The organism is Sandaracinaceae bacterium, assembly GCA_020633055.1.
In the GTDB taxonomy this organism is placed as follows: Bacteria; Myxococcota_A; Polyangia; order Polyangiales; family Houyiibacteriaceae; genus JADJJE01.
Window position 1 is genome coordinate 1 of record JACKEJ010000010.1, and the last position, 57,671, is coordinate 57,671.

Genomic DNA, 57,671 nt, shown 5'->3' on the forward strand with positions numbered 1-57,671 from the left:
GGACAAGCTGGACGAGCAGGCCGAAGCCGAGGAGGAGCTGTTGCGTCGGCTGGTGGCGCTCAACGCGGAGCGCGCGGCCGAAGAGGCGCGAGGGCATGTGCGTTGGCTGCGCCCAGACTTCCAGGCCCCCACGCAGGAGACAGGCGGGGTGCAAGGCACGCTCGCCGGCACCGACGAAGAGGACGGCGAGGTCACGTCCCCAGCCTCCACGAAGGTGGCCAAGATCACTTGGCCCAAGGCCATGCGCGACCAAATCGCGGCGGTGCGCGGCGCCCTCTCACACGGCGGGAACAGCCCCGAGGCGCTGGCTGGCCAGTTCAAGCGCCGCCCCGAGGCTGCGGTCCGCGCCGTTCTGGAGGCACTCGAGGAGCTGGGGATGGTACGCAAGGAAGAGACCGTCTACCGGCTCACGGCCTGAGCGGGATCACCGCGTGCGTCCGGCACGCCCGCTCGCGTTCGCGACGCTGGTGTCGGCGCGCCAAGAATGAAAGACAGCAAGCGCAACGAGCTATCCTCCAACCGTGATGCACGCCGACAATGAAGGACTCCGGGCTGTTCGCTGGGCGAACGCCGCGAGTGCGGGGGACCCGCAATGACAGCCACGCGACGCGGGCTCACCGCCGACGAGCGGCTCGCCATGCTGGAGCGTGACCGGGCGCGGTTGAAGCGCGAAAGGCTCCAGCGAGAGCTGGCGGGACCGAGCTGGCGGCGGATGGTCCGTACCCTTCCAATTACGCTTCGCGCCGAGGGGACGCTGCTGGCGCGGGAGCTGCGCTCCGACCTCGAGGCCGTGACGGAAGCGCTGCGCGATCAGGGGGTGTTCGCGCTGGACACGGCGATGCGTCTGGCCCACGGCCATGGGTTCCTTTCGGCGGGTGACGTTCACGTGTACCTGACCAGCACCGAGTCGTTGGGGCGGCTGGCCGACGCGGGGCTGGTGAGCGCCAGCACGCACGAGGACACAGTGCTGGTGCGTCCGTGGGCGGGCCCCCCACGTCTACTCGCGTGCGTGGTCTCCGAGCTCCCCGAGTCGCGTCTCGTGGCGGGCGACTACCGCGTCGTGACGGCAGAACGGCTGCGCCAGGAGCTGGTGGGCGCCGTCGGAGCGCGTGTGGACCTGTTCACGTTGCTGGAGCGGGCCGAAGCGGGGCAGTAGGGGCTTCCCCAGCATGAGCCTGTTGAGCACCATCCGACTTCAGATCGTGGAGAACACCCGCGAAAGGGTCGAGCGCGTACTGCCCGACGACGAGGACTACGACATGGGGCGTGATGACGCGCTGCTCAACCTCTGGATGGGCGACCAGTCCGAGGAGGAGCGGGCGTACTACGCCCTGCGCCTGAACGCCCCCGAAGTGGCGAGACCACTGCTGGAAGCATATGAGCTGGCTCCGACGATCCTCGGCGGGAACCGCTCCAGGCCATCCGGCAGGAACTAACTGGGCGCAGGGCGCGCGTGGCACACTGAGCGCGTATGTCCCCGTCGCTCACGCTTCGCTTCTCGTTGGTCTCGGCGCTCGCGCTGACGCTCTCGTTCTTCGAACCGGGCTGCGCGGACAGTCACGTCTTGGGGGGCGACGCAAGCATCGGCGGAGACGGCGGGATGATGATGCCCGACGCCGAGGGCATCGACATCGGCATCACGGTGGACGCGGGGCGTATCTGCGAGAACGACGCGCCCAGCGGGCGTCCGGGCGCGCCGGCCGAGCCCCCAGCGCCGCCGCTGAACGTGTGCCGCACCAGCAGCGACTGCAGCGACGGTACGCAGTGCTTCGGCGCGAGCGACGGCTTCTGCGGGATCTGCCAGCGCCCCGAGCGGGAGTGCGAGCAGGACTCCGAGTGTGGCGCGGGCCGCTGGTGCCGCGCCGGGCGTCCCAACTGCTGCGGCGGGGTGGACACTGTCTGCACCCCCAGCTGCACCAGCCCCGGCGTGGGCTGCGAGGACGGCGAGATCTGCGATGCCGTGACCGGGCGCTGCGAGCGCAACGGCTGCTTGTTCCTGGACCTCGCCTGCCCGCAGAACCACGACTGCGACCCCGAACGCCCCGACGCCGACGCGTCCGGCTGCGCTCGCCGCACGTGCAACGTGGACGGCGACTGCGACTGCGGCTTCTGCGTCACGGGCACCTGCGAGTCCCAGCTGGGAACCTGCTCGTTCCCGCCTGCGTGAGTAGCGCCGTGCATGCCGTCGCACAGTTCCGGCCGGTCTGAGTGTGGGTTGAACCGCGCCACTTTGTTCTCCATAATGTTCACATGAAGCGCGGAGCCGTGTCCGAGAACCATTCCATGAGCGTGAACGTCCGCGTGAGCGGCGCCTTGCGTGAGTACGTCGAGCACACCACTTCGGCGGGGGACTACGAGAGCGTCAGCGAGTACGTGCGCGACCTTATCCGCAAGGACAAGGCCGAGAAGGAAGGCGCTGCCTTCGAACGCGTCAAGGCGACGCTGCAGGCTGCCTTCGCGGAACCCCGCGAGAACTATCACCCGCTGACGTTGGACCGCGTGCGCGCCCAGGCAAGAGCCGAACGCGCGTGAAGCGCGTTCTCTTCTCCAACGCGGCGGACGCTGCGTTGACGGACATCTACCAGTTCACCGAAGGCCGTTGGGGCGCTCGGCAGGCGAACAAGTACGTCGGGGAGTTGTTGCGCGTGGCGGACCAGATCGCTGCCGGCGACGTCGTTCCACGTCCTATCCCTCCAGAGTTCGGCGTACGTGGGTGCGTCACGCGCCACGGGAACCATTTCGTCTACTGGCGCGACATCGACGAGAACACGGTCGGCGTCGTCGCCATCTTGCACGCCTCGATGATGCAGGGAGACCGTCTGCGTGACGCGTTCGGTGAGTGAGCCGAGGCCTGCGCGTCGGTCTCAGTCCGCGCCCAGCTTCGCGCGCTCCGCCTCGAGGGTCTCCTGCACCTCGGACCAGGTGTCCATGGCCACCTCCAGCTCGGCCTGCACGCGCACCACCGAGCTCAGCAGCCCATCGCGCTTGGCCGCGTCGTCGTAGACCTCGGGCGTGGAGAGCTCGGCGTTGATGCCCTCGAGCTTCTGCTCCAGGTCGGCCACCTTCTTCTCCAGCTCGGCGGCGCGCTTCTCGAGCGGCCGCAGCACGGCGTTGCGCTGCTTGCGCGTCTGGGCGTCCTCGCGGCGGCGTCCCTTGTCGCCCTCGGGCTTGGCTGCGGGCGCGGTCTGTGCAGCCTTCGGAGCCGCCGCCTTCGGGGCCTCCTTGCCCGAGCTCGCCCCCGGCGCCTTGCGCTCGGGAGGAGGCGCGGCCCCACTGACGGCCACGGGCGCCTGGTCCTTCTGTAGGCAGCTCGCCATGTACTCGTCGAAGGTGCCCGGGTAGCGCACCACGTTGCCGTCCTCGACGATCCAGATGGTGGACGCCAACGCGCGGATGAAGCCGCGGTTGTGCGACACGAACAGCAGCGTGCCGTCGTACGTGTCCAGGGCCTCGGCCAGGCGCTCGCTCGACTGCAGGTCCAAGTGGTTGGTGGGCTCGTCCATCAGCAGCACGTTGCCCGGGTCGATCATCAGCTGCGCCAGCGCCACACGCGCGCGCTCACCGCCCGACAGCACGCCGATGCGCTTGTCCACCTCGCGCTCACCGAAGAGCATGGCGCCCAGCACGGAACGGATCTGCTGGTGCGAGGCGTCCTTCGCGCAGTACTTCACCTCTTCGTAGACGGTCGCGTCCTTGCGCAGCGTCTCGGCGTGGTGCTGCGCGTAGTAGCCCACCTTGGTGTTGTGCCCGAACTCGAAGCTGCCCGCCGTGGGCTCCAGCTCGCTCGCCAGCATGCGCAGCAGCGTGGTCTTGCCCGCGCCGTTCACGCCCAGCAGCGCCACGCGCTCGCCGCGCTTCACGTGCAGGTTGAGCCCCTTCAGCACCGTCAGCCCGCCGTAGCTCTTGCCAAGGTCCGACACCTCGAGCGCCACCTTGCCGCTGCGGTCGGTGGGCGGGAAGCGGAAGTTCATGGACTGGTGCTCGCCCTGCAGCTCCACCGTCTCCATCTTCTCGAGCTTCTTCACGCGGCTCTGCACCTGCGCGGCCTTGGTGGCCTTGCTGCGGAAGCGCTCCACGAACTTCTCGAGGTGCTCGCGCTCGCGCTCGAGGTTGCGCGCGCGGTTCTCGAGCAGCACGCGCTCCTCCTCGCGCTGCCGGCGGTACGCGTTGTAGTCGCCCGGGTAGTTGCGCACCCCCTCGGGCTCGTAGCTCACCACGGACGTGATCTGCTCGTTGAGGAACTCGCGGTCGTGGCTGATGAGCACGAAGGCGCGCTCGTAGCGCTTCAGGAAGCCCGAGAACCACGCCACGGAGGGCATGTCGAGGTGGTTGGTGGGCTCGTCCAGCAGCAGCAGGTCGGGCTGCTGGAACAGCAGCGAGGCGAGCACGGCGCGCATCTTCCAGCCGCCGCTGAACTCGGACATGTCGCGCACGTGGTCGCTGTCCTTGAAGCCCAGACCCGCCATGATGCGCTTGGCGTGGTGCTCCGAGTACTCGCCGTCGAAGTGCGCGATGCGCTCGTGCAGGTCGGCGATGCGCCCGGCCGCCTCGAGCATCTGCTCCTGGGCCTCGTCGCTGTGGTCGCCGGACGCGCTGAGCGCCTCGAGGTCTGCTTCGGCCGTGGCCAGGTCCTCGTCGAGCGACGCGCGCCCCGGGATGCTCTCGAGCACGAAAGCCAGCAGCGGCTTGCCCCCTTCGACCGTCACGTCCTGCGGCAGGTAGCCGAGGCGCATGGTCTTGGCGCGGTGCACGGCGCCCCCGTCCGGGGTCTGCTCGCGCGCGATGAGCCGCAGCAGCGTGGTCTTGCCCGAGCCGTTGGGGCCGACGAGCCCCACCCGGTCCTTGTCGCCGATGCGCAGCGAGAGGTTCTCGACGATGGGGCGCCCACCGAGGTGCAGGGACACGTCACTGAATACGACCAAGCTCACGCGGGGCCTCTTAGCAGCCCTGGCACGCGTCCGCATGGCTAGCCCGCGTGCGTGCGCGAAAGCGATGGGTGCGACCACGCCGACGACGGGGTGCCCCACTCCTGGCCGGGGTGGAGCGGGCGCCGCGAACAACCGTCCGAGGGCGGCCTTGACGTTCGGGTCGCGCGGCATTAGACCATCAGTCTAGACCACTGGTCTAATCGCAACCCAGGAGCCCTGCATGTCCCCCTCCCCTTCTCCCGATCCGTCCCCCTCATCCTCGGCCTCGATGGCGCTCGTTCCGCTCTCCGAGAAGTGGCCCGAGCGCCCCTTCGCCATCGCGCCCGCCCACGAGCTGCGGCACGACCGGCCCCTCGGCCTCACCCGCTTCGGCCAGCGCCTGGTGCTGTTCCGTGACGCCGAAGGGGTCGCGCGCGCCGCCCACGCGGCTTGTCCCCACCGCGGCGCCGACCTCTCGCTCGGGCGCGTGGTGAACGGCCAGGTGGCCTGCGGCTACCACGGCTTCCAGTTCGACGGCGCGGGGGAGTGCCAGCTCGTCCCCTGCCAGACCGCGGACGCGCCCATCTCGAAGGCCCTCCACCTGCGCACGCTCGCGGTGCACGAGGAGCACGGCTTCTTGTGGATGACGCCGTCCGGCGCCGCGTGGGACGGCGCCATCCCGTGGCTCGACACCATGCCCGAGCGGAGCGGCCAGACGGCCTACACCAGCACGGTGTGGCGCACGCGCCTCTCACGCTCGGTGGAGGCCATGCTGGACTTCCACCACGTGGCCTTCGCGCACCGCCGCTACCTGGCCGCCTACCGCGACATCCAGGAATACGAGGCGCACGTCGAGGGTGAGCACGTCTTGACCCGTGGTGTCGCGGCCCACGAGCGTCACCCCACGCGCCGCTTCGAGGGCGAGCTCTCCGTTGCCTTCCCGGCGTCGGTGTACGTGGGTCTCGGGGGCAAGGTGCACGGCGCGGTCGTCCTCTGTCCCATCGACGCGGAGCGCACCTGGATCGGCGTGCGTTACCTGCAGACCTACGTCTCGCTGCCGCTCATCGGGCGCCTGCTGACCGAGCTCACATTGTGGAGCGAGATGCGCTTCATCCAACCCGACGACCAGCGCATCAGCGAGAGCATCGAGCCCCGCTCCTCCGAGCCCCACACCAACCACCTGGTGGCCGCCGACCGCGGCACCGCGGAATGGCATCGACTTCGTCGCCGAGTCCTGCAAGGGTCGGCCGAGACCACCCCCCATGAGCAAGCGCACGCACGACAGCAAGGGCCCACAGCGCAAGCGCACGCGGTCGGCGCTGGGTGAGGACGAGCTGGCCCGTGTGCTGGACATCGCCGAGGCCGAGTTCGCGGAGCACGGCTTCGAGGACGCGTCGTTCAACGGCATCATCGCGCGCGCCGGCATCTCGAAGGGGTCCATGTACTACCGCTTCCGCGACAAGGCGGACCTCTTCGCGGCGGTCCTGGCGCGCGCGGCCGGGGTGCTGGCCACCGTGGTGGGACCCTGGCAGCCCGCGGCACACGCGGCGGGCTATCGCGAGCAGCTGAGCGCTGTGGTGCTGCGCGTGTTCGCGGTAGTCGCGCACGACCCGACCATGGCGCAAGTGGTGCGCGTGGTGGCCCGCATCCCCGACGCGCTGGTGCGCCTCACGGCCGACCAGCAAGAAGCGGCCCTCGCCTGGACCACCGCCGTGCTGCGCGACGGGCAGCGGGTGGGCGCCGTGCGCAGCGACCTGCCGGTCGGGTTCCTGGCCAGCGCCGCGCTCGGGCTGGGTCAGGGCATGGACCGCTACATGCTGCAGCAGCTCGAGCACACGGACCCGGAGCAGCTGATGGCGCTCTTGGCCGGGTCCATCGACATCTTCCTGCGCGCGCTAGCGCCTCCGTGACCGAAGGCACCCGGGCGTCGCACGGGACTGCCTGCCAAGCTCCCGTGGACGCGCGCCGTCACGCGCGCGCCCATGCGCAGCGAGCTTGACGCGCCCCCGCGCGCACCCCAATTTCCGTGCCCTGCCGGGCTCAGCTGCGAGCCCCGCCCACCGCGAGCGAAGCCACCATGACCGCCCCCGAGCTGAAAGCGTCCCGCCACCTGGCCGAGGTCAAGTACGAGATAAGGGGGGCGCTCGCCCGGCGCGCCGACGAGCTGGAGCGCGACGGCTACGACATCGTGAAGCTCAACATCGGTAACCCGGGTGCCTTCGGCTTCCGCATGCCGGACACCATGCGCGTGGCCATGGTGCAGAACCTCCACCAGGCGGACCCATACTCACACCAGAAGGGCATCTTCCCGGCGCGCGAGGCAGTGGTCATGCAGCAGCAGGACCGCGGCGTGATGGATGCTTCGGCCGACGACGTGTTCATCGGCAACGGCGTGTCCGAGCTCATCATGATGACCATGCGGGCGCTGCTGAACCCGGACGACGAGGTGCTGGTGCCCAGCCCCGACTACCCGCTGTGGACCGCGTCGGTAGTCATCCACGGGGCCAAGGCGGTGCACTACCCGTGTCGCCCGGAGAACGGCTTCGTGCCCGACCCGGCCGAGATCGCCGCGCTCGTCACGCCACGCACGCGCGCCATCGTCGTGATCAACCCCAACAACCCCACGGGTGCGGTGTACCCGCGCGAGGTGCTCCAGGGGATCGTGCAGCTGGCCGAGAAGCACCACCTGGTGCTGTGCGCGGACGAGATCTACGACCACATGCTGTACGAGGACGCCGAGTACGTGCCCCTCGCCACGCTCACGGACAAGACCCTCTGCCTGACCTTCGGCGGGCTCAGCAAGATCTACCGCGCCTGCGGCCTGCGCGTGGGCTGGGTCTCCTTCTCGGGCGAGAAGAGCCGCGCCCGCGAGTACCTGCGCGCCGTCGACCTGCTCGCCAGCCTGCGCCTGTGCGCCAACGTCCCCGGCCAGTTCGCCGTGCAGACCGCCCTCGGGGGCCGCCAGTCCATCGAAGACCTCATCCGCCCCGGCGGACGCCTCTTCGAGACCCGCCGCGCCATCCTCGAGTCCGTCGCCAAGAGCCCCTACATGTCCGTCGTCGCCCCGCGCGGCTCCATGTACGCCTTCGTGAAGGTCGACACCTCGAAGTTCCCGAACGGCTTCGACGACGAAGCGTTCGCCCTGACGCTACTCGAAGAGAAGCACGTCCTCATCGCGCCCGGCACGAGCTTCAACGTCCCCTACAAGGACCACTTCCGCATCACGCTGCTGCCGCAGCCGGACCAGATGCGCGTCGTGATGGGCCACATCGACGAGCTGCTCGGGGACCTGGCCCAAGCGCAGGCCGCTCCCTGACGCGCGGGTTCAAGCGTAGAGGTCCTGCGCGCTGACGAGCGTGACCTCGCCCGCGTTCGCGCGCTTCGTGAGCGTGCGATGAAACCCACGCGCGAAGACGAACAGCTCGGGGTTGCCACCACCCGCTATTGCAGCGCGGTGCTCGATGAGTCGGTCGAGGACGTGGGCGTCCGCGGTCGCGGACCACTTGCAGGAGCCGAGCGCGAGGACCTTGCGCTTCGCCATCGCCACGAGGTCCACCTCGACGCTGTGGGTGCGGTTCCAGTATGCCCCGATCTCGGGAGCGGTCGCGAAGACGCTGTCTCTTGGAGCATACGTGCGCGCCCAGCGCTGGCACACCGCCTCGAACGACGCGCCCATGAAGTCGTCGAGCGCATGGACGATGTCGTCGTAGACCTCGTCGACGCGGCCGCCCTGCAGACGTGAGCGGTTCGGCGCCACGAACCGGAACCAGAAGCGGAAGTAGGGGTCCTTGATGGCGTAGGAACGCGTCCCGTTGCCGGCGACGGGCACGCGATGCGCGATGTACCCGAGCTCCTCGAGACGCGTCAGTCGGGCCGCGAGTGCGTTGGTCGCGGACGAGCCAGTGGCCTGCGCAATCTCGTTGAACTGCGTCCGCCCCTGGGCGATGGCCTGCAGCACCTCGAAGTAGGCGCCCGGGTCGCGGAGCCCGCGCTCGCCACGGAGGAGCTGGAGAGGTTCCTCGCTCAGCGACTCACCCGGCGGCAGGATGCGCTCCTTGAGCACCGACTCGACGTCCCCGCGACCCGCCCAGACTTGGTACTGCGGGGTCCCACCCAGAATGGCATAGCGCCGCAGCCTGTCCTCTGCGGATGCTCTCGCCGGGCCGAACTCCGCAGCCAAGCGGTAGTCGAAGGGCTCGATGAGCGGCCGTGCCGCGGCGCGCCCGAAGAGCGGGCGGTCGCCTTCCACGAGCCGCTCCATCATCGTCAGCTCGCTGCCGGCGATGACGAGGCACACCCGCACACCGTCTCGCTGCCACGCGTCGAAGTGACGCATGAGGATGGACGGCAGCGCGTCCTGCGCGAGCCACATCCACTGAAATTCGTCGAGCGCGAGCACGAGCGGCGCATCCTCGGCCAGGCGTCGGACGTACTCGAGCGCCACGTTCCAGTCGGCGAACGCGACCGGGGCCCCGCTGAGCCGCGCGCACTCGGCGGACAGCAAATCGAGGTGCAGACGCTCCCCACCCTCGTCCGCCTGGAAGTAGATGAAGCGCTTGGCGTCGGCGTACGCGTGGTTGATGAGGAACGACTTGCCGACGCGGCGACGACCCCGGATCACGACGAGCTGTGGAGCCTCGTCGGCGGCACGCCGCAACCGGGCAAGCTCAGTCGTCCTGCCAATGAGAGGTCGCATGCCCATCATTCTGGCCATCGAGCCTGTGTTGGTCAATTATAAGTGAGTCACTCTTGAATGATGCGACGCAGAGACTCTGAGACGCCTTCGACACTGTGTTCCGAGAAACGGACGCGCGACTCGAGCTTCCAGGCGCTTGCGGCGACAGCCAGCTGAGCGCGACGTGCCCGCTCAACGTGCCGCGCGCCGCATCAACGCAGCGTGCACGGGAACACGCACCAACATGCGCTCGCGCGTCGCCGCGTCCTGCACGGCGGCCAGGTAGATCGACAGCCGGTCGATCCCCGCCTGCGCACACGTCCGCGCACCTGCCGCGTCCCCAAGCGCTTCGTGCACCTCGCACGCGGTCAGATCCACCACCGCGTCGCTGCTCTCCGCGAACGCCACGGAGATGCGGTCGCGCTGGGCCTCCTCCACGCGTGAGAGCGCCTCACCCGCCTCGCCGCGCGCCAGCAGCACGCGCGCCTGCGCGGCCAGCGCGAGGCCTCGGTGGAACGGACTCCCCGCAAACCCCTTGGCGGCGACGTCGGCGCACGCGGAGGCGTCTTCCACGCGGCCCAACGCCAACAGCACGTCGCACAGGTAGTAGCAGGCACCGGCGACCACGGCGTGGTGGCCGTGCTGCCCGCCCAGGGCCTCGGCGTTGCGTAGCGTCGCGTGTGCCAGCTCGAGCTGTCCGAGACGGTGCTGCGCGAGGCCCAGGTTCTGGAGTGCGAAGCCCTCGATCAGCGGCACCCCCAGCGCGGCGGCGTCCTCCACGGCGCGGGCCAGCACGGTCGCCGCCTGCTCGTACTGGGCGGTCTCGATCAAGCCATAGCCCAGGCGCACGCGTTGGTTGCAGGCGTGGCGCTTGTCGTGCGCGTCGTCGTAGGCCGCGACGGCGCGCTCGGAGCCGTGCACGTAGGCCACCCAATCGCCCGCCACGTGAGCGCGCGCCGCGAAGGTGGTGTGCAGCCAGGCCGCCACGACCGGGCTCTCGGCGCCGAGCGTCGCGGCCAGCGTGCGGGCACGCGTGAGCAGCGCGTCGGCGTCCGGCAGGCGGCGCTGGCCCAGGCGCTGATGCACGAGCCGGCAGAGCGCGATGAGCTCCCATAGCGAGGCGCTCTTGTCGGCGGCCGTGGTGGACGTCAGGGACGCCAGCGCACGGTCCAAGCGCTGGTGCGCCCCCGTCTGCCCTGCGGCCACCACCACGCAGCCCAGCGCACGGTAGTAGGGCGCGCTCCCTGCCACCAAGTCCGTGAGCGCGTCGTCCGCCAGCGCGAGCGACGCCGCGTACGCGCCCAGCCAACGCTGCGCCTCCGCGCCCGCCACGCGCAGCCGCGCACGCGTCTGGGCCGCGTCCACCGCGTCTCCAACAGCGTCCTCGTCCGTGAGCCCCTCAGCCGCCCGAACCGATCCATCCGCACCCTCGAGCGCCGCGAGCCCGCGCGTGACGTGGCGCAGCGTGGCGTGGTGGTCTCCCGCGTCCAGCGCCTGCTCGGCCGCGCGCGCCAAGGCCGCAGCAGCACGCTCGGGCTGGCCCGCCAGCGTGAAGTGCCCCGCCAGCGCGAGCGGGTCGTCCAGCGCGTGCTCCAGCAACCACGCCGCGGCCAAGCGGTGCCCCAGCGCGCGGTCCTCGGTGGTGAGCGTGGCGTACGCGGCCTCGCGCGTGAGCTCCTGACGAAAGCGCCAGGTCCACTCGGAGGGCACGTCGCGCTCGTCCACCAGCTCGATCAGCTCGCGCTCGGCCAGGTGCTCCAGCGTGGCGTCGGGCGCGTCCTCGCGGCCCAGCAGGCGCCCCACGGCCCCACCCCAGAAGCGCACCCCGAACACGCTGGCCGCCCGCAGCACGCGCCGCGCGTCGGCGTCGAGCGCGTCCAGGCGCGTCTGCAGCATGGCCAGCACGGTGCCCGGCAGCGCGTCGTCGGGGCTCTCGATGGCCGCCCGCAGCATCTCCTCCAGGAAGAAGGGGTTGCCGTCGGCGCGCTCCACGATGGACGCGATGGCCCCCTGCGGCAGCGTGGCGCGCCCCTCGCGCGCGACTCCGTCCAGCACCACCTGCACCAGCTGCTCGCTGGCGCGCGCCGTGAGCTTGTTCAGGTGCAAGGTCTCGGGCTCGCAGTCGGCCCACAGCTCACCCGCGGCCAGCTCTTCCTCGGGGCGCCCCAGCGCCAGCACGCACAGGGGCGCGTCGGCCAGCTTCTGCAGCGCGTGGTGCAGCAGCTCGCGCGAGGGCCTGTCGCCGTGGTGGAAGTCGTCCAGCACCAGCAACAGCGGGCCTCGGCGCGTGGCCTCGCGCAGCCACGAGAGGGCGGCGCCGCGGATGGCGTCGGCCATGCTGGTCGCGTCCGTGCGCGCCGCGCGCAGCGCCTCGCTGGCCTCGCTCGGGAACGGCGCGCGCACCATCTCCGCCAAGAAGAACAGCGCGTCCTTCAGCGCGTCGCCGCTCAGGTACGTGCCCAGGAAGCGCGCCAGCTTCAGCTGCTTGGCCGCGATCGGCTCGGCCTCGCGCACGCCCGCCGCGCGACGCAAGAGGTCGCCCATCACGCCATACGGCGCCCCCACGCGCGTGGCGTCGGCGCGCCCCTCCCACACGCACGGCACCGGGCGGTCAGGGTCGTCGCCGCGCAGCAGCTCGTCGCACACCTCGCGCAGCAGCCGCGTCTTGCCCGCGCCGGCGCCGCCCACGACGATCATGGCGCGCGCCACGCTGTCCTCGACGCACTGCTCGTAGAGCGACGTCACGCGCTGCACCTCGCGCCGGCGACCCACGCAGGGCACATCCACGCCCAACAGACGCCGGCTGGCCGCACGGTCCACGCTCATGTCCACCAGCTCGAAGCGCTCGCGCGTGAGCGGGCGGCACTCGAAGCGCGGCCCCAGCAGGCCCTCCACCACGGCGTCCACCAGCACGCCCGCGCTCGCCTTCGCGCCCTCTGCGCCACCGCCGTCGCCCTCGCCAGCCCCCTCGCCACGGTGCAGCATCTGCGCGCCCCGCTCCAGGGCGTCGCCCAGGGGCACCACGCTGCTCACCAGCGAGTGCGCGGCCACCACCGCGATGGGGCGCCCGGCCACCACGCCGCGCAGCGCGAGGGCACAGCGCGCCGCCCGCTGCGCTTGGTCCGTCGGCAGCTGACCCGGGAACGACGCCACCATCGTTCCGTCGGCCAGCAGCTCCGCGTGCCCCCCGTGCTGCCGCACCACGTCCAAGAGCGGGGCGCGCGCGTCCAGGCCCGCGCCCGAGGCCAGCGTTGGCGCGAACATGGCGACCTCCTCGCGCGGGTCTCCTTCGCCCCCCACCAACACGACGCACGCCAGGCGCCGCTCGGCGTCTCCCAGCGCCGCAGCCCGCACCCGCTGACGGCTCGGCGCGCCGCTGGGCACTGGCCCCAGGGCATCCAGCGCCGCCAGCACCGCGGCCGCGTCGGGCAGCCGCTGCTGCGGGTCACGCGCCAGCATGTCGTGCACCAGGGCGGCCACGTCGGCGGGCAGCCCCGCCACCAAGTCGTGAATGGGCGGAGGCTCCTCCAGCAGGATCTTCGCCAGCACGGCCAGCGCGCTCTGCCCCTCGAGCGGCGGGCGCCCCGACAGCAGCTGGTAGAGCACGGCGCCCAGCGAGTAGATGTCCACGCGCTGGTCCAGCGCCTTGGTGCCGCGCGCCTGCTCGGGGGCCATGAAGTGCGGCGTGCCGATGGTCTCGCCCGTGGCGGTGAGCGTCGCGGCCGGGCCCCCTTCCAGCCCCCCCCGCGCGATGCCGAAGTCCAGCAGCTTCACGCGCTCCGGGTCACCGTCCACCAGCAGCAGGTTGCTGGGCTTGATGTCGCGGTGGATCACGCCACGCGCGTGCGCCGCCGCCAACCCTCGGGCCGCGCCGCGCACCACCCGCAGCGCGTCGCCCACGCTGAGCTCCACCTCGTCTGGCGCGACCCCTTCGAGCCACTCCATCGCCAGCCAGGGCGTGCCGTCCTCTGGGAGCCCGTGCCCCACGTAGCCGACGATGTTGGGGTGCTCGAGCGCGGCCAGCACCAGCGCCTCTCGCTCGAAGCGCGCGCGCGCCGAGTCGCCGCTGAGCGTCAGCGTCTTCAGCGCCACGCGCGCGCCGGTGCGCTGGTCACGCGCGAGGTGAACCGCGCCCATTCCCCCGGCGCCCACGCTGCGCTCGAGCACGAACCGGTCTGCAAACGTCTCACCGGGCCTCATCGAGCGCCGAGCGTACCACCCTCCATTGGTCGCGTTCACAGCGAAGCCCGGTACGCCCGAGCGATGGCACGAGGGAACGCCTCGCTCTCCTGTTCGCCGAGCCGCAGCACCCCCGAGCGGAGCAGCTCCTGCGAGAGGAGTGCGGGGCGAACGCGTCGCACCTCGGAGGTGCGACGGCCGAGTCGATCGAGCGCATTCGCTGGGCCGCGCTCGAGTGCAGCGGTGAGCCTCGAAGCCCTGCGACAGGCAGTCGCGCGCGCCAAGCCCGACTGGGGCGACCTACTGGTGGCTGCCGACTTTGCGGTCGACCCGGACGCCCACCGACGCTGGTGGCCGGGCTGAGCGGACCGACGGACGTCGCTGCGATGCAGGCAGGCTCCGATGTCGCGCGATGGCGTGCGCGCGGACGCCTCGTGACGACTCGACGGCACCCGGTGCACGTGTTATTGAAAGTCACTTTCATCTTCAGAACAAGCTCTGTTCATGCGCCAACTCCTCGTACTCACTCTGCTTATCGCCATTGCGCCGCTGCCCGCCCAGGCCCAGCCACAGGCTCCCACGGCGCCCCCGACGTCCCCGGCGCCGACCCCCGCGCCAGCCGAAGAGGCGCCGCCCAGTGACTCGGAGGGCGAAGGCGAAGAGGATGAGGACGCCCCGGCGCCCAACCCTGAGCAGACGCCTGACGCCAACCAGGGAGAGGGCACTGCCGATGGCGATGGCACCGCAGACGGCGCCCCCGAGGACGACACGGCTGACGATGAAGGCGACGATGAGGGAGGCTTCGACTTCGCCGCGCTGTCGGAGGAGCTCGCCGACGAAGAGGCGGAGGGCGAGGGCGAGGGCGAGGGCGCGGAAGATGGAGAAGACGGCGACGAGGAAGAGGAAGAGGACGACGACGAGTGGACGGTCGGCACCTATCGCGTGCGCGCCCCCGTCGACCCCTTCCGCACCGGAGGGTCGGTCCAGCAGCTGAGCGCCGAGGTGCTCGACGCGTACGACTACGACGACATCAACAGCGCGCTCCAGCAGGTGCCCGGCGTGTACGTGCGCCAAGAAGACGGCTTCGGTCTGCGCCCGAACATCGGCCTGCGCGGCACCACGCCCGACCGCAGCCGCAAGGTGACGCTCATGGAGGACGGCGTGCTGTTCGGGCCCGCGCCCTACGCCGCGCCCGCCGCGTACTACTTCCCCATCTTCTCCCGCATGGTGGGCGTCGACATCTACAAGGGCCCCGCCGCGGTCCTCTTCGGACCCAACACCATCGCGGGCGCCATCAACCTGCGGACGCGCGAGATCCCCACCACGCCGGGCGGCGCGTTCGAGCTGTCCTACGGCCGCTTCCAGTACCGCCGCGCGCACTTCCACTACGGCGGCAGCACGCGCCACGCGGGCATCCTCTTCGAGGGCATCCACCTCGGCACCACGGGCTTCCGCGACATCGACCACGGCGACCCGGACAGCGGCTTCAACCGCAGCGAGTTCATGCTGCGCAGCTTCGTGCAGACCACGCCGGGCGAGCCCATCTTCCAGCGCCTCGAGCTCAAGCTGGGCTTCTCGCGCGAGCGCAGCAACGAGACGTACACGGGCCTCTCCGACGCCGACTTCCAGCAGAACCCCTACCGCCGCTACGCCGCCACCCAGCTCGACCGGATGATCTGGTGGCGCACCCAGGTGGAGCTGCGTCACCACCTGGTCATCGGCGAGCACGTCCAGCTGGTCACCACGGCCTACCGCCACGACTTCGAGCGCACCTGGCGCCGCCTCAACCGCTTCGTCGGCGAGCGCGACGGAACGGGGCCCTCGCTCTTCGACGTGCTCACCAACCCGACCGGCGCGCGCGACAGCTTCTACCGCGTGCTCTCCGGGCAGAACGACTCGTCCGACTTCGGGCCCGATCACGACCTGCTCGTGGTCGACAACGCGCGCGACTTCATCTCGCAGGGCATCCAGACCGAGCTGCACGCGAACTTCGGCCAGCGCGTGGAGCAGGAGCTGGTGATGGGCCTGCGGCTGCACTACGACGAGGTGAACCGCAACCACGTGGAGCACGCCTACTCGCTCACGCAGGGCTCCATGGTGCCGAACGGCGACGACCCGACCACCATCACGCGCAACATCGCGTCGGCCGTGGCGCTGGCCGCGCACGCCGCGTACTCCATGACCTACGCGGGCCTGACGCTGAAGCCCGGTTTCCGCGTGGAGAGCATCCGCGCCACGCTGCGCGAGCTGCTCGACAGCAGCGGGCCGCGCAGCTCGACACAGACCTACCTGGTGCTGCTGCCGGGCCTGGGCGCCACCTACGCGTTCACGGACCACTTCGCGGCGCTGGCGGGCGTGCACCGCGGCTTCAGCCCCCTCGGACCGGGCGCGGGCGACGACGTGAACGTCGAGACCTCCATCGCCTACGAGGCCGGCGTGCGCTACCTCGACGAGGACGCGGGCATCAACGCCGAGCTGATCGGCTTCGTGAACGACTATCAGGAGTTCGTCACCTCGTGTGGGGGTAGCGGCGGCTGCGACGCTTCGGACCTCGACCGGCAGTTCAACGCGGGCGACGTGCTGATCGGCGGCGTGGAGCTGCAAGCCACCTACAACCTCGACCTCGGGCACGACCTGACCCTGCCCATGCACCTGTCCTACACGTACACGCACGCGCGCTTCCGCACGACGTTCACCGAGTCCGCCGATCCGCAGCTGGGCAACGTGCACGTGGGCGACCCCGTGCCTTACGTGCCCGAGCACCAGTGGTCGCTCCAGCTGGGCCTCGAGGCCGCGGGCTGGGCAGTGCACACCTCCGGCACGTTCGTGGGCGAGATGCCCGAGATCGCTGACGACTCCATCCACACGGACCGCTACCTGATCGTGGACGTGACCGGCAGCTACCGCGTGCTGGACCGCTTCGACATCACGCTGCGCCTCGAGAACCTCACCAACGCCCAGCCGCTGGTGTCTCGCCGCCCCTTCGGCGCGCGCCCGTACCGCCCCTTCATGGTGCAGGTGGGCGTCGAAGTGGACCTCTGAGCGGAGGGGCACCCCCGGGGGTGCCCTTCGTCCTCAGTACTGGAACCGGCGCATGCTGATGTTCATCAGCAGGCCGATGCCCATCGCGATCGTGAGCACGGACGAGCCGCCGTAGCTGAACAGCGGCAGCGTCATGCCCACGACGGGCAGCATGCCGGAGACCATCCCGAGGTTGATGACCGACTGCCAGAAGATGAGCGCGGACACACCGACCGCGCAGACGGCGCCGAAGCGGTCCTTGGCCTGCGACGCGATGCGCAGCCCCCACAGCACCAGGAACAGGTAGAGCCCGAGCAGCAGCATGGTGCCCAAGAGGCCCTGCTCCTCGGCCCAGACCGAGAAGGGGAAGTCCGAGTGCTGGTCCGGCAGGAAGCCGAACTGGTTCTGCGTGCCCTCCATGTAGCCCTTGCCCCAGAAGCCGCCGCTGCCGATGGAGACCAGGCTCTGGTGCGTGTGCCAGCCCGCGTCCTGGATGTCCTGCTCGCCCGTGAACTGAGCCATGAACGAGAGGATGCGGCCCTTCTGGTAGTCGCGCAGCGCGTAGCGCCAGGTGAGCGGGGCGCTGGCCACGAACACCGCGAAGAGCGTGAACAAGGAGCGCCACTTGAGCTGCGTGAGCACCATGATGGTGCCGAAGATGAACGCGCAGATCAGCGCCGTGCCGAGGTCCGGCTGCGCCAGGATGAGCCCCATGGGCACGGCCAGGATCAGCCCCGGGATGATGAGGTCCTTCAGGGCGCGACCGTCCGTCTTCGTGTCGTCGTGCAGGAACTTCGCGAGCGCAACGATGAGCGCCACCTTCATGAGCTCGCTGGGCTGCAGCGAGAAGGTGCCGATGGGGATCCAGCGCGTGCTGCCGCGGATGCTGCGGCCCAGGAGGAAGACCAGCACCAGCAGCACCACGCCGCCGCCGTACGCGAACCAGCCGAAGCGTTCGAAGTGGCGGTAGTCGACGGCAGCCACCAGCGTGCCGACGCCGGCCCCGAGCGTGAGCCAGTAGATCTGCTGGATGTACAGGTCCGAGTACTGCCGGTTGGCGCTGGTGGCGCTGTACAGGTTGATCACGCCCAGGATGGCGATCGACATGACGCACACGAAGAGCGGCCAGTCGAAGGTCTCACGGAGTCCGCGTCCGAGGGCCATGGCTAGCGTCCCCCTCGGGCAGCCCGGCCTCGACGGGCCGGCGTTCCGCGTCTCGCGCCGCCGCTCTCACTGCCTCGCGCGGGCTCGGTGCGCGGCACGCTGCCCGCCAGGTACTCCTGCAGGATACGCGTGGCGATGGGCGCCGCGTTACGACCGCCAGCGCCGCCGTGCTCGACGAGCACCACGATGGCCACCTGCGGATCTTCCGAGGGCGCGAAGCCCGCGAACCACGCGTGCGACTGGCGGAAGTAGGCGGCGCGCCGCGCGTCACCCGAGCGCTGGCTGCCGGGCGCGACCTCGGCCGTGCCCGTCTTACCGCTGATGGACACGCCGCCCGCGATGAGCGCGCCGTACGCGGTACCCTCTTCGTCGTTGACGACGCCCCGCAGCGCCTCGGCGTTGAAGGCCAGGTGCTCTGGGTCGATGCCCAGGCGGCGGCGCACGTGCGGCTCGGGCTCTTCCACCACCGCTCCGTCGGGCGTCTCGATGCGCTCGATGAGCTGCGGCGCATAGAGCACGCCGCCGTTCGCCAGCGCGGCGTACGCGAGGGCCAGCTGCAGCAGCGTCACGCGCGTGTTTCCCTGACCGATGGCGGTGTTGAGCGTGTAGCCCACGCGGAACTGACCGTAGTGCTCCTCGTACCACTCGCGCGACGCGAGGAACCCGCGCGCCTCGCTGTTGATGCCGATGCCCGTGCGCTCGGCCAGGCCGAAGTCGCGTGCGTAACGGTTGAGGCGGTCGAGGCCCACGCGCTCGGCCAGGGCCCAGAAGTAGACGTTGCACGACTGCACGAGGGCGGAGCGCATGTCCACGTCCTCGTGCCGCGCCGTGCAGCGCATGCGCTGCCGACCGATGGTGAGCGAGCCCTCGCAGAAGACGCGCTCGCGCGGGTCCATGGCGCCCTCTTGCAGCGCGGAGAGCGCGCTGAAGGGCTTGAACGTGGAGCCCGGGAAGAATGTGTCGTAGATGGTCTTGTCGATCAGGGGCCGGTGCGGGTTCTCGACCAGCTCGTTGTAGCGCTCCTGCGACATGCGCCCGGTGAGCTCGTTCAGGTCGTACGAAGGCTTCGAGTACAGCGCGCGGATGCGCCCCGAGTGCACGTCCACCACGACGACACCACCAGACGGATGCCCCTGGAACGCCCGCTGCGCCATGCGCATGAGCTCCATGTCGAGCGTGAGCACCACGTCGTGGCCCGGCACGGCGGGCCGGTGCATCTCCCCCTCGAGCTGCGGCGCCTCCTGCTCGCTCAGCCGCCGGCCGCGCGCGTTGACCATCACGTGCCGGAAGCCGCGCCGACCACGCAGCACGCTCTCCAAGCTGCGCTCGATGCCCATGCGACCCAGTCGGTCGCCCGCGCGGTAGTAGTTCTGGTCGGCGAGGCGCTCGAGGTCCTCGGCGCTCACCTCGTTCAGGTAGCCCACCGTGTGCGCACCGAGCGCGCCGAAGGCGTACTGCCGCACCGGCCCTGCCACGACGTCGATGCCAGGCAGGTCGGGCCCGTGTTCCTCGAGCGCCGCCACCTGGTCGCGCGTCACGTCTGCGAAGGCGCGGATCTGGTGCGACCGCCTGCGCACGTCCACGGTCTGGATGCGGCGCCGGAAGGCCTGCGCATCCTCGGCCGTGAGCCCCATCAAACTGGTGGTGAGCTCGATCTGCTCGTCCGACAGCAGCGACGGTGTCGCGTAGACCGTGTACGACGCCCGGTTGGTGGCGATGGTCTGCCCGCGCGTGTCGCGGATGATGCCACGTGTGGCGCGCTCCGTGAGCGTCTTGGTGATGTTGTCGAGGGACGCCGCGGACCACTCGTCGGCCTGCACCACCTGCAGCGACAGCATGCGCACCATGAGCGCGCCGTAGGCGAGGAACGCCACGAGCGCGAACCACTTGTAGCGCTTGCGGAACTCGCCGACCTCGCGGCGCTGGGAGAGCATGATCATGCGCTGGCCGTCTCCCTGCGGCCGGTCGCCGTGTCCTCGATGGCGCGCATCGTCGCGAACACCGCGGGGGACACGATGGCCGTCATCAAGGCTGTCGACACCGTGCTGAACACCAGGAGGCGCGAGCCCCCCTCGACTGCGAAGGGCGCCTCAGCCTCGAACACGGAGCGCACGCCCGTAGTGGCCAAGCCGAACAGGATGGACGCGACGAAGGTGAGGCCCACCTGAAACCACGGACCACGCAGAAACACGCGCAGCCCCATACCGCGCACGATGAAGTACGTGGCCACGGTGAGGAAGGTGTGGACGCTCATGGGCAGGCCCGTGAAGTGGTCCGAGAGGTAGCCGATGACGAACGCGATGACGGCCCCGCGCAGCAGCTTCACGTCGGGCGACACCCCCACGAAGATCGCGATCGGCAGCACCAGCTGCGGCGTGAAGGCGCCGAACGCGAACGCCCGCCACATGACCGACCGCAGCAGCAAGAGCGCGAAGCCCAGCGCCACGATCAGGACGCTGCGGGCCACCACGCTCATCGACGCCCCTCCAGCTCCACGTCGGGCACGTCGGCCGAGCGCTCGTCGGCGGTCTGCTCCCGCGACCCACTGGTCAAGATGAGCACCTCCTCGAGGGACGAGAAGTCCACGGACGGAGTGACCTCGGCCTGCTGGTAGAGGCCGAACTCGCGCCGCGTCACCTGCGTGACCTGCCCCACGAGGATGCTGGCCGGGAAGCGGTGGCCGAGGCCGCTGGTATAGACGTCGTCGCCCTCGCGGATCTCGTCGGTGCGCTCGAGGTACTCGATGCGGGCCGCGTAGCGGTTGCGCTCACCCGTCCCGCGGAGCATGCCGCGGGTGCCCGTGCGGGGGATGATGATGTCCACGGCGCTCTGCTGATCGACCGTCAGGCGCACGTCCGCGCGGTGGCCCGTGAGCCTCGACACCTGCCCCACCAATCCCTCGGAGGACACCACCGGCATACCCACGCGCACGCGGTCGCGCTCGCCCCGGTCCACGACCAGGCGCACGACGCGGAAGTACTCCGAGGTGTCTTTGCCGATCACTTGTGCGCTCACCGAGTCACCGCCGATGCGCGTCCGCAGCTCGAGCAGCTGCCGCAGGCGCTCGTTCTCGTGACCCAACAGCCGGAGCTGGCGGTTTTCTTCCCGATAGCGGGTGTTGTCGAGGCGCAGGCGCTCGTTCTCGCGGCCGACGTCCACCAGGTAGAAGTACTCCTGGATGACGGCGCCGACCGAGTCCGCCGCGCTCACCCCGGCCTCTTGCAGCCAGCCGCTCAGCTCGATGATGACCTTGTCGAGCGCGTTGACCTTCGACGGGTCCTTCAGGTTGGCCTGCAGGACGAGGAACGGCAGGATCAACAGCGCTACGGAGATCACCGCATCTCGAAACCGCCGAAGTGTATTCATGCGCCCTTCGGATCCCAGTCGGGAGCCCCGCCGTCGCCGCAGCGAGCGAGGTCAGCGGCTATTGGATCGTCACTTCCTTGAGCAGCCGCGGGTGGTCGAGGACCTTCCCCGAGCCCAGCACGACTGCGCTGATCGGATCGTCCGCCACCATCACGGGCAGGCCTGTCTCCTCGCGGAGCAGGACGTCCAGGTTGCGCAGGAGGGCGCCGCCCCCCGTGAGCACGATGCCCTTGTCGACGATGTCGGCCGAGAGCTCGGGCGGCGTGCGCTCGAGCGCCGTCATCACGGCCTCGACGATGGCGTTGATGGGCTCGCTGAGGGCGTCGCGGATCTCGTCGCCGTTGACCACCACGGTCTTGGGCACACCCGCGACCAGGTCGCGGCCCTTGACCTCCATGCTGAGGGTGTCTTCGCCGGCGTGGGCGTTGCCGATGGTGCACTTCACGCGCTCGGCGGTCTGCTCGCCCACCAGCAGGTTGTACTTGCGCTTCATGTACGCGACGATCGCGTCGTCCATCTTGTCGCCGCCGACGCGCACCGACTGCGAGTACACGATGCCGGCCAGCGAGATGACCGCCACCTCGGTGGTGCCGCCTCCGATGTCCACGACCATGTTGCCGCTGGGCTCGGTGATGGGCAGGCCTGCACCGATGGCGGCCGCCATGGGCTCCTCGATGAGGTAGACCTCGCGGGCACGAGCGCCCTCGGCGGCTTCCTTGACGGCGCGCTTCTCCACCTCGGTGATGCCGAAGGGGACGCAGATGATGATGCGGGGACGCACCAGGGTGCTGCGGTTGTGCGCCTTGTTGATGAAGTAGCGCAGCATCGCCTCGGTGATCTCGAAGTCGGCGATGACGCCATCACGGAGGGGACGCACGGCCACCACGGAGCCGGGGGTGCGCCCGAGCATCTCCTTGGCCGCCTTGCCCACCTCGAGCACCTTCTTGCCGCCGCGCGGGTCGCGCTGTACCGCAACGACCGAGGGCTCACAGCTGACGATGCCACGGCCCTTGACGTAGATGAGCGTCGTGGCCGTGCCAAGGTCGATGGCGAGGTCGTTGGAGAAGAGTCCGTATAGCCAGTCGAATAGCATCGGGACGAACCTGCGAGCCGCGGGGCTCGCCTAGAGGACAGTACAATGGGGGTGAAAGACCGGGGTTCGGTGCAAGGGTGGGGTCAGGCCAGCCCGTGGTCGACCCAAACCCACGGCGTGCGTTCTTTCATCCACGAACGCGGGAGAATGGTCTTAACAGATCGGTTGGGGTCGATCAAGGAGCCGCCTGGGACACGCAGGGGAGTCCCGGGCGGCCGGGTGTCGGATGGCCGACACCCAGAATGTCACGAGAATCTGGCTCGAGGAGCGGGCCAGAGCCCCGATGATACGCGGGGTCGCCATGTTGTGCGAATATGTCGCACAACATCCTTCATGTAGGGTTCCGTGGACGAGCCGCGGCGGGCATCATGAGTGATCTGACCTTCCTGCAAACTCTGACCCAAGGATGACGCGCCTCACGGTTCCCATAGCCAGATGACGACCCAAGACGACGAGCGCGGCCCACAGGGGGCAGAGGCGCGCGGCCGCGAGGCGGCCGAGCTGGTCGCGGCCGCGAAGGCCGGGGACCAGCGCGCGTTCGAGGCGCTCGTCATTCGCTATAGGCCCCGCATCTACGCCTTGGCGCTGCACCTCACGGGGAGCCCGTCCGACGCCGACGACATCACGCAAGACGCCTTCCTACGCGCCTACGCACGGCTGCCCGAGTTCGAGGGCCGCAGCCAGTTCTTCACGTGGCTGTACCGCATCGCGCTGCACCGCGCGCTCAACATCAAGCGCAACCGCGGGCGCCGCCCCACCACGCCCCTCGACGACCCACGCATCACCGCCGCCGTCGCCGTGGACGCGGCCGGCGACCCGGCGCGCACGCTGGAGCTCCAGGAGGCCTATGGGCACCTGCTGGCCGCGTTCGACCGGCTCAGCCCGATGCTGCGCACCACCGTCGTGCTGACCACGCTGCAGGGGCTCAACTACAGCGAGGCGGCCGTCGTGCTCGACACCACCGAGGGCACCATCGCGTGGCGCGTGCACGAGGCGCGCAAGAAACTGCGCGACGAGATGACCCGCCTGCTCAAGGACCCCACGCCGGTGGAGGCCAAGCGCCGGGCGCGGCGCATCAGCCACATGCGCGATAGGCCCGAGATGTGGACGGCCGCCATCGGCCAGCTGCTGGGTGACGGCAACGGTCACGTCGCGTAGCGTGCGCGCATGTCGGCCTCCCCCGCCTCGCCTCCCGGCGCGCTGACGCGCGCTGCGCTGCTCGACCTGATCGCCGGTGACCCCGCGCTCACGACCATCATGGAGCGCGTGGCGCCGCGGCTCGCGGGAGACTCGGGGCACGACGTGGAGCACGCTCTGCGCGTGGCGCGTGCTGGCCTCCAGCTGGGCGAAGGGCATGTGGACGAACGCGAGATGATCGCCGCCGCGCTGCTGCACGACGTGGTGAACCTCCCCAAGGATCACCCAGACCGCGCGCTGGCGAGCGAGCAGAGCGCGGCGATGGCGCGCACGTGGCTGCTGGAGCTCGGCTTCGCGCCCGAGGCAGCGGCGCGCGTGGGCGACGCGGTGCGCACGCACAGCTTCAGCCGGGGCGAGGCACCCACTTCGGCGCTCGGCGACGCCCTGCAGGACGCAGACCGGCTCGAGGCGCTCGGGGTGATCGGGGTGTTCCGCACCATTTCGACCGGCACGCACATGGGCGCGAACTACTTTCACGCCAGCGACCCATGGGCCGTCGAGCGCGCGCTCGACGACAAGCGCTACAGCGTGGACCACTTCTTCACCAAGCTGTTCGGGCTGGCGGAGACCATGCGTACCGACGCCGGCCGAGCGGAAGCCACGCGGCGCGCGGACGTCATGCGCACGCTGCTGACCCAGCTGGGCCGGGAGCTGGGCGTGCCGCTTCAGGACTGAGAGGCTCTCGGCTGGGCGCGCTCCCCTCGGGCCGCGGCTTACGACTGCGCTCGCCGCGTCTCGGCTCGCTTCAACGCCGAGGGGCGCAGCGCACCGGACGCTCGCCCTGATAGTCCACCCGCAGGTGGGCCGGGTCGAAGAGCGCGGGCGAACGTCCGTCGATGCTCCCCCCGCGCTCGGACAGCAGCTGGGCGATGCGGTCGCGCATCGGAGGGCCAGCCTCGATGGTCACCGCGCCCTCCGCGCGCAGCCTGCCAAACGCGTGGCGGTCGCCCGTCGCCAGAAAGTCGTTGGTGACCATCTGCAGCGCGCGCGAGTCGGGGACGGACCGCCCGCGCGCGTCGAGGAGCTGCACGGTGAGCGCCCCGTGCGCGCAGCGGGCCCGCACGCGCATCCCGCTGAGCAGGAGCAGGCCGTTGTCGGAGCCGAGGTTGGCCTCGTACATCTCGCGCACCTCGCGCGCGGACATGCGCACCAGCGCGAAGCGGTTGTCGAAGGGGATGGCCTCGTACAGCTCTCCGTACGTGAGCGGCCCCGCCGCGATGGAGTGCCGCACCCCCCCCGCGTTCAGCACGGCCAAGTCGGACGCCGGATAGAGCGCGAGCATGAGGTCCGTGAGCAGGTTCCCGAGCGGCCCCTCGTCGCGGTGGCGGCGCTGCAGGGGCACGGGCACCTCCACGCCGAGCGGACGCGCCCGCAGCTGCTCGGCGTTGGCCAGCGCGTCACGCGTGGCGGCGAGGACGCCCTCGTGCGGCGTGACGAGCGCCCCCTCGTACTCGCCCGTCTCGCACTCATCGAGCGTGCCGTGTTCGTTCCGGCAGATGAAACGCGGCGGGTAGAGCCGTACATCGGGCGCGCCACCGCCGGGCACCAGTGTCAGGTCCGCGCGTCCGAACGCCGCCCCGTTGGCGTAGCTCTCGATGATGGGGACGCCATGGACGACGTGCGCGATCCCCGCGTGCGAGTGACCCGCGACCACCAAGTCGACGACGCCCGGCCCCAGCTCGCGCGCCAGCCCGAAGATCTCCTCGTCGGGATCGCAGCTGCGCAGGTCGTGCGGGTCGTCGAAGCTGCCGCAGCGCCCGCCCGCGTGGACCGTCAGGAGCACCACCTGCGCCCCTGCCGCGCGCAGTGTCGCTGCGGCTTCCTTCACGGCGGGTGCCAGCGGCATGACCTCGAGGTCCCGCACGTTGTCGGCCAGCGTGGACTCGAGCGCCTCGGCCGTGGTCCCGCCGATGACGCCCACCTTCACGCCTGCGGTGTGCGTGTCGTCGAGCATCACGAAGGGGCGCACGCCGGGCCAGTCGAGCGGGCGCCCGTCGCGGTAGCGCAGGTTCGCCACCAGCAGCGGGAAGCGCATCTCGGCCACGCGCGCGCGCAGGGCACCGCGGGGGTCCTGGTCGGCGCGGCTGGGTGTGGCGTCCGAGCCCTCGGGGCCGTAGTCGAACTCGTGGTTACCGAGCGCGGCCGCGTCGTAGCGGAGCGCATTGAAGGCCGCCACCATGGGCGCGCCCTCGGCCATGTTGGACTCGAGCGTGCCCTGGAACATGTCTCCCGCGTCGAGGAGAACGACGGCGCCCCCATCGCGCTCACGTGCGCGCCGCAGGTTCGCGACGTATCCACCGACGACCGCCATACGGCCGACGCGCCCGTGGACATCGTTCGTCCCGATGACGCTCAGCGTGACGGGGCCCGGCGCTTCGGGCGGGGCCTCCGGCTCGGGCGGCGCTGCGTTCTCGGGCTCCCGCACGGCCGCAGCGGGCCGCGAACACCCGGGCAGGCCGAGCAGCGACGAGAGCACCGCGAGGAGCTGGAAGAGCAGGAGGAGCGCAGAGGTGTGCGGGCGCGCGCGCATGCGCTGCCGATGGTAGCTGCGCACGCGCCAGATGCCCAAGCGGCCGTGTCCCGCGCCCGCGTTCAGAGGCGCGCCGGGCGCTGCGGCGCGTAGGCACAGCAGCCAGGTGGGCAGCGCGCGGGCAGCGCTGGAGCATCCCCCAGAACGCGCGGCGTCGCCTGCCCGAGCCCCTCCTGGATGAGCTCGCGCAACGCGCTGACGAACAGCGGGTGCGTGCCCACGGTCGCGGCGCGCACGAAGCGGACCCCCAGCCTCTCGGCCGCGAGGCGCGCCTCCTCGTCGAGGTCCCACAACACCTCCACGTGGTCGGAGAGGAAGCCAATGGGCACCACCACGACCGGCCCTACACCGCGTGCCGCGAGGGCCTCGAGGTGGTCGCATACGTCGGGCTCCAGCCACGGCACCTGCGGCGGCCCGGAGCGGCTCTGGTAGACCACCTCGTGGGAGGCCGCGTCGAGCGCACGGGCGACCATCCCTGCGGCGCTCACCAGCTGCGCCTCGTACGCGCAGGTCGCGGCCATGGCGGTGGGGATGCTGTGCGCGGTGAACAGCAGGTGTGCCCTGCCCCGCTCGTCGTCGTTCAGCGTGGCCAGCGCTTCGCGCGTGCGCTCGACGACGGCACCGAGGAACCCCGGGTGGTTGTAGAAGGGGCGCACCTTGTCGACGACGGGCGCGCCCTCGCCCACCTCGGCCTGCGCGGCTGCGACGTTCTCTTGGTACTGCCGGCACCCGCTGTAGCTGCTGAACGCGCTGGTGAACACGGCCAGCGCGCGCTGCACGCCGTCGGCCCGCATGGCGCGCAGGGTGTCGGGCAGCAGCGGGTGCCAGTTGCGGTTGCCCCAGTAGATGGGCAGCGACACGCCGTGGGCGTCCAGCTCGACGCGCAGCGCGGCGATGAGCGCGCGGCAGTGATCGTTGATGGGGCTCTTGCCGCCGAAGTGCTGGTAGTGCTCGGCGACGGCGAGCAGGCGCTCGCGAGGCACGGGCTTGCCGCGCGTCACGTTCTCCAAGAAGGGCAACACGTCGTCCGGACCCTCGGGGCCGCCGAAGGACACGAGCAGGATGGCGTCGACGGGAGGGGTGCTGGGGTCAGTGGGCATGGCGCAGTTGGTACACGAGCGCGTCCATCGTGACGCGCGGGTTGGCGTTGCGGTCGAGCCCCTCGAACACCGAGGTGATGGCCTCGACACGGGCGGCCGCGCGCCTCGCGCCGAGCGTGCGGGCGCGCGCTTCGATCTCGTCGGCCACGTGCCGGAACGCAAGCTGCTCGCGCCCCGCGCCGAGCGCGGAGGCCGCGAGGTCGCGGTAGAAGGCGACGAGCGTGTCGAGGCCCAGCTGCACGTCGGGCTCGGCCGCGAGCGCCGCGGCGGCGTCCACGTAGTCGCCCACGCGTGCGCCGCGGGTGACGTCGTCCACCTGGAAGGCCAGCTGCAGCAAGCGCTCGGCGACGCCCTCCTCGGTGAGCCGCAGCGCGCGCTCGGCGCTCCCGCCGGCGAGCGCGATGGCGGGTCCACGCACCGCCTCGGACACGTCGTGCTTGGCCAGGATGGCGTCCATCTCCTCGTAGGGCAGCGGATAGAAGCGCACGCGCTGACAGCGTGAGCGGATGGTGGAGAGGAGCTTGTCGGGGCGCTCGGCCAGCAGCACGAAGTGCACCGACGGGCGCGGCTCCTCGAGCGTCTTGAGCAGCGCGTTGGCGGCGCCCGGGTGCGTCTCGGGGAACGACACGTCGGCGCGCGGGAAGATGAAGAACGTGGCCCCGGCCTCGAACGGCGCGTACTGCGCCAGCGGGAGGATCTCCTCGCGCAGGTACTGCACCTGCACGTTGCCCTTCCCCTCCTCGCGCGGCTCGAAGACGCGCACGTCGGGGTGGTTGCCGTGGTCCACGCGCTCGAGGGCGTCGCGGCCCGCGCCCAGGCGCGCGAGCTGCGTCTTGGCGAGCGCGATGGCGGCCAGTTGCTTGCCCACTCCTGCTGGCCCCTCGAACAAGTAAGAGGACGCCACCCGACCGCCCTCGAGCGCCGACGACAGCACGGACAGCGCGTGGGGTTGCGCATGGATGCCCTCGAAGTGGCCCCGCCCGCGGTCGAACGCGGCGTCGCGCGTCACGCGGGGAGCCTCGGCACGCCGAACAGCGCGAGCCCCAGGGACTCGACCGCGCGCACCACGTCGGCCGCGTTGAGCACGTCGGGCTCCACGAACGCCTGCATCACGAGCCCGTCCAGCAGGCCGATGATGATGCGCGGCAAGATCTCCATGGAGATGGCGGGCTTGATGCCCACGCGGTCGAGCTCGCCGCTCAGGTAGACGTAGATCTGCTCGGCGGCGAGGCGATAGTAGTCCGCCAGGTGCGGGCGCAGGTTGTCGTCGTAGAGGCTCTGCGCGAGCAGGTCGGCCACCACCAGCGCCTCGTCGGTGCGCTCGGCGCGCGCCTTCCACAGCTCTTCGAGGCTGTTGTGGAGCGACTGCAGGGGGTCACCGCCCGAGCTCCACGCGGCGATGGTGCGCTGCTGCACGGCGTCGGTGGCGGTGGTGAGCACCACCTCGATGAGCGACTCTTTGGTGGGGAAGTGGTAGTGAACCGCGCCTTTGCTCATGCCCGCTTCACGCGCGATGTCCATGAGGCTGGTGCGCGCGTACCCCTGCCGCGCGAGCACCCGGATGGCCGCTTGCACGATCTGAGACGAGCTCACGGCCGACTTCTTGTACCGCATGGGCCAAACCTGCCGCGCGAGTCCACCCTGCGTCAACCAGCTTGCGCGCTGGCCGCGGATCTCGCGCGTCTGTGGCTCGCTCGCGGCGGTGGTGACGTTGCAGGGGGGATCGTGGACGGGAGAGGGGACTGCCGGTCACGGGCCCGGTCGCGCAGGCGCTCCCTGTGGTGCCTCCCCCGTTTCGGCGCGCCAAGGCGCTTGAAACGGGCCCCCCCCAACGCCCGTGGCCGGCAGTCCCCTCTCCCTCCGCGACGTCCTTGGCGCGACGTGCGCGCCGGGAGTTGGAACGACGCGCGAGGTCCGCTTGGGGCGAGGAAGGCTCGCCTGGGCGCGGCTGTTGGCGGCGGGGACTCGAGAGAGCGTGTGTGGGGCCTCGAGCGCGCGCAACGGTTGACGCGAGGTCCGCTTGGGGCTTGGAAGGCTCGCCTGGGCGCGACGGTTGGCGGATGGGACTCGAGAGAGTGTGTGGTGCTGGGGATTGCGCGACGGTTGGCGGGGCTGGATCAGTCAGGGGTGGTGGGCGGGAGGGGGCGGGCGGCGCTGCGGGAGGACTGTTCGGTGTCGCGGGGGAGGAGGCTCTCGAGGTGCCAGGCGTGGAGGTGGAGTTTGCGGCGGCTCTCGGCGACCCAGCTGGAGTAGCGCCAGAGGAGCGCGGAGACGACGAGGCTCGCGGCGAGGAAGAGTGCCATCAGGCCGCCTCGGGTGGCGGCCTCGGGGATCTCCATCATGCGGGGGAAGGCGACCATCAGGCCGTTCTCGAAGGTGTAGGCGGGCGGGCCGCCGAGGCCCAACCAGTCGAGGGTGGCGGGCACGAGCCAGGCGAGGGTGACCATGCCGATGATGAGCGCGCGGTACCAGCCCAGCCAGTGCGCGGTGGCCACCAGGGATGCAAAGCCGATGGCGAGCACGGGCGGCACGACGAGCGGGCCGACGATCTGCGAGAAGCCCGCGATGGCGACGCACACGGGGACGCACAAGAGGACCATGTCGCGGCGGGTGATGTCCTTGCGGACGGCGGTGACGAACAGGCCGAAGAGTCCTGCGACAGCCAGCGCCACGAGGATCACCGCGACCGACGCGTACGAGCGGATGGCCCCGAGCAGCGGCAGGAACACGGAGCACACCACCACGCCCAGGAGCGCGAGTGAGGCCAATCGCACGCCCTCGACGAGCTCCTTCAGCACGACCGCCTCGTTGGCCGCGAACACCTCGGCGGGCATCTCCTTCGGCGCCTCGAGCATCATGTGCGCCAGCAGCGTGGCCGCGTCCTGGTCGCGGGGGTTGAGGGCCAGCGCGCGGCCGGCCTCGGCGAAAGCTTGCTGGCGCAGCTCGGCGTCCACCCCGCCGCCCTCACGAAGGCGTCGGGCCGCGTCACGGGCCTGCTCCACGTGGGCCTGGGCCAGCTCCTCGCGCAGCCGGTCGTCTCGGTCACCGTCCAAGAACGCTTGGACGGCATCGTGCAGCTCGCGCGCGGTCTGGAAGCGCGCTGCCGGATCTACCGCCGTGGCGCGCACACAGATCGCGTCCAGCTCGGGCGGGATGCCCCGGTCGGGGGTGCGCACCGAGGCGCGCGCGTCGACCCCCGCCAGCGTCGAGCGACGCCGGTCCATCGCCGAAGCGAAGCGGTGCAGGGGCTGCAGCGTGAGCATCTGGAACAGGATGCAACCCAGCGAGTAGATGTCCGCGCGCGCGTCCACGTCGCTGCTGTCGCGGTACTGCTCGGGGGCCATGTAACCCGGGGTGCCCAGCACCTCGTTGGCCATGGTCTGACTGTCGGACACCGTGCCCCGTCCGGGCAGCAGGTCGACGTCCGCGTCGCTGCCCACCTTGGCGATGCCCCAGTCCAGCACGTAGACCTCGCCAAACGTCCCGAACATGATGTTGGGGGGCTTGATGTCTCGGTGCACTACGCCGCGGCTGTGTGCGTAGTGCAGCGCCAGGCAGAACTGCTGGAAGTTGCTGAGCAGGCGCTGCAGCGAATACGTCGCCGTGATCTCCGCGTCTCCTTCGCGCAGCAAGCGGAACACGTCGGTCAGCGTCACACCCGCGACACGCCGCATGCTGAAGTACGGGTGGTCGCGCTCGTCCCAGTCGAGGTCGTAGACCGGCACGATCGAGGGATGCTCGAGCTGCGCCTGGACGCGCGCCTCCCGCAAGAAACGCGCACGCAGCTCCGGTGTGCGCGCCGCGTCGGGGACCATGGACTTGATCGCGACCGTACGCCCCACGCGTCCGTCGTGCGCTCGGTGCACCTCGCCCATGCCACCCGCGCCCAGCACTTCGTGCCCGTGGTAGCGCGGCTCCTCGCGCTGAGGCCCTTCGACGCCGGCAGAGATCGGGTCCAGCGACCCAGGCGGAAACAGCAGCGGCAGCGGCCGCCCACCCACCAGGCGACGGGTCGAGTCGACGGGGCTCTGCGTGTCCTGATCGTCGTCGTCGGTGAGCTCGCGTTCCGTGTTCATGAGGCTCGGGTCCACACGATACTCCAATCAGCCGAAACGCGTGTACATGCTGGTCGTCCCCGCGAGCACTCGGTCTCAGCCCGCCGCAAGGATGGCGCGCGCAGTGCGTCGGGCGAGCGCCATGCAGGTCCACATCGGGTTGGCACCGACCGCCGTGGGGAACGCCGACGTGTCTCCCACCCACACCCCCCGGGTCCCGTGCAGCTGCCCGTCGGGGTCCGCGACGGAGGTCGTCGAGCAGGTGCCCATCCGGGCAGACCCCATCTGATGGGCACAGAAAGGGACGCGACCGCCTGGCCCGAGGGGCACGTCGCGCGCGGCGGCGGCGGCACGCTCCACGTCGTCGCCCCTCCGGAAGACGGGACGCGGCAGCGCGTAGTCGTAGATCTCCTTCGCGCCAGCAGCCGCATGGAGCCGGATCATGTCGGCCACGCCGCGTACGATCAGCTCACGGTCCACGGGGTCGTCCCCAGGCCAGCTGACCTGCGCCTCCCCCGCCGCATCGAGCCGCACGCAGCCGCTGCCGTGGTCGCGGACCACCGCGACGGAGCCTGCCGTGTAGGCCTGCTGGGCGAGCACCATCTTGTGCTGTCGCGCGGACGCCCAAGGGAAGCTCGCGGCTGTGAGCCCCGGGTGGAAGTGCCCCGCCTCGATGAGGTAGCCATGTCCTTCCACGACGCGCGCAAACTCGTCCACCACGGCGGTCATGGGGCCGCCCCACCAGCCGCGCTGTACGCGGTCGTAAATGGCAAACACGGCCGGCGCAGGATGCACGCGCAGGAAGCGCCCCGCAGCGGGACCACCCATGCCGGACCGCAAGAGCAACGCCGGTGTCTCGAGCGCGCCGCAGGCCACTACGACGGTCTTCGCGCGCACCGTGAGCGGCAGCTCGTCGCGTCCGACACGAACCCTCCCGCGCACGCCAGACGCCCTCCCCTGCGCCGTGAGCACCACATCGACGCGCGCGCCGACCACGACACGGGCCCCATGGGTCACCGCGTCGGGCAGCCACGTGCGCAGCGAGCCGAGCTTGGCGCCGCTGCGGTCCCCGAACGCCACGTGTCCTGCGGTGTGCGGCGAGTAGCGCGCCTCGTCCACGTTGCGCGCGGCTACATACGCGTGCAGACCGAGAGCCGCCGCGCCGTCGAACAACCGCTGATTGACGCCGTTCACGTCGCTGCAGGACGTGGTGATGCCAATGCGCTGGGCGACCGCGTCGAGGTCTCCCTGAAACTCGGCGCCGTCGAGCCCGCGGAGCCCGTGCTCGTGCGCCCACGTGTGTCGCACGTGCTCCGGAGGCTGGACGCAGTTCTGCCAGTTGATGGTGGAGCCGCCGCCGAGGGTTCGGCCCGCGAGCACGCCCAAGGTGCCTTCCACCGTGGACTGCGCTCCACCGCGCCAGTACATGCGCTCGAAGCCCGTTGCGTCGTCGCTGGGCATGTCCGCCTCGGGTACGAAGCCGCCCGCCTCGAGCACGATCACGCTGCGCCCGCCGGCGGCGAGCGTCGCGGCGACCACTCCCCCGCCGGAGCCGGAGCCCACCACCACGACATCGGCGTCGAGCGTCACGGCACCGGCGTTCACTTCCGGCGCAAACGGCGTCAGCGTGGGCGAGGCAACCTCCACCGGTGGAGGCCCCGGATAGCCCGTCTCGAGCCAGTTGGGGTTGCGTCCATCCGGGCCCACCGAGCCGTAGTGGTAGAACGCCGTCAGGGCCGCCAGCCCTGCGACGCCCGCCGCCGCGTCCGGCGAGCTCTTCCGCAGTGCGACCACCACCGCCTCGCGCGCCCTCTGAGGCATGCGTTCGAGCTGCAGCAGCGCGAGCCCGTCGAGCAACCTGCCGGTGGCCGTGAGGTCGGCAGGGCCCAAGGCCCGGGCCAAGTGAGCGGCGACGCGAGGGGCCACGTCGAGCTCCGAGGCGCGCCGCGCGAAGAAGCCGGTGGGGTCCTCCGCGCGTTCGCGAGGTGGACGCACGGGGCCCACGAACGTGTCGCACAAGGCCGCGAGACCGCGCTGTTGGCGCGCCGTGAAAGGCGATGAGGGCGTGGCTGACGTCATGGGCAGACTCGTCCGAGGGAGAGGTCCGACGCGCCTGCCGACGCGGTCGGTTGAAACAATGATACCGATCTTGTATCATACCCAAGACCTGCGCTCCAGCGGGAACCCCCACAGAATCCCATGAACTACTTCGTCACAGGTGCCACTGGCTTCGTCGGCCGCTTCTTGCTGGCTCAGCTGCTCGAGCGCCCCGACGCGCAGGTGTACGCGCTCGTCCGCCCGGCCTCCCAGGCTCGCTTCGTTGCGGGGCTCACGCGCTACGGAGATGCAGCAGCTCGGGTGCACTGCGTCCCAGGCGATCTCGCGCACCCCACCCTCGTCTTGGACCGCGCCGACCTGCCCGAACACATCGATCACGTCTTCCACCTGGCCGCCATCTACGACATGGCGATGAGCGAGGAGGAGGCGGCCGAGATCAACGAACGCGGCACGGAGCGCGTGGTCGACTTCGTGAACGGGCTCGAGGGCCCGGTGACGCTGCACCACGTGTCCAGCGTCGCGGTCGCGGGGCCGTTCGTTTCGGGCGTCTACCACGAGTCGGACTTCGACGTGGGGCAAGCGCTCGACCACCCCTACTACCAGAGCAAGTTCGAGGCGGAGCGCATCGTACGGACGCGCGCGACCGTGCCCGTGCGCGTGCTCCGTCCCGGCATCGTGGTCGGCGACTCGAAACGCGGCGAGTACGCCAAGATCGACGGCCCGTACTACTTCTTCGCGCTGGTGCGCCTGGTGGCCCGCTGGCTGCCGCGCTGGCTGCCGCTGCTGTGCATCGAAGGAGGGCGCATGCCGCTCGTCCCGGTGGACTACGTGGCGCGCGCCATGGTGGCCATCGCCCATGCGGCGCCAGCGGACGAGCAGACCAGCTCGTTCACGCTCGTCGCCCACGACCCGCCGAGCGTGGGCGCGCTGGTGCAGCGGCTCTTCGAGCTGGCGCATGGCCCGCGCGTGTTCCGCCTGCGCGTGCCCGTGCTGGCGCGCATCGCGAACCGGATGGCGCGCTTCGGGGGCCGCCTGGTGCCCGGGTGGCTCGCGCGCGCGGTGACGCGTGTCACGTCCATCCCCGCGTCGGTGTACAGCCAGGTCTTCACGCAGACGGTCTACGACGACAGCAACGCGCGCGCGCTGCTGGAGCCTCTCGGCGTGTCGTGCCCCCCCTTCGAGGAGTTCTCGGCGCCCATGTGGGAGGGCTGGGTGCGCGCGCAGTAGGGTCACCGCGCAGGTGGTCGCCAAGGGACCGGAATGCTGGTAACAGGCCCACTAGCAGTCCGTTCTCGGACGGCTAGCGAGACCGACCATGAAGCCCTTCTACGTCACCACCCCGATCTACTACGTCAACGACAAGCCCCACATCGGGCACGCCTACAGCACGGCCGCGGCGGACATGTTGGCGCGCTACCACCGGCTGCGCGGGCAGCCGACGCGCTTCCTGACGGGGCTCGACGAGCACGGCCTCAAGATCGAGCGGCGCGCCAAGGAGCTGGGGCAAGACCCACAGGCCTTCGTGGACTCCATGGTGCCCCCCTTCGAGGAGGCCTGGCAGCAGCTGGACATCACGAACGACGACTTCATCCGCACGACGTCGGCGCGCCACAAGGAGGCCACGCAGCGCTTCTGGAAGCTGCTGGAGGCCAAGGGCGACGTGTACCTCGACGACTACGAGGACTGGTACTGCGTCGGCTGCGAGAGCTTCAAGACCGAGAAGGAGCTGCTGGAGGGCAACATCTGCCCAGACCACAAGAAGCCCGTCGAGAAGATCCGCGAGCAGTGCTACTTCTTCCGGCTCTCCGCGTACACGGAGCCCCTGCTGAAGTTCTACGACGCCAACCCGGACTTCGTGAAGCCCGAGGGACGCTACAACGAGGTCAAGAGCTTCGTGCGTGCGGGCCTCAAGGACCTGAGCATCTCGCGCTCGAGCTTCTCGTGGGGCATCCCCGTCCCGGGCAAGCCAGAGCACGTGATGTACGTGTGGCTGGACGCGCTGGTGAACTACATATCGGCGCTGGGTGGCCCGGCCGAGCCGGGCGAGGCGCCGCTCTACGACCAGTTCTGGGGCCCGGACGCGGACGTGGTCCACATCGTGGGCAAGGACATCCTCCGCTTCCACACCATCTTCTGGCCCGCCTTCCTGATGAGCACGGGCCTGCGCGTGCCCTCGCAGGTGTGGGCGCACGGCTGGCTCACGGTGAACGGCGAGAAGATGAGCAAGGGGCTCGGCAACTTCTTGCCGCCCGCGCCCCTGGTGGAGGCCTTCGGCGCGGACGTGCTGCGCTACTACTTCCTGCGCGAGGTGAGCTTCGGGCAGGACGGGGACTTCAACCACAAGAACCTCATCGCCCGGTACAACAACGAGCTGGGCAACGGGCTCGGCAACCTGCTCAACCGCATCCTGCCGTTCCTGAAGAAGTTCGACGGCAAGGTGCCCGAGGTGGGCGCGCTCTCCGGGGCGGACGCGGCCCTGGCAGCGCAGGCCGAGGCGCTGGCCGCGCAGGTGCGCGACAACCTCGACGCCGTGCAGCTCAACCGTGCGCTGGACGCCATCAAGGAGCTGATCGACGCGGCGAACAAGTACGTGAACGACGAGGAGCCGTGGAACCTCAGTAAGGACGAGGCGAAGCTGGGGCGCCTGGCCGAGGTGTCGTACGTGACCCTCGAGTGCGTGCGCTTCTTGTCGGTCATGCTCGCTCCCGTGATGCCCAACAAGGCGAACGAGCTGCGCGCCCAACTCGGGCTCGCGCCCCTCGCGCCCGCGGTGGGCGTCGACGCGTGGCCGGCGCGCTTCGGCGAGCTGCCGGCGGGCACTGCGGTGGTGGCGGGTAAGCCCGTCTTCCCCAAGATCGACGCCAAGCAAGAGGCCGCGCTGCTCGAGCGGTTGGTGCCCGCGCCGCCCGCCGATGCAGCTCCCACGACAGAGACCAAGACCAAGGCCGACAAGCCCAAGAAGAAGCCCACGGCTGACGCTTCGAGCACGGACGCGCGGCTGGCGAAGCCCGAAGGCACCGAAGACGGGACCATCGAGTACGACGACTTCGCCAAGGTCGACCTGCGCGTGGGCCTCGTGCTGAGCGCCGAGAAGGTGCCCAAGAAGGACCGCCTGCTGCGGCTCGAGGTGGACCTGGGAGAGCCCGCGCCGCGCCAGATCGTCGCGGGCATCGCCGAGCACTTCACCCCGGAGCAGATGACCGGCCGACGCGTGGTGGTGGTCGCCAACCTGGCCCCCCGCAAGCTGGCCGGGCTGGTGTCGCAGGGCATGGTGCTGGCCACCGACACCCACGACGGGCTGCGTCTGCTGGCGGCGGCCGACGACGTGCCTCCCGGCACCCCCGCCAAGTAGGCCCCGCCGACGACGCGCCGCTCGGCTCTCCCGCCACGTCGGGCGTGTAACCACCAAGGCGCCTCGTGCGTGGTACCCCCATGGACCACGCACTCTCCCACCCCGCAGCCCCCGCCCTCCCCGCGGAGGCGCTGGGGCACGACGTCGTCCTCGTGGACGGCTACTGCATCTTCTGCAACCGGCTGGTGGCGCACATCGCACGGGCGGACCGCACGGGTCGCTTCTACTTCGTGCACATCCAGTCGGAGCTCGGGCAGACGCTGCTGCGCCGCAATGGCCACGACCCGAGCGACATCGACACGGTCTACCTGGTGACCGACGCCGGTGGCCCCAACGAGCGCCTGCACCTCGACGGCGCGGCGGGGCGCATCATCTGGCCCGCCCTGTACAGGGTGGCCTTCATGCTGCGCTTCGTGCCGCTGTTCCTGCTGAACCTGCAGTACCGTCTGTTCGCGCGCGTGCGCTACCGCCTGTTCGGCGCGAGTGACGTGTGCATCGTGCCCAGCGACGAGCTGCGCGCGCGTGTGCTTTCCGCGCCCCCGCTGTCTGCCGCGCTGCCGTCGGGCGCAGACTGACGCGGCGCACACCAGATGGCTCCGTGAGGAGCCCATCGCGTGCCTCGAGGCGTCGTGGGCGACGGTGAGCGCGTCAAACGAGACGCGACGGGCGCCGCTCACGAGGCCGCGGGCGGCGTGTAGCCCTGCTCGGACCACAGGTCCGCCAGCGTCGCGCGCAGCGCGCTCCCGACGTGCGCTTCCACCTCGTCGGCATCACCCAACGCCAGCGCCTCACACGCCAGCGGCGCCACCACGGCACGCTCGAGGCGCCGGAGGGTTGCGGCGGCGATGGGCAGGGCCGCGGGCTGGAGCGAGAGGTGGCGCACCCCGAGACCCAGCAGCAGCGGAAGCGCGATGGGGTCCGAGGCCGCGTCGCCGCACACGCGAACGTCCTTGTCCTGTGCCCGTGCAGCCGACGCCACGTGGTGCACCGAGCGCAGCAGCGCGGGCTCGTACGCGCGCGCCCAGCGCGTGGAGCCCGGGTCGGCGCGGTCGATGGCCAGGCTGTACTGCAGCAAGTCGTTCGTCCCCAGCGCGACGAAGTCCACGTGCGGAAGCAGCACGTCGACCATGAGCACGGCCGCAGGCACCTCGATCATGGCGCCAACGCGCATGTCCGGCAGCACGACCCCCTCCGACACGAGCGCGGCGCGCACGTCGCGGTAGAGCGACAGCGCCGCGAGCAGGTCGGCGCGGCTCGCGACCATCGGGAACAGCAGCTCGGCGGGCGCCTCGGGCACGTCGCTGGAAGCACGCAGTACCGCGCGCAGCTGTCGCTCGAACGCCTCGCGCGACGCGAGCGCAAGCCGCAGACCACGCGGCGCCAGCGCAGGATTCGCGGGGCGCGCGGCCCTACGGTGCGGGCCACGGCGCTCGCGCGGTGCATCGCCGAGCTTGTCAGCGCCAAGGTCGAACGTACGAAAGGTGACGGGGTGCGGCCGTACGTCGCGCAGCAGCGTGGCGTACGTCCGCACCTGCTCGTCTTCGCCGAGGGGCGCGCGGCTCGCGAGGAACAGGTACTCGCTTCGGAACAGCCCCACGCCCCGGGCTCCGCGCGCCGCCAGCTCGGCAGCCTCGCTGGGCAGCTCGATGTTGGCGCGCAAGTCGATGGGCTCGCCGTCGGCGGTGAGCACGGGCTCACGCGCCCGCGCCGCCAGCTCGCTCAAGAAGGTAGCGAAGCGCGTCGCCCGCGCCCGCGCGCGGCTCTGCTCCTCGTCGCTGGGACGGACGTGGCAGGATCCGGCGAAGCCGTCCACCTCGACCAGCGCACCGTTCTCGATGGTGAGCAACGCGTCGCGCACGCCCACCACGGCTGGGATGCCAAGCGCCCGTGCCAGCAAGGCCGTGTGACTGGTGGCGCTCCCGCGCGTGGCCACCAGCCCGACGACGCCGCGCTCACGCAGACGCACGGCGTCGCGCGGCGGGAGATCACGCACGATCAGCACCGCGCCGGGAGGCGGGTCCGCGCTGGGCGAGTGCCCCTGGAGCGCGTCCAGCAGGTGGCCCATGACCTGCTCCACGTCGTGGGTGAGCTCCCGCAAGTACGCGCCGTCGTTGCCCTCGAGAGCGCGCGCGAAGCCCTCCATCACCTTGACCACCGCGCTCTCGGCGCTGCTCTGCTCCTCCTCGATGAGCTTCTCGATGTGTTCACGCAGCGTCGGGTCGCAGGTCAGCTGCCGATGCGCCTCGAGGATGTCGCGCAGCGGCCCGCTCGGCAGGTCCGACGCGTCGTGCAGCGCCTGGAGCAGCTCCGTACGGGCGCGCTCTATGGCGGCGCTCAGGCGCGCCAGCTCACCTGGCACACGCTCGAGAGACACCCGTCGTGTGGCGGGCACGCCCCGTGGGTCCACCACCCACGCCGGGCCGATGGCCACCCCCACCGACACCGCCACGCCGGAGAGCGTGAAGCGCGTGCTCACTCGCTCTCTCCAAAGCGATCGCGGACCAGGTCGACGATAGCGCGCACTGCGGCGGTGGCGTCTGGTCCGCTGGCGGTCACGCCGAGCGTGGAGCCAGGCGTCCCGCACAGCAGCAGCACGCCCATGATGCTCTTCGCGTCCACGCGGTGCCCGTCCTTCGACAGCATGACGACAGCCTCGAAGCGCGCGGCGAGCGTGACCAGCTTGGACGCCGCGCGCGCGTGGAGTCCTAGACGGTTCACGATCACGACCTCGTCGTAGACCTCGTCGGTCGCGGCCTCGATCACGCCTTGACCCGCTCCACGTCACGGTGCGCGACCGTGACCTCGCGCCCGAGGGCACGCAGCTCCGCCCCGAGAGCCTCCGCGGTCGCGACGGAACGATGTCGCCCCCCCGTGCAGCCCAGCGCGATCGTCAGGTAGCTCTTGCCCTCTTTCTCGTAGCGGGGAAGCGCATTGACCAGCAGCTGCCGAACGTCCGCGTAGAACTCCTGTGTGGCTGGCGCGTCCAACACGAAGCGCGACACGGTCGGGTCCTGGCCGCTCAGTGGGCGCAGCGAAGGCTCGAAGTAGGGGTTGGGAAGGTGGCGCAGATCGAACACCAGGTCGGCATCCGTCGGGATGCCGTACTTGAAGCCGAAGGACACGACGCGCGTCACCATACGCGCACCCACAGCCCCCCGCTCGACGAACTCCACGATGGCGCGTCGGAGGTCGTGCACGCTGAGGCGTGTGGTGTCCACCACGTGCGTCGCTCGCGCTCGGAGCTTGGCCAAACGCGCGCGCTCTGCCTGGATGGCCTCCCAGAGCTCACCACCGGGCGCCAGCTTGTGGGGGCGACGAGACTCGCTGAAGCGCCGCACGAGGATCTCGTCGGCACAGTCCAGGAACAGCACCTCCACCTGATGGCCGCTGCCGACCAGCGAGTCGAGCACGCCGCTCACCCCCTCGAGGAGACCCCCCGTGCGGACGTCGATCCCGAGCCCGATGCCGCGCACCACCGCGTCGCCAGCGAGCGTGTCGAGCAATGCTGGGGCCAGGCTGGGCGGGAGGTTGTCCACGCAGAAGAAGTCGAGGTCTTCCAACACGCGCAGCGCGGTGCTGCGCCCTGCGCCCGACAGGCCCGTGACGACGACGACGTGCAAGCTCGACACACCAGGAGTCTAGCAGTGACGAGCACACTGCAAGCGGTCACTGTGCTTTGCCTCCGTGCCGTGACCGGCGGACTGCTACGCTCGCGCCATGACCGACAGCGAGCGCGCGAAGGAAGGCAGCGAGGCGCGGGCCCGAACGACCACCACGCGCGAGCTGCTCGCCACCCCACGCGTCGCGGCCGAGGTGCAGCTGGTGGCAGGCGGAGCGGGGTTGGTGCGGCGCGTCACGCACGCGCGCATCCAGAAGGCTGGCCTGGTGCTCGCGGGGCATCGCCATGGGCTCGTCCCCACACGCGTGCAGCTGTTGGGCGAGACCGAGATGACGTACCTCGAGACCTTCGACCAAGCCGAGCGCGCGAAGAAGTTGGGAGTGCTGCTGGCCATGGGCCCGTGCCTGATCGTGGTGACGCGGGGCGCGACCCCCTTCCCTGAGCTGGTCGCGGGAGCCGAGGCCACGGGGACCCCACTTGCGGTGTCGCAGCCACGCTCGACCGGCACCATCGCGACCCTGCACCACGCGCTGGACGAGTTGCTCGCCCCGCGCGAATCGGTTCATGGCGTGCTCGTGCAGGTACACGGCGTCGGGCTGCTGCTCACGGGCCCTAGCGGTATCGGCAAGAGCGAGACGGCCCTGGCCCTGGTCGAGCGCGGCCACCGCTTGGTGGCCGACGACAACGTGCTGCTCACACGCACGCCGAGCATGGAGGTGCACGGCGCGCCCCCGCCGCGGCTTCGCCACCACATCGAGCTGCGAGGTATCGGCATCGTGAACGTGCGCGACCTGTTCGGGGCGACGGCCGTGCGCGACACCGTGCCCGTCGAGCTGGTGGTGGAGCTGTGCCATTGGGACGAGGCCGACCACTTCGAGCGGCTCGGCCTGGACGAGCTCCGGCACACGTTGCTGGGGGTTTCGCTGTCCATGGTCCGCATCCCCGTGCGTCCGGGCCGCAACATGGCGGTCATCCTCGAGGTGGCGGCGCGCAACCAGCTCCTCAAGCGGGCCGGGCGCCACGCCGCGCGCGACTTCGTCCGCTCGCTGCACCGTGACGCCGGGATCGCCGACGCGGACGACTGACGAGTGTGTGAACACCCGCGCAAGTGCGTTGCGTCCGAGGCCGCGCTGCGGTAGTTCTGCGCCATCGGATGTTGGTCGAACTGCTGAGCGCTGAGAGGGTCTTGCTGGGTATCGAGCCGGCGGACAAGCACGCGCTGCTCAGCGCCGTCGCGGACGTCTTCGCGACGGACGACCCCACGCTGTCCGCGCGGGCCGTGTTGCAGGTCCTGGAGGATCGTGAGCGCCTCGCCAGCACGGGCGCTGGGAGCGGGGTCGCCATACCCCACGGGCGCCTCGGAGCGCTGAGCGAGATGCGCGCAGTGTTGGCCATCATCCCGCGCGGCGTGGAGTTCGACGCCATCGACGGGGACCCCGTCACGCTGGTCGTCGCTATCTTGGGTCCGCTGAACCAGCCCAGCGCGCACCTGAAGGCCCTGGCGCGCGTGAGCCGCGCCGTACGGGACGAAGGGGTGCGCGCGGCGTTGCTGGCCAGTGAGTCGGTCGCCGCGGTCATGAGCACGCTCTCGGCCAACGCGGGTCGCTTCTGAATTGGAGATCCCCCCACCCCGTAGCGCTCGCTGCAGGATGGGGGGACTCGCGGATCGGTGCGCACGGCGGCTACCGCGCTGTCCGTCAGGCGCCGTGCTTGCCGAGGTGCACGGACTCGTGTGCGTGCCGCATCTTGGCGGTCTCGGCGTCCTTCCGGCTGCGGACCTGACGGTCGATCTTGTCGAGCACCATGTCGATCGAGGCGTACATGTCCTCCGACTCTTCCGTGGCAGCGTAGCGCTGCCCTTCACACACGACGCTCACATCGACTTGGTGAAGGTGTCGCTCGGTGGCGACGGTCACCTCGGCGGTCAGCGGCGCCCGCAGGAACTTCTGCAAGCGGGCGACCTTTTCGGTCGCGTAGGACTTGATGCCGTCTGACGGTTCGAGGTGGCGAAAGGTGAAGTTGATTCGCATCGTGCCTCCGGGGCGTGGCTGGGGTGTCGAACTAAGAACAAGCGCTAAAAGTATTTCTTCCGTTTGCTGCTGCTAAGAATGCCCAACATCTCGCGATACTTCGCGACGGTTCGGCGGGCGATTTGGATGCCGTCCTGCGCGAGGATCTCGACGAGCTTCTGGTCGCTGTAGGGCGACCGCTCGTCCTCCCCGCCGACGATTTTCTTGATGGCCTGCTTGACGCTCTCGCTCGCGATGTCGGTGTCGTTGTCGCGCCGGATGGCGCTGTTGAAGAAGTACTTCAGCTCGAAGATGCCGCGCGGCGTGTGGACGTACTTGTTGCTGGTCACGCGCGAGATGGTGCTCTCGTGCATGCCCACCGCCTCGGCCACGTCGCGCAGGATCATCGGCTTCAGGTGCTCGATGCCCAGGTCGAAGAACTCGCGCTGCTTCTCGACGATGCACTCGGTGACCTTGAGGATGGTCTTGCGGCGCTGATCGATGCTCCGGATGAGCCACTGCGCGCTGCGCATCTTGTTCTGGATGTACTCCTTGGCCTGCGGGTTGCCGGACATGGCCGTTCGGTAGAACCCACTGATCTTCAGGCGCGGCATGCCGTCGTCGTTGGCCACCACGAAGTACTCGTCGCCCACCTTGTGGACGTACACGTCTGGCGTGATGTAGCGCGGCTCTTCCGTGAAGTAGTTGCGACCTGGCCGCGGCTCGAACTCCGCGATCATCTGCGCGATGTCGTAGACCTCTTCCACCGCGACGTCGAGGTCCTTGGCGATGGCGCCATAGTTCTTGCGTTCGAGGTTGCCGAGGTGATGGCGGATGACCTTGATGCACAGCTCGTCCATGCCGAAGTGCCTGGCCTGCACCTCCAGGCACTCCTCGAGCGTGCGCGAGCAGACGCCCAGCGGGTCGAACTGCTGCATCATGCCGAGCACCTCCTCGGCGTCCTCCGCGTCGAGGCCCGCTTCCTCGGCGAGGCGCGGAACGACGTCCTGCGGCGCGACCCCCTCCATGGCGAGGTAGCCACGCGTGTCGAGGTTGCCGATGACCAGCGCCCCGAAGCGCTGCTCGTCCTCCACGAAGTCGCCCATGCGCAGCTGCCACGCAAGGTGATCCACGAGGTCTTCGGCGCGCGTGAGCGTCTGCTCGAAGCCGGGCATCTCGTCATCGCCACCGCGGCCCCGGAAGCCAGGCATGGCCTGCTGCAGCGCGTGGGCCTCGAGGTAACGCTCCCAGTCGATCTCCTCGCGCTTCGAGTCCACCGCCTCCGTGCTGGAGCGGCTCTCGCCATCGGGGCCCGTCGGCCCCCCGTCCTCGCCGTGCGCTTGGTGCACCGCCTCCGTGGTGGGGGTCACCTCGCGGGCGTCGCGTCCGTCCATGGAGTCCTCCAGGACGGGGTTCTCGAGCAGCTCCTCGTGGACCAGCTCGGTCAGCTCCATACGCGACATCTGCAGCAGCTTGATGGCCTGTTGCAGCTGAGGGGTCATCACCAGCTGCTGCGAGAGCTTGAGCTGCTGTTTGATCTCCATGAAGGCTCCGAGCCCGGGATTGGGCCAAGGGTCAGTATAGCGCCTCAGGCGCTCCCGAATCTAGCGACCCGAAGAGAATCTTCGGCGACGCGCATCATCTCGGCCAGCACCTCACGCAGGGCGCGCAGCGGGCCGAACACCTCCGAGCTCAGGTGCTCCGCGTGCTGCTCCGCGGCGCGCGCCTCCGCCAGCACCGCGCGCTCCAGGGAGCCGACCAGCTCGCCGAGCGCATCGCGCAGCGCGCCCCCCAACTCCGCCCGCGCGTCGGCGCGCACCACGGACAAGGCCGCGACCGCTCCCTGGCGGTTGGCCACGGCCCGCGGCAGCGCTTCGTCGAACAGCCGACGCAACCCCCCGCCGCGGAGGAGGCCCCGCTGGTACCCGAGGTAGGCCGAGAACGGCGACGCGAGCGCGGCCCGCACCCGCAGGTCGAGGTCGATGGGCGAGTCTTGCTCTTCCTCTGGGCGCGTGCCCGCCATGGCCTGCGCGAGGACGCCGCGCACCTGGGCGACCAGACGCCGCTCCGCCTGCTCCAGCGCCAAGGTGAAGCGCCGCTCGAGCAGCTCGCCAAGGAACGCCTGATCGTCGGCCGACAGCGCGCTGCGGCCGAAGGTGGCGCCGCGCGGCTTGAGGACGCTGAGCAGCTCGTCGGCGGCCGCTTCGAGGGCGGCCTCCTCGCCCGCGACCACGGCGCGCACCACATCGCGCGCCTGGTCCGTGAGGTCTGCCTGACGCGCCCCCACGCGCCCCGCGCGGGCATTGAGCCGTGCGACGATGCGTCCCTGCGCTTCGAGCAGCTCGCGCTCCGTCTCGAGCGCGCGGTCGAGCACCGCGAGCAATCGCGAGGTGCACGCGCGGCGCTTGAGCTCGCGTGAGCGCGCGAAGACCTCACGATCGAGGTGAGCTAGGAACGCTACGAAGCCACTGTCCGTCAACGCCTGCTCGTCGCCCGCCAGCTTGGCCTTGAGCGCGGAGCGGCCGGAGACCGTCACGAGGTCGCCCATCGGCTCGCCCGCCGAGACGTCGGCTTCGTCCGCCGCCCAGCTGGCGCGTACCACCGCGGAGACACGCGCGAGGTCGTCGGCAGACAGCCGGTCGCGCTTGTTCAGCACCGGGATGACCTTGCGCCCCGAGCCACGGAAGGCTGCGTAGAAGCTCGCCTCGGTCTTCTTGCCCGCCTGCGCAGCATCGAAGACCCACAACACGGCGTCCGCCCGCCGCGCCGCCTCGCGCGCCAGCCGCTCGTGCGCGGGATCGAGCGCGTTGGTGCCGGGCGCATCCATGATCCACACACGCTCGAGGTCCTCGCTGGGCAGGACGATCTCGACGTGGTCCACGCTCTCGTCCGCGGCCTCGGCGTCCGCCAGCAGGTCGCGCAGCGAGTCGTAGTCGCCCTCGCGCGTGCTGCCGTCCACACGCACCAGGCGCACGCGCCGCGCTGCGCCGCCGCGCAGCACGTTGAGCGTGGCGGTGGTCGGGACGATGCCCATGGGCGCCACCTCGGCGCCGATGATGGCGTTGATGAGCGTGCTCTTGCCGGCGTTGAACTCGCCAAGCACAGCGAGCAGGAGCGGGCGGTCGAGCTCGTCGCGCAGCCCACGCGCGGCGCGCGTGACATCGTCCAGGCCGCGACTCTCGGCAAAGCGCGCCACGGCGTCGATGGCGCCTGGTAGGTCCACCTCGCCGGCTGCGGCGTCGGTCCAGCTGGCCTTGAGCGCCGCCTTGCGGAGCTCGCCGACCCGCGCCGCGTCGACCGCCGCGTAGGAGCGGCCGCGAGCCGCGTGGCCGAAGGAGTCGAGGAAGGCGAGCGCGTCGGCCGGGCGCCCCTGGCGCAGCGCCACGCGCGCGCGGAGGAGCACGCCGCGCGGCTCGTCGCCGGGGTCGAGCTGCGCGGCCGTCGCGATGTCGCCGCGCGCGAGCGCGACAAGACCACGCGCCAGCTGCTCGACGGGGTCGCCCGGAGCCACGCGGGCGAGCGCGTCGGCGTAGCGCGTGAGCGCCGGCACATCGTCGGGGTCGGCCACACGCACGGCGCCGCGGTGCAGCTCGACGTCGGCACTGGCGTGTGCGGCCGCAGACACGGCCTCGGCGGCCTCCGCGCCGCGGCGCCCCGCCACCAGCACGTCGGCCAAGGTCGCTAGAGCGCGCGCCCCTCCGCCTCGTGCGATGGCAGAGCGCGCGTGCAGCTCTGCCTCGGAGAGCCGACCCGCAGCCAGCTGGCCTTCGGCGAGCGCGATCAGCGCCGTGGCGTCTCCCGAATCAGCGGCGCGGCGCAGCCAGCTGAGCGAAGGCTCGGCGAGCCCTGCGCGAGAGAGCGCAAGTCCAACGCGCGCCGCGTGGTCGGGCATCAGCGACGCCGGATCGAGTGCCTCGGCCGCCCGCTGTGCATCAGGCACTCGGGCCGCGGCGACGCACGCTTCGATCAGACGCACGGCAAGCGCGTGGTCCTGAGGCGTGGCGCTGAGGGCCTTGCGGAGCTCGCGCACAGCCCGGTCTGGGCGCTCGCGCCGCCACTCGGCCTCGGCGCGCAACCGGCATGCATCCGCAAACCGTGGCCCTCCTTCCTCGGCGAGCGCACGCGCAGCATCTCGCGCGGCGTCGGCAGCCAGCGGCAGCTGACCGGCCTCGAGCGCCATGCGCGCCGCCCACAGCGACACGCTCGGGTCCAACGTCGAGTGCGTGCGCGCCTCGGTCAGCGCGGCGAGCGCTCCCGCCTGGTCACCCAGGCCCGCGCGCGCGCGCGCCAGCCCCAGGGCGGCGCGGCCGAGCCCTGGACGCGTCGCGAGCACGTCCATGAACATCCGCTCGGCCTCGACGAACAGCTCTGCGCTGAGCGCCTCCTCACCCGTCTCGAGCGTCTCGCGGACGTCGTCGGGCAGGAGCAGCACGTCGTCCAGGAAGCGCCCCACGCGGTCGAGCAGCCCCATCGCTCAGGCTCCCCCCGCCCCGCGCGAGCTCGAACAGCGGCGCCGCCTCGGGCGCACCGTCAACTCGGACGACGCGCCGGGTACGAGCCCAGCACGCGCAGGAACGACGTGCACGCGCGCAGCTCCTCGAGCGCAGCCTGCGTCTCGGGCGTGACGGTGTTGCCCTCGAAGTCCACGTAGAAGACGTACTCGAACGGCGAGTCGGGCTGCGGACGCGACTCGAGCTTGGTGAGGTTCAACCCGTGGTTCGCGAGTGTCTGCAGCACTTTCAGGAGCGCGCCGCCCTCGTGCTTGGTGGACAGGATGAGCGAGGTCTTGCACTGCAGCGCAGCGTCATAGACGACGGGCTCCTTGGCCACCATCACCATGCGCGTGAAGTTGTCCTTCTGATCCGCGATGCCGCGCGCCAGCACGGGCAGTCCGTACACTCGCGCGGCCTCTTCACTGGCGATGGCAGCCTGCGACAGATCCTGCTCGTCCTTGACACGACGCACCGAGAGCGCTGTGTCGCTGAAGGCCTCTGCGTGACAGTTGGTGAGCGTCGCGAGGAAGGCGCCGCACTGGGCGAGCGCCACCGGGTGCGAGAAGATGCGACGGATCTTGGTGAGGGGAACCTCGGCCACGCCGATCAGGCAGTGCTCCACGCGCTGCATCTCTTCGCCGACCAGGTGCAGGTCCATCTTGGCGAGCAAGTCGTAGTTCTCGTTGATGGAGCCGGCGATGCTGTTCTCGATGGGGAGCACGGCGTAGTCGGCCATCCCGTTCTTCACCGCCTCCAGCATGAGCTTGAAGCTGGGGAAGCCCTCGTAGAGCACCTTCGCGTCGCGGGCGCCGAAGTGCCGCGTGGCGGCGAGGTGACTGTAGGCCCCCTCCCCCCCCTGAAACGCCACGACGATGGTGCGCCGCGGAGCCCCGTTCGGGTCGCCGGATGTCGAGAAATACTCCTGCTGCAAGCGCACGGAGTGGTCGATGATCTCGCGGAACAGGCGCGTGACGAAGTGGGAGTCGAGCCCGGCGGACTCACCGCGGGCGACCAGCTTCTCCAGCAGCTCCTGCTCGCGTTGCGGGTCACGGATGCCACGCCCCCTGGCGACCTTGAAGCGCGCCACCTGCTTCACCAGGTCGCGACGCTCCACGAGGGTGTCCACGAGCTTGCTGTCCACGCCGTCGAGGGCGGCCCGGAGGTCTTCCAATTCTTGGTCCACGAGACTCCGAATGTGCCTTCTCGTCACACTTCCGTCCACCGCCATGTGCGGGCGACCGCGCGACCCGAACATCCCTCGGGAACGACCGGGACCGCCGCGTGCGCTACTCCTCTTTGACGCCTCCGATGGCCAACAGCAGCGCGGAGAAGCGCTTCCGAAAGCGCTCCCGTTGTTCGTCCACCGGCTCGTCACGCAACCGCGCGCGCACGTGGTCTCCCACCAGCAGATCGCCGAACATGACGAGGGCCATCAGCTCGAGGCCGAAAGCTGCGTCCTCGTCGGACAGCTTGCCGTTCTTCATGAACCCCGACGAGAACGCGCTGATACCCTGAGCGATGCGCGCGAGCCCCTGCTCGTTCGCCGCGGGGAACGGATCGCGTCCGTGTGCCAGCAGGTAGGCCAGCAGCGTCGCACGAGAGGGGTCGGCCACGCGCTCGTAGACGCTCGTGAGCAGCTCCTCGACGTCCATGCGACCGCCCACCCACGCGCCGTTGACGGCCGACAGCGTGTCCTCTCGGAGGGCGAGCGCCGCTCGTTGGAAGAGCGCCTCCAACAGACCTTCGCGCGAGCCGAAGTGGTAGAGCACCCCCGAGTGGGTCACCCCGCACGCTTGGGCGATGGGTTTGAGCCGCACGGCCTCGGGGCCTCCCTGCTCGAACGCAGCCTGAGCGGCGTCGAGGATGTCGTTGCGCGCCTCGTCGGCGCTGCGGCGTGTGCGAGTGCTGGGCGGGGCGGGGTCTCGTGGATCGCGTGTCATTGACATTCGTGCCTTACTAACATATTGTCAGCCCATGAAGAGCATCGATCCGAGCGCTGCGAGTCCCCTCTCGAGTCGCCGAAGGTGGGTGGTGGCGGGTCTGCTCGTGTTGGCCTTCGCCGCAGTGGGAGCCTGGGTGATGGCGCGGCGCCCGACGCGGCGCGTGGTGGACACGGTACGCCCCGTCAGCACCCCCGCGGTGCTCGACGCGCACTGCGAGGACGCCGTCGGTCGTCCGCGTGTCCTCCGCGTGGCCGACAACGTGCTCGTCGCGGTGGGCTACGACCTGGCGAACACCATCCTGATCACGAGCCCGGATGGGCACGTCGTGGTCGATGTCGGCATGAGCCCCGCGCGGGCCCGGATAGTCCGCGAAGCGCTCTTGCGCGAGGCGCCTGGGGGGGTGCGCGCCATCGTGCTCACGCACAGTCACATCGACCATATTGGAGGAGCGAGCGCCTGGATGGAAGAGGGAACCGAGGTCTGGGCCACAGAGGCCTTCCGGGACCACTTCTTGAAACAGTATGGTTCGTTTCGTCTCGCGGAGACGGTGCGGGGGGCGCGGCAGTTCGGCTGGCACGTCGATGCCGAGAGCCTTCCGTGCTCCGCGCTCGGTCGCCGCGTGGATCTCGAGGCGGCCATGGAGTCCGGCATCGTGCTGCCCACGCGCACGTTCTCGGGCGAGGCGAGCTTCGAGGTCGGGGGCGTGCGGATCGAGCTGCACGAAGCTCACGGCGAGACCCACGACCAGCTCTTCGTGTGGCTCCCACAGAGCGAGGTGCTGCTCCCTGGCGACAACTACTACCGGGCGTTCCCGAACCTCTACACCATCCGCGGCACGAGCCCACGCCCCGTGGACGACTGGATCCGGTCGCTGGACCGCATGCGCGCCCTCTCGCCACGCCACCTCGTTCCATCGCACACGGTGCCGATCTCCGGCCAGGACCTCATCGGGGCGGCGCTGACGCGCTACCGCGACGGAATCCAGTGGGTGCGGGATCGCGTCGTCGCGCAGGCGAACGCCGGGGTGCCCGTGGACCGCATCGCGGAGGAGATGTCGCTCCCGCGTGGGCTGGCCGAAGATCCCGCCCTCGCACCGCTCTATGGGCAGCTGGACTGGTCGGCGCGCGCCATCTACGACGCTCACCTGGGATGGTTCGATGGTCGCCCGGAGACACTGTACCCCGTCGCAGCGGACGTCGTGGCAGAGCGCAGTGTGCGGATGATGGGCGGGCGGGAAGCGGTGCTGTCCGCGGCGCGTGAGGCGCGACGCGAGGCCGACCCGCGCTGGGCGTTGCACCTCCTGACGCTGCTGCGCGACGCCGGATCCCTGGACGCCACCGCCGGGAGCGAGGGCGCGCGCGAGCTCGCCGACACGTTGGCAGACGTGGCGCAGGCGGTCGGCAACAGCAATGGGCGCGGCTACCTGTTGGAGAGCGCCCACGAGCTGCGCGCGGGAGAGGCGGAGCCGCTGGTGCCCCGTCCGGCGCCCAGCATGTTGGACGCGGTGCCCATCCACCAGTTCTTCGAGATCATGGTCACGCGCCTCATCCCCGAGCTGGGCTCGGACACGCACGAGACGGTGCGCTTCGACTTCAGCGACACGGACGAGACGTTCTTCGTCACGGTGCGCCGAGGTGTCGCGGAGGTCGTCGCCAGCCGAACCCCCCTCCCCGGGACCCCCGAGCCGCTCGCCGTCGTTCACACGACCACCGGTGTCTGGCGGCGCCTCGCGACCGACATGACATCGCCAGTCGCTGCGCTCGCGTCCGGCGAGCTGCGGATCGACGGCGACCCGTTGGGCTTCGAGGCCTTCACCAGCCGCTTCCGCCGCGGGCTCTGAGCGCCCGCGCCACGTCTCCCTCGGGGCGCTCGCCCTCGTACGCTCAGGGCGGTGGGACGTGCTCGTCCTCTGGCCGGACGTCCGCGGGGCGGCGTGCGCGGGAGGTGCGACGACGACGGCGCGCTTGCTCGGCGTCGACCGCGTCGGGGTGCTCTTCGCGATCCTCGTCGGACGCGTCCGCATCCTCGTCCACTTCCTGCCCACGATGGCGCACGCGGTGGAGCGCGCTCCGAGCGAGACGCGCCACCGAGCGCGTGGCGCCCGTCACGAACAGATAGAGCACGCGCTCTTCCACGCCGGTGCGCGCGTAGATGGTGGTGCTCGCAGGGTCGGTATCGACCGAGAGGGCCGACCCGCGCCCGCGAGACCCGGCGAGGCCCAGCGTCAGGTGGTAGGCACCCACGTGCACACCCAAGCCGAAGGACGCGCCGTAGTGATGCACGCGCTCCAGGCGATAGGTGCTGGTGTTGTCCGGTACGCGCGGCGCGGCGCTGCGGTTGGTGAAGGCCCCCACGCGCCAGGTCACCCCGTCGCGCATGACCCACTCGGCGCCGAGCGCCATGTCGAAGGTCGTGCGACGCGCCGTGTCGAACGACATGAAGAGCGCCCGCTGCATGGCTCCCGCGTCGACCTCCGGGAGGAGCGCACGAGAGCGCACGCGACCGTGCAGCGACGCGTCGAAGGCCAACGTGAGGGAGTCGTTCACGTGGCCCCCGACGCCCAGACGGATCATCCACGGGATGGGCATGCGTACGTCCATGCCGCGCTGCTCGACCGGCTCGAAGTACGTGGTGGTCACGCCGGTACCCGAGTCGGCGATGGCGATGGCCGTCTGTTGCGACAGCGAAGCGCGCCCCTTGAGCGGGATGGCGGGCGGCTGGAACGTGAGCCCGAACGACACGTGCTGGTTCGGTCGATAGAAGAAGCCGATGCGCGGCAACACGCCGAAGCTGCGCCCCGCGATACGCGTGATGGCCGAGAAATGCGACACCTCGCTGAAGCCCCCGTCCGGCGTGGGGACGCCGCCCCCGGCCACGAAGAGCGTCTCGCGATGACTCATGCGCTGCGTGGCGAGGAACGCCGTGATCCCGAACGCGATGGTGTGCGACAGGTGCAGCGCATAGCTCAGGCCGTAGAGCGTGAGCCGATAGTTGTGGTCCACACGCGCCGTGGACGGAATGCCCGTTTCCGGGTTCATCAGGTCCACGCGGAGCGACACGTCCGCGGTGGCCGGGTAGAGCGTGCTGAACGCGATGGCGTGCCGCTTGAGGCCGTCGGCGCCGTGAGGACCGAAGCGCAGGAGGGCCGCAGAGAACACGGGCAGCGAGCGCGAGCCGCTCTGCGTGAGGTCGGCCACCGAGCCGGGACCCCGGACCCCCGCGCGCACGCGCGTTCGCTCGAAGGCGGTGAGTCCCAAGCTGGCAGAGAAGCTCCGGTTGGGGAGCTCCGCGAGCGCGCCCGGGTTGTAGAAGGTGCTGGACGTGTCGGCCGCCAAGCCGGTGGCCGCGCCGCCCATCCCAAACGCACGGTCACCGATGAGCACGCTCTGATAGTGCGTGTCGTCGGCCCGCGCGGTGGAGCCCGGCGCGATCGCGATCACGAGCGCAGCGCACGCGGCCACGAGCAGCCGCGACGCGCGTTGGTCCACCCCGGTCGTCACCCGAGGCGCACCGTCAGTCGCTGAAGAGCGACTCCACATCGGCCTTGGTGAGCCCCTTGAGCGGGCTGCCCTCGGAGGACAGCACGTTGCTGACCAGCTCCCGCTTCTTGGCGGACAGGTCGAGGATCTTCTCCTCCACCGTGCCGGCCGCGATGAGGCGGTAGACGGTGACGACCTTGTCCTGCCCGATGCGGTGCGCGCGGTCGGTGGCCTGGTCCTCGACGGCCGGGTTCCACCACGGGTCGAAGTGCACGACCGTGTCGGCGCCCGTCAGGTTGAGGCCCGTGCCACCCGCCTTGAGCGAGATGAGGAAGACCGGGACGTCGTTGCTGGCGTTGAAGCGGTCCACGCGCTCCATGCGGTCGTCCGTCGAACCGTCCAGGTACTCGTACTTGACCCCGTCGGCGTCGAGCGCCGCGCGGATGAGCTGGAGCATCTGTACGAACTGGCTGAACACCAGCACGCGGTGGTCGCCCGCCACGGCCTCGCTGATGATCTCGCGCAGGGCGCCCAGCTTGCCGCTGTCCATGTCCGAGAACTCTTGGTCCTCCAGCTTCATGAGGCGCGGGTCGCAGGCCACCTGTCGCAGGCGCGTGAGGGCGGCGAGGATCTGGATGTGCGTCTTGCCGACGCCCTTGCTCTCCACCTCGCTCAGCACGCTCTTGCGCACCTGCTCGAGGATCTGCTTGTAGAGACCCTGCTGCGAGTCGGCCAGCGGCACCACGATCTCCTGCTCGATCTTCTCGGGCAGGTCCACGGCCACGTCCTTCTTGAGGCGTCGCAGCACGAAGGGCTGGATGGTGTTGCGCAGCTTGCGCGCCGTCTCTTCGTCACCCCGGTCGATGGGCCGCGCAACCTTCTCCTCGAAGGTCTTGAGCTGCCCGAGCAGGCCCGGGGACACGAAGTCGAAGATGCTCCAGAGCTCGCTCAGGCGGTTCTCGATGGGCGTACCCGTGAGGGCCAAGCGCCGCTCGCTGTGGAGCTTCTTGGCGGCCCGCGCCGTCTGACTGAGGGGATTCTTGATGTGCTGCGCCTCGTCGAGGATGACGTAGCGCAGGTCGAGCGACTGAAGGAACTCTTCGTCGCGCCGCAGCAGCGCGTAGCTGGTGATCAGCACGTCGGCCTTGGTGAGCGTGTCGCGCTTGTCGTGCCTGTCCGCGCCTTGCCAGACGACCGTCTCGAGCGAGGGCGCGAACTTGCGAATCTCACGCTCCCAGTTGGGCACCACCGACGTCGGAGCGACGACGAGGTTGAGCTTGTCGTCGAGCTGCCCCTTGGCCCACGCGAGCAGACCGATGGTCTGCAGCGTCTTACCGAGACCCATGTCGTCGGCCAGGATGCCGCCGCTCGCCAGGTCGTGCAGGAACACCAGCCACGAGAAGCCGAGCTTCTGGTAGGGACGCAGCGTGGCCTTGAGCGTACGCGGCTTGGCCACGCTCGGGACCTCGTCGATGTTGTGCAGCTTGGCGAACAGCTCCTTGGCCGAGGTGCTGACCTTGGCGTTGGGCACCAGCTTCATCAGGTCGTTGATGCGGCCTGCCTGCGACAGCGGGATCTTGCTCGCGTCCGAGCCCGCCGCGATCTCTGCCATGCGCGCGAGGATGTCGCCCACCTCGTCCACGTCGACCGGCGCGTAGCTGCCGTCCTCGAGCTTCACCAGCTTGCGGCCGCTCTCGAGGCACGCGAGCAGCTCGTCCTCGGCGACCACGAGCTTGCCCGTGCCGAACACCATGTCGAGCGACAGCCAGTCCACCCCGCTGGCGACGCTCATGCGGGCCTGCACGGTCTCCTTGCGGATCTTCACCGCGCGCAGCCCTTCGGGGATGAGCTTGTCCCACTCGGCCGGGAGCTGGCCCACGCCCTGGGTCCAGAACGCGACCGCCTCGTCGCCCACGGCCTCCATGTACTCGCCGTCGTCGTCGGGCTCGAAGCCCATGTTGGTGAGGTACTGGATGGCGGTCAGCTCGAGGCCCACGTCGCGGCGCACGATGCGCGGGCGCCCGCCGGGCTTCTTGGGCGGCAGGAACGCGAGCGGCGGGGGCAGGCCGATGGACGGCACCTCGAACGTCTGGGACCCGTAGATGACGTCGAACTTCACCTGCGCGTTGACGATGTCGCCGTGCGCCTTCATCCGGATCTGCGCGGACTCGTCCACCAAGTCGGCGGCGGAGCTGAGGTCAGGCAGCTCGGACCCGAGCACCATGGCGACGCGGGGGATGAAGTCGGTCAGCAGGCGCGGCAGATCGTCGTTGGGGTGTACCAACGCGGACTGCTGCCGCAGCCGGGTGAGCATGGCGGGGCTCACCGAGTCGGCGAGCGGGCGGGCCACGCCGTCGGTCACGTCGATGTGCCAGCCCGGCGTGCCCTCGAACCAGCTGCCGCTGCCGATGGGGAAGCGCCGACCGCTGTCGAGCGCGAAGGCCACCTTCACGCGCATGTGGTCCGCATTGGCGCGGTCCAGCTCGACGCGCGGCTTGAGCACCTCGGTGGAGAAGCGCAGCTCCATGCTGGCGGGCTCGAGCAGCACGCGGCGGCCCTTGAGCATGGCCAGCACCTCGGAAGCGTCCTCACCGCGGATCTCGGCGGTGGCCGGCTGTGAGCGGTTGGCGTGGCGCGCCAGCGCACGAAACAAGGGCCGGTCCGCGGGGGCGACCATGTTGAAGGCCTCGAGCGCCTCGATGATGGGCGCCGAGCGCCGCGTGCCCGCGATGACGGGGGTCACGACGAAGGTCGTGGGGCGCACCGCCATGCGGTACTCGAAGTCGTAGGGGCGCTGCAGGGCCTCGGGCGGCAACCACAGGTCGAACAGCCCACGCGACTCGCCCAGCGGACCCTGGAGGTCACGGGCGGAGAGCACCTCGATCTTGCCGTCGGCGGCGGTGCCGCGGCGACGACGTCGGCTGCGACGGCGCTTGGTGCCGCCCACCGAGACGGTCTGCGGCACGTGCACCAGCTCGGCCTTGGGCTCTTTGCCCTTCTTCTTTTTCTTCTTCTTGCCGTTGCCGTTGGGCTCTTCGCCGTCCAGCTCGCCCTCGGCTTCGCCCCCCGACTGTCCGTCTTTGGGCTTCGGCGGGCGCACCTGGTCGCGCAGGGCGACGATGATGGCGGCGACGTGCTTGCAGTGTCCGTCTGCGCCGCGCCACCCCGGGCAAGTGCAGTGCGAGGTCCACACGTCCTCGTCATTCACCGTGGCGGACGTGGTGTACGGCTCGTCCGAAGAGCGCACGTTGATCTCGCCCGTGACGGTGTCGCCCTCGGCGACCAGATCTTCGACGGACTTGCGGCGCGCGTAGAGGCGCCCGCGTAGGAACGCGTTGCCGCCGGTGACGCGCTGGATGGCGCGGTCGCTCATCTTCGACACCCGCTGTGCGACGGGCGGGAGCTCGTCGAAGGGCACACTCAGGCGATCGTCGTCTTGGTCCTCGTCGCCGTCGGCGTCGTCGAGGTTGTCGTCGTTCAACTCATCAGTGAGGTCGCTCACTGCGCTATCACCCATGGAAGGCGTCTCCTCGGCTTCGCTTCGAAAGCGCGAAGCACGAACTCAGCGTTGTGCACGGTGCATGTGGGCTGGGGCCGAGCCTTGTCGACGGCTGCTCCCACCGTCGCGTTTGGAGCTGGGGTCAGGGGGGGCCCTGTGAGCTCGGCACGCCGCCCACGGCCAAACCACAGGCGACGGCTGCGGTATTGCACAGCGCGCCGAGAACCGCAACCCCTGTGGCACGAGCGCGACTGATCGCTCCCCAACTCCCGGCACATGGGCAGCCCGAGCCCCGCTCGCCGCCCGCCTCGGGTATCCTGCGCGCCCCCCGCCCGGCGGTCGCCACTGGCCTCCGCCGTTGCATACGAGAGGATCCCGATGCGCAAGATGCTGTTCCGCCTCATGGGAGGCTACCGCCGAGCCTCCCTGTTCGCCCTCAAGCTCCGCGGCCACGACGAACGCTCGTTGGCCGAGGAGCGCGTGGTCACCGGCAAGGTCTGGGACGACTTCTGCGACGATCTGCGCGCGGCGGGGGCCACCCTCGCCTTCCCCGGCGCACCGAACGACGTCGAGAACCTGACCGAGGGCTACCGCTACCTGACCCGCTTGATGCGCGCCGGGCTCGAGAACTTCCTCGAGTTCAACGACCCGGCCGCGCCCGTGCTGCGCCGCATGGTGCACGAGACGGTCAAGATGGGCGCAGACAACCCGGACAACTACTACCAGAACTGCGCCATCAGCGGCGCCATGACCTATCGCATCCGGGGCACCCGCGGGACCGTGGCACAGCTCAACTTCGGCACGCAGAAGGGCAACTACGGGGAGGGCGAGGGCGGGATGCCGCCCACCGGTCGCCTCGACGCGCTGAACATGGAGATCGCCGCGGACGGCACGTTCGAGATCCTGGTGAGCTGCGAGCGCCCCGCCTCGGGCAACTGGCTGCCCATGGAGCCCGAGACCAACCTGCTGATCGTGCGCCAGACGTTCCTGGACCGGGAGACCGAGCAGATCGCAGACCTGACCGTGGAGCGCATCGACGGCGACTCGGCGCCCACACCGCTCACCGCGCAGCGGCTGGACGAGGCCCTCGAGCAGACGACCACGCTCGTGGCGGGCGCGTCCGTGCTGTTCGCCAAGTGGGCGCGCGACTTCCAGCAGCACACGAACGAGCTGCCCATGTTCGACCAGGAGGTGAGCAACAAGGCGGGGGGTGACCCCAACATCCGCTACTACCACAGCCACTGGCGGCTGGCGCCGGACGAGGCCCTCGTGATCGAGGTGACGCCGCCCGAGTGCCAGTTCTGGAACTTCCAGCTCAACAACTACTGGATGGAGTCCCTGGACTACCGCTACTTCCGCGTGCACACGAACAAGCACCTGGCCAAGTACGAGCCGGACGGCTCCGTGCGCGTGGTGGTGGCGCACCAGGACCCTGGGCTGCCCAACTGGATCCAGACCGTGGGGCACGACCAGGGCACCATGTGCTGGCGCTGGATCCACGCCGAAAGCGCGCCCCAGCCGCGCACCCGTGTGGTGAAGCTGCGCGACCTGCGCGCCTGAACTCTGCTGCTCGAGTGAAGAAGCCGCGCCGTGGGCTCGTCAAGCGGGCGCGCGTGGTACTGTCGGCCCGTCGAAGGCCCGAAAAGCCTCGCGCACAGATGTCCACGGCGAGAGGTGGCTGCGATGAGCGTTGGTGTTCGAACGGAAGAGGACGACGAGGGCAGCGCACGCCACCCGAGGGTGTCGACCGGCACCGCGAGTGGGGCGGACCCCGCATCAGGCGCGCGCGTGACCACCTGGCCCGCTTGGTTCGTGCTGGGGCTGATGGGCGTCGCGGGTGTCTGGACGGCGGGCGGCTCACGGGCCGCTGCGCAAGAGTGCCGACGCGAGTGTAGCGCGACCGAGATCCAGAGCAGCGACGCGTGCTGCTAC

At 70.4% G+C, this 57,671-nt stretch carries 44 protein-coding genes (1 of these 44 running past the window's edge); 20 read left to right on the forward strand and 24 right to left on the reverse strand.

The window, feature by feature from the left end:
- The 6 genes from H6726_22575 to H6726_22600 all read left to right on the forward strand — a co-directional run.
- Nucleotides 1-418 (forward strand): class I SAM-dependent DNA methyltransferase (locus H6726_22575; protein ID MCB9660447.1); only part of this gene is annotated, 418 nt, incomplete at its 5' end.
- Nucleotides 419-592: 174 nt separating this feature from the next.
- Nucleotides 593-1,156 carry a hypothetical protein gene (locus tag H6726_22580; GenBank protein ID MCB9660448.1) on the forward strand — a complete coding sequence of 188 codons (564 nt, stop codon included), beginning with the start codon at nt 593-595 and terminating at the stop codon, nt 1,154-1,156.
- Between the two features lie 13 nt (nt 1,157-1,169).
- Nucleotides 1,170-1,436: a hypothetical protein gene (locus H6726_22585; protein ID MCB9660449.1), complete on the forward strand. Its 267-nt coding sequence runs from the start codon at nt 1,170-1,172 to the stop codon at nt 1,434-1,436.
- A gap of 35 nt (nt 1,437-1,471) precedes the next feature.
- Nucleotides 1,472-2,167, forward strand: a complete 696-nt coding sequence (locus H6726_22590) for a hypothetical protein (protein MCB9660450.1) — start codon at nt 1,472-1,474, stop codon at nt 2,165-2,167.
- A 116-nt stretch (nt 2,168-2,283) separates the two neighbouring features.
- Nucleotides 2,284-2,532, forward strand: coding sequence for an addiction module antitoxin (locus tag H6726_22595; protein MCB9660451.1), 249 nt, complete (start codon nt 2,284-2,286; stop codon nt 2,530-2,532).
- Entirely contained in the window at nt 2,529-2,843 is a 315-nt protein-coding gene (locus H6726_22600; GenBank protein MCB9660452.1) for a type II toxin-antitoxin system RelE/ParE family toxin, read from the forward strand. The genes H6726_22595 and H6726_22600 overlap by 4 nt, the downstream gene beginning before the upstream one ends.
- A gap of 21 nt (nt 2,844-2,864) precedes the next feature.
- On the opposite strand, the gene H6726_22605 is transcribed toward H6726_22600, so the two are convergent.
- Nucleotides 2,865-4,928 (reverse strand): ATP-binding cassette domain-containing protein, encoded by a 2,064-nt coding sequence (locus tag H6726_22605; protein ID MCB9660453.1) that lies wholly within the window; start codon nt 4,926-4,928, stop codon nt 2,865-2,867.
- 268 nt (nt 4,929-5,196) lie between these two features.
- Here H6726_22605 and H6726_22610 point away from each other — a divergent pair, with 268 nt between their 5' ends.
- The 3 genes from H6726_22610 (at nt 5,197) to H6726_22620 (ending at nt 8,223) form a co-directional block, all read left to right on the forward strand.
- On the forward strand, nt 5,197-6,234 hold the full coding sequence (locus tag H6726_22610; GenBank protein ID MCB9660454.1) for a Rieske 2Fe-2S domain-containing protein: 1,038 nt from the start codon (nt 5,197-5,199) through the stop codon (nt 6,232-6,234).
- On the forward strand, nt 6,170-6,817 hold the full coding sequence (locus H6726_22615; GenBank protein MCB9660455.1) for a TetR/AcrR family transcriptional regulator: 648 nt from the start codon (nt 6,170-6,172) through the stop codon (nt 6,815-6,817). The genes H6726_22610 and H6726_22615 overlap by 65 nt, the downstream gene beginning before the upstream one ends.
- A gap of 167 nt (nt 6,818-6,984) precedes the next feature.
- Nucleotides 6,985-8,223, forward strand: a complete 1,239-nt coding sequence (locus H6726_22620; GenBank protein ID MCB9660456.1) for a pyridoxal phosphate-dependent aminotransferase — start codon at nt 6,985-6,987, stop codon at nt 8,221-8,223.
- A 9-nt stretch (nt 8,224-8,232) separates the two neighbouring features.
- Here the strand turns inward: H6726_22620 and H6726_22625 are convergent, their stop codons facing one another.
- Nucleotides 8,233-9,603 (reverse strand): ATP-binding protein, encoded by a 1,371-nt coding sequence (locus tag H6726_22625; GenBank protein ID MCB9660457.1) that lies wholly within the window; start codon nt 9,601-9,603, stop codon nt 8,233-8,235.
- Nucleotides 9,604-9,774: 171 nt separating this feature from the next.
- Entirely contained in the window at nt 9,775-13,782 is a 4,008-nt protein-coding gene (locus tag H6726_22630; GenBank protein MCB9660458.1) for a protein kinase, read from the reverse strand.
- A gap of 483 nt (nt 13,783-14,265) precedes the next feature.
- Between H6726_22630 and H6726_22635 the strand changes: the two genes are divergently transcribed.
- The gene (locus tag H6726_22635; protein ID MCB9660459.1) at nt 14,266-16,803 is read left to right on the forward strand and encodes a TonB-dependent receptor; all 2,538 of its coding nucleotides are present in this window, start codon (nt 14,266-14,268) and stop codon (nt 16,801-16,803) included.
- Between the two features lie 33 nt (nt 16,804-16,836).
- Here the strand turns inward: H6726_22635 and rodA are convergent, their stop codons facing one another.
- The 5 genes from rodA to H6726_22660 form a co-directional block, all read right to left on the reverse strand.
- The gene (gene rodA / locus H6726_22640) at nt 16,837-17,946 is read right to left on the reverse strand and encodes a rod shape-determining protein RodA (GenBank protein ID MCB9660460.1); all 1,110 of its coding nucleotides are present in this window, start codon (nt 17,944-17,946) and stop codon (nt 16,837-16,839) included.
- Between the two features lie 2 nt (nt 17,947-17,948).
- On the reverse strand, nt 17,949-19,886 hold the full coding sequence (gene mrdA, locus H6726_22645) for a penicillin-binding protein 2 (GenBank protein MCB9660461.1): 1,938 nt from the start codon (nt 19,884-19,886) through the stop codon (nt 17,949-17,951).
- Nucleotides 19,883-20,422: a rod shape-determining protein MreD gene (mreD, locus tag H6726_22650; protein MCB9660462.1), complete on the reverse strand. Its 540-nt coding sequence runs from the start codon at nt 20,420-20,422 to the stop codon at nt 19,883-19,885. The genes mrdA and mreD overlap by 4 nt, the downstream gene beginning before the upstream one ends.
- Nucleotides 20,419-21,282 (reverse strand): rod shape-determining protein MreC, encoded by an 864-nt coding sequence (gene mreC / locus H6726_22655; protein ID MCB9660463.1) that lies wholly within the window; start codon nt 21,280-21,282, stop codon nt 20,419-20,421. Before mreC ends, mreD begins: the two co-directional genes overlap by 4 nt.
- 88 nt (nt 21,283-21,370) lie before the next feature.
- The gene (locus H6726_22660; GenBank protein MCB9660464.1) at nt 21,371-22,405 is read right to left on the reverse strand and encodes a rod shape-determining protein; all 1,035 of its coding nucleotides are present in this window, start codon (nt 22,403-22,405) and stop codon (nt 21,371-21,373) included.
- A gap of 435 nt (nt 22,406-22,840) precedes the next feature.
- On the opposite strand from H6726_22660, the gene H6726_22665 reads away from it, so the two are divergent.
- Complete coding sequence (locus H6726_22665; GenBank protein MCB9660465.1) at nt 22,841-23,563, forward strand: sigma-70 family RNA polymerase sigma factor; 723 nt, start codon at nt 22,841-22,843, stop codon at nt 23,561-23,563.
- Nucleotides 23,564-23,572: 9 nt separating this feature from the next.
- Nucleotides 23,573-24,277, forward strand: a complete 705-nt coding sequence (locus tag H6726_22670; protein ID MCB9660466.1) for an HD domain-containing protein — start codon at nt 23,573-23,575, stop codon at nt 24,275-24,277.
- Nucleotides 24,278-24,347: 70 nt separating this feature from the next.
- On the opposite strand, the gene H6726_22675 is transcribed toward H6726_22670, so the two are convergent.
- The 6 genes from H6726_22675 to H6726_22700 form a co-directional block, all read right to left on the reverse strand.
- Nucleotides 24,348-26,132, reverse strand: coding sequence for a 5'-nucleotidase C-terminal domain-containing protein (locus H6726_22675; GenBank protein MCB9660467.1), 1,785 nt, complete (start codon nt 26,130-26,132; stop codon nt 24,348-24,350).
- A 62-nt stretch (nt 26,133-26,194) separates the two neighbouring features.
- The gene (locus H6726_22680) at nt 26,195-27,232 is read right to left on the reverse strand and encodes a ferrochelatase (protein MCB9660468.1); all 1,038 of its coding nucleotides are present in this window, start codon (nt 27,230-27,232) and stop codon (nt 26,195-26,197) included.
- A complete protein-coding gene (locus H6726_22685; protein MCB9660469.1) occupies nt 27,222-28,241 on the reverse strand; it encodes a hypothetical protein in 1,020 nt (339 codons plus the stop codon). The genes H6726_22680 and H6726_22685 overlap by 11 nt, the downstream gene beginning before the upstream one ends.
- On the reverse strand, nt 28,238-28,846 hold the full coding sequence (locus H6726_22690) for a TetR/AcrR family transcriptional regulator (protein ID MCB9660470.1): 609 nt from the start codon (nt 28,844-28,846) through the stop codon (nt 28,238-28,240). The genes H6726_22685 and H6726_22690 overlap by 4 nt, the downstream gene beginning before the upstream one ends.
- Nucleotides 28,847-29,349: 503 nt before the next feature.
- Nucleotides 29,350-31,308, reverse strand: coding sequence for a protein kinase (locus tag H6726_22695; GenBank protein MCB9660471.1), 1,959 nt, complete (start codon nt 31,306-31,308; stop codon nt 29,350-29,352).
- A gap of 75 nt (nt 31,309-31,383) precedes the next feature.
- Nucleotides 31,384-33,366: a GMC family oxidoreductase gene (locus H6726_22700; GenBank protein MCB9660472.1), complete on the reverse strand. Its 1,983-nt coding sequence runs from the start codon at nt 33,364-33,366 to the stop codon at nt 31,384-31,386.
- A 120-nt stretch (nt 33,367-33,486) separates the two neighbouring features.
- On the opposite strand from H6726_22700, the gene H6726_22705 reads away from it, so the two are divergent.
- The 3 genes from H6726_22705 to H6726_22715 all read left to right on the forward strand — a co-directional run bounded on the left by H6726_22705 (nt 33,487) and on the right by H6726_22715 (nt 37,272).
- Nucleotides 33,487-34,572, forward strand: a complete 1,086-nt coding sequence (locus H6726_22705; protein ID MCB9660473.1) for an SDR family oxidoreductase — start codon at nt 33,487-33,489, stop codon at nt 34,570-34,572.
- 88 nt (nt 34,573-34,660) lie between these two features.
- Nucleotides 34,661-36,697, forward strand: a complete 2,037-nt coding sequence (metG, locus tag H6726_22710; GenBank protein MCB9660474.1) for a methionine--tRNA ligase — start codon at nt 34,661-34,663, stop codon at nt 36,695-36,697.
- Between the two features lie 80 nt (nt 36,698-36,777).
- Nucleotides 36,778-37,272, forward strand: coding sequence for a DUF393 domain-containing protein (locus tag H6726_22715; protein MCB9660475.1), 495 nt, complete (start codon nt 36,778-36,780; stop codon nt 37,270-37,272).
- A 98-nt stretch (nt 37,273-37,370) separates the two neighbouring features.
- Here the strand turns inward: H6726_22715 and ptsP are convergent, their stop codons facing one another.
- From ptsP to rapZ, 3 genes are read right to left on the reverse strand one after another with little or no spacing between them, the layout of a single operon-like run.
- Nucleotides 37,371-39,173: a phosphoenolpyruvate--protein phosphotransferase gene (gene ptsP, locus H6726_22720; GenBank protein MCB9660476.1), complete on the reverse strand. Its 1,803-nt coding sequence runs from the start codon at nt 39,171-39,173 to the stop codon at nt 37,371-37,373.
- Nucleotides 39,170-39,457: an HPr family phosphocarrier protein gene (locus H6726_22725; GenBank protein ID MCB9660477.1), complete on the reverse strand. Its 288-nt coding sequence runs from the start codon at nt 39,455-39,457 to the stop codon at nt 39,170-39,172. The genes ptsP and H6726_22725 overlap by 4 nt, the downstream gene beginning before the upstream one ends.
- Complete coding sequence (gene rapZ, locus H6726_22730) at nt 39,457-40,326, reverse strand: RNase adapter RapZ (GenBank protein ID MCB9660478.1); 870 nt, start codon at nt 40,324-40,326, stop codon at nt 39,457-39,459. The genes H6726_22725 and rapZ overlap by 1 nt, the downstream gene beginning before the upstream one ends.
- Before the next feature lie 88 nt (nt 40,327-40,414).
- Here rapZ and hprK point away from each other — a divergent pair, with 88 nt between their 5' ends.
- The gene (gene hprK / locus H6726_22735; GenBank protein ID MCB9660479.1) at nt 40,415-41,401 is read left to right on the forward strand and encodes an HPr(Ser) kinase/phosphatase; all 987 of its coding nucleotides are present in this window, start codon (nt 40,415-40,417) and stop codon (nt 41,399-41,401) included.
- A 68-nt stretch (nt 41,402-41,469) separates the two neighbouring features.
- Nucleotides 41,470-41,928: a PTS sugar transporter subunit IIA gene (locus H6726_22740; protein MCB9660480.1), complete on the forward strand. Its 459-nt coding sequence runs from the start codon at nt 41,470-41,472 to the stop codon at nt 41,926-41,928.
- An 85-nt stretch (nt 41,929-42,013) separates the two neighbouring features.
- Here H6726_22740 and raiA read toward each other — a convergent pair whose 3' ends face one another.
- From raiA to H6726_22765, 5 genes are all read right to left on the reverse strand, one after another.
- Nucleotides 42,014-42,346, reverse strand: coding sequence for a ribosome-associated translation inhibitor RaiA (gene raiA / locus H6726_22745; GenBank protein ID MCB9660481.1), 333 nt, complete (start codon nt 42,344-42,346; stop codon nt 42,014-42,016).
- A gap of 44 nt (nt 42,347-42,390) precedes the next feature.
- Nucleotides 42,391-43,869, reverse strand: a complete 1,479-nt coding sequence (gene rpoN, locus H6726_22750; GenBank protein MCB9660482.1) for an RNA polymerase factor sigma-54 — start codon at nt 43,867-43,869, stop codon at nt 42,391-42,393.
- Between the two features lie 44 nt (nt 43,870-43,913).
- A complete protein-coding gene (locus tag H6726_22755; GenBank protein ID MCB9660483.1) occupies nt 43,914-46,796 on the reverse strand; it encodes a dynamin family protein in 2,883 nt (960 codons plus the stop codon).
- A 59-nt stretch (nt 46,797-46,855) separates the two neighbouring features.
- A complete protein-coding gene (pheA, locus tag H6726_22760; GenBank protein MCB9660484.1) occupies nt 46,856-48,001 on the reverse strand; it encodes a prephenate dehydratase in 1,146 nt (381 codons plus the stop codon).
- A gap of 103 nt (nt 48,002-48,104) precedes the next feature.
- Nucleotides 48,105-48,758, reverse strand: a complete 654-nt coding sequence (locus tag H6726_22765) for a TetR/AcrR family transcriptional regulator (protein ID MCB9660485.1) — start codon at nt 48,756-48,758, stop codon at nt 48,105-48,107.
- 34 nt (nt 48,759-48,792) lie between these two features.
- Between H6726_22765 and H6726_22770 the strand changes: the two genes are divergently transcribed.
- The gene (locus H6726_22770; protein MCB9660486.1) at nt 48,793-50,601 is read left to right on the forward strand and encodes an MBL fold metallo-hydrolase; all 1,809 of its coding nucleotides are present in this window, start codon (nt 48,793-48,795) and stop codon (nt 50,599-50,601) included.
- Between the two features lie 43 nt (nt 50,602-50,644).
- Here the strand turns inward: H6726_22770 and H6726_22775 are convergent, their stop codons facing one another.
- Nucleotides 50,645-52,261, reverse strand: a complete 1,617-nt coding sequence (locus H6726_22775; protein ID MCB9660487.1) for an outer membrane protein transport protein — start codon at nt 52,259-52,261, stop codon at nt 50,645-50,647.
- 13 nt (nt 52,262-52,274) lie between these two features.
- Nucleotides 52,275-55,757: an SNF2 helicase associated domain-containing protein gene (locus H6726_22780; GenBank protein ID MCB9660488.1), complete on the reverse strand. Its 3,483-nt coding sequence runs from the start codon at nt 55,755-55,757 to the stop codon at nt 52,275-52,277.
- A 360-nt stretch (nt 55,758-56,117) separates the two neighbouring features.
- Between H6726_22780 and H6726_22785 the strand changes: the two genes are divergently transcribed.
- Together H6726_22785 and H6726_22790 are read left to right on the forward strand one after the other, a co-directional pair.
- Complete coding sequence (locus H6726_22785; GenBank protein MCB9660489.1) at nt 56,118-57,299, forward strand: DUF1214 domain-containing protein; 1,182 nt, start codon at nt 56,118-56,120, stop codon at nt 57,297-57,299.
- A gap of 123 nt (nt 57,300-57,422) precedes the next feature.
- On the forward strand, nt 57,423-57,671 hold the start of the coding sequence (locus H6726_22790) for a sel1 repeat family protein (GenBank protein ID MCB9660490.1). It continues 1,374 nt past the right edge of the window; only the first 249 of its 1,623 coding nucleotides appear in the window; its start codon is at nt 57,423-57,425; its stop codon lies off the right edge, out of view.

Excerpts from the sequence above, each read along its gene's own strand:
- H6726_22580 (MCB9660448.1), top strand. The coding sequence starts at position 593 with ATGACAGCCACGCGACGCGGGCTCACCGCCGACGAGCGGCTCGCCATG.
- H6726_22585 (MCB9660449.1), top strand. The coding sequence starts at position 1,170 with ATGAGCCTGTTGAGCACCATCCGACTTCAGATCGTGGAGAACACCCGC.
- H6726_22590 (MCB9660450.1), top strand. The coding sequence starts at position 1,472 with ATGTCCCCGTCGCTCACGCTTCGCTTCTCGTTGGTCTCGGCGCTCGCG.
- H6726_22595 (MCB9660451.1), top strand. The coding sequence starts at position 2,284 with ATGAGCGTGAACGTCCGCGTGAGCGGCGCCTTGCGTGAGTACGTCGAG.
- H6726_22610 (MCB9660454.1), top strand. The coding sequence starts at position 5,197 with ATGGCGCTCGTTCCGCTCTCCGAGAAGTGGCCCGAGCGCCCCTTCGCC.
- H6726_22615 (MCB9660455.1), top strand. The coding sequence starts at position 6,170 with ATGAGCAAGCGCACGCACGACAGCAAGGGCCCACAGCGCAAGCGCACG.
- H6726_22620 (MCB9660456.1), top strand. The coding sequence starts at position 6,985 with ATGACCGCCCCCGAGCTGAAAGCGTCCCGCCACCTGGCCGAGGTCAAG.
- H6726_22625 (MCB9660457.1), bottom strand. The coding sequence starts at position 9,603 with ATGCGACCTCTCATTGGCAGGACGACTGAGCTTGCCCGGTTGCGGCGT.
- H6726_22630 (MCB9660458.1), bottom strand. The coding sequence starts at position 13,782 with ATGAGGCCCGGTGAGACGTTTGCAGACCGGTTCGTGCTCGAGCGCAGC.
- H6726_22635 (MCB9660459.1), top strand. The coding sequence starts at position 14,266 with ATGCGCCAACTCCTCGTACTCACTCTGCTTATCGCCATTGCGCCGCTG.
- rodA (MCB9660460.1), bottom strand. The coding sequence starts at position 17,946 with ATGGCCCTCGGACGCGGACTCCGTGAGACCTTCGACTGGCCGCTCTTC.
- mrdA (MCB9660461.1), bottom strand. The coding sequence starts at position 19,886 with ATGATCATGCTCTCCCAGCGCCGCGAGGTCGGCGAGTTCCGCAAGCGC.
- mreD (MCB9660462.1), bottom strand. The coding sequence starts at position 20,422 with ATGAGCGTGGTGGCCCGCAGCGTCCTGATCGTGGCGCTGGGCTTCGCG.
- H6726_22660 (MCB9660464.1), bottom strand. The coding sequence starts at position 22,405 with ATGCTATTCGACTGGCTATACGGACTCTTCTCCAACGACCTCGCCATC.
- H6726_22665 (MCB9660465.1), top strand. The coding sequence starts at position 22,841 with ATGACGACCCAAGACGACGAGCGCGGCCCACAGGGGGCAGAGGCGCGC.
- H6726_22670 (MCB9660466.1), top strand. The coding sequence starts at position 23,573 with ATGTCGGCCTCCCCCGCCTCGCCTCCCGGCGCGCTGACGCGCGCTGCG.
- H6726_22675 (MCB9660467.1), bottom strand. The coding sequence starts at position 26,132 with ATGCGCGCGCGCCCGCACACCTCTGCGCTCCTCCTGCTCTTCCAGCTC.
- H6726_22680 (MCB9660468.1), bottom strand. The coding sequence starts at position 27,232 with ATGCCCACTGACCCCAGCACCCCTCCCGTCGACGCCATCCTGCTCGTG.
- H6726_22690 (MCB9660470.1), bottom strand. The coding sequence starts at position 28,846 with ATGCGGTACAAGAAGTCGGCCGTGAGCTCGTCTCAGATCGTGCAAGCG.
- H6726_22695 (MCB9660471.1), bottom strand. The coding sequence starts at position 31,308 with ATGAACACGGAACGCGAGCTCACCGACGACGACGATCAGGACACGCAG.
- H6726_22700 (MCB9660472.1), bottom strand. The coding sequence starts at position 33,366 with ATGACGTCAGCCACGCCCTCATCGCCTTTCACGGCGCGCCAACAGCGC.
- H6726_22705 (MCB9660473.1), top strand. The coding sequence starts at position 33,487 with ATGAACTACTTCGTCACAGGTGCCACTGGCTTCGTCGGCCGCTTCTTG.
- metG (MCB9660474.1), top strand. The coding sequence starts at position 34,661 with ATGAAGCCCTTCTACGTCACCACCCCGATCTACTACGTCAACGACAAG.
- H6726_22715 (MCB9660475.1), top strand. The coding sequence starts at position 36,778 with ATGGACCACGCACTCTCCCACCCCGCAGCCCCCGCCCTCCCCGCGGAG.
- hprK (MCB9660479.1), top strand. The coding sequence starts at position 40,415 with ATGACCGACAGCGAGCGCGCGAAGGAAGGCAGCGAGGCGCGGGCCCGA.
- H6726_22740 (MCB9660480.1), top strand. The coding sequence starts at position 41,470 with ATGTTGGTCGAACTGCTGAGCGCTGAGAGGGTCTTGCTGGGTATCGAG.
- raiA (MCB9660481.1), bottom strand. The coding sequence starts at position 42,346 with ATGCGAATCAACTTCACCTTTCGCCACCTCGAACCGTCAGACGGCATC.
- rpoN (MCB9660482.1), bottom strand. The coding sequence starts at position 43,869 with ATGGAGATCAAACAGCAGCTCAAGCTCTCGCAGCAGCTGGTGATGACC.
- H6726_22755 (MCB9660483.1), bottom strand. The coding sequence starts at position 46,796 with ATGGGGCTGCTCGACCGCGTGGGGCGCTTCCTGGACGACGTGCTGCTC.
- H6726_22765 (MCB9660485.1), bottom strand. The coding sequence starts at position 48,758 with ATGACACGCGATCCACGAGACCCCGCCCCGCCCAGCACTCGCACACGC.
- H6726_22770 (MCB9660486.1), top strand. The coding sequence starts at position 48,793 with ATGAAGAGCATCGATCCGAGCGCTGCGAGTCCCCTCTCGAGTCGCCGA.
- H6726_22780 (MCB9660488.1), bottom strand. The coding sequence starts at position 55,757 with ATGGGTGATAGCGCAGTGAGCGACCTCACTGATGAGTTGAACGACGAC.
- H6726_22785 (MCB9660489.1), top strand. The coding sequence starts at position 56,118 with ATGCGCAAGATGCTGTTCCGCCTCATGGGAGGCTACCGCCGAGCCTCC.